Below are 57,671 nucleotides of genomic sequence, written 5' to 3' on the forward strand. Positions count from 1 at the left end.
AACGATTCCCCCGTTTTGGTGAATAAATTCCAGCTCTGCCGGTCGAATATCCTGCCCTTTAGCCATTGCTTTTAAGCGGCAGTGGAGTTTTTGCTTGCTTTTATCGGTTAGCAGATTGAATACATTCAGCTGCTGTATGGGATAATCCGGGGATAACCCAAGCTTTTTGTATCCCATCTTATTCAAATGAACAAGCTTTCCTTCAGTCGTATATTGCATGTAGATCTCCGGAAAATCTTCCAGCAAATCATGAATCGACAACTCAGAACCGGCATTGGCCGATTTTGAAGTAAATGGTTCAAGGCTCAGAAGATTGATGTCGTTATACCTGATGGCCTGAATGAGCAGCATTTTGTTGTCGACGGAACGGATGAGTTGTTTGGCTTTGCCATCATCTTCCAACTGATTGGAAAAATGTTCGTAATCGGCCGGAGTGGCAAAAAAAAGATCAACCTTTTCGGGAATTTCTCCGAAAAGCTGGCGGACCTGCGGTGTATACTCAACAATTTCTCCCTGCCGGGTTTCAATCAGCAAGCCGATCTGTGTATGCGGGGTGCCATTTACTCTTTGTCCGGGGGAGACTTTCTTCTGTTGATTTTTCATCGCTATTTAGTTCGGTATAATAATTTACAAAATGTTTCTGACCTGTAAATGCGGCAGTTACAGAATTATTCGGACAAGTGTGTTGATAACCTTTATTCCCGTAAAGTTGAAATTCGAAGACGTGGTTGGCAATCTGTTGATATTCAGAAGTAAGAAGGAGAGGGAAATATCTGGAAACGCAATGAAAACAGAATTCGACCTGTTTAAAAAAAAAAGCAGATCAAAAGAGACTTGTTATTCTCTTGATCTGCTTGGAAAGGCTTTTATTGTTCACTATCCGGGTACATGACATCCTGGATTTGACGCCATGTAACCAGCTTGATATTGTTTTCTTCGAGAAGAGCATTCATCTCGTCACTGGTCATCAGGTCATAATCGTTTTGTCTCCACTTCGCACCAAAGTCATCATGATGGATCATGACTGCCCGGCTCTCATCGTTGTCGTATGCCAGATGGACGATGATTTGATTAAGGCCCGGCTGCATATTTTCAATAAACTCCCGGTAGGGCTGTATCCAGTTCCCTTCTGCAGGCGCTTGATTCAGCATGAATAAATGATCGACCATGATATTTTCTTTGGCAATCTGTTCCAGAAATTGCGGAGCTGCTGCGAGTAACATATCTTTGGGAATCAGCACAGGAATTCGGTATTCGTGTCCCAACTTAATTAGTATCTGATAAAAAGCAGGGTTTACCATAACTGAACCCATATGATTGTCGAGATGAGTAGGATGGATTCCGAAAGCTATCGCCCGGTCGATTTGGGCACGCATTTCTTTCTCCACTTCCTCTGGTTTGGCATTTGCTCCAAATGCTTCAACCGTCGGATAAAAATAGCCTTCTTTATTTTGTAAACTCGGTACCAAATCGTTCGATGTTACAGGGCCGAATTTGAAATTTTCCCATTCGGACGTTAGCGTGAGATGGATGCCGATATCTGCTTTGGGATTTTTTTTTGCGAAAGCGGCTATTTCCTGGAACCACGAGCATGGGACCATGATGCTTCCCGAGGTAATTCCTTTCTTTTCAAACGCATTGATGACTGCGGCGTTGGTACTGTGCGACAAGCCCAGATCATCGGCATGAATGATTAGCAATTTGGCATTTTTGTCGTAGCCCAGTTTTTCGGCCAGATTTGGAGTTGATTGTGCAAAGGTTCCGGAGGCGCTCATGAAAAGCATGAGTAAACCACCCAGCAGTGTTGTTAGTTTCATGATGTTGTTCGTTAGTTTTCGGTTCTGAAATTACAAAAAGGGAAAGGAATTTTGATAGTATTTATGGAGAAACCAGCATGTTTGTTTTCCGGAGGTACGGTGATTTTAAATCAGATCACCGCTCTCGTACGGAAGATTGAAAAAGAATAAGGCGCCATCCTCGTTATTCCTTTCCAGCCAAATCTTTCCTCCAAGCATTTCAACATAGGCTTTCGATATGGCCAATCCGAGACCAGCTCCTTCGTGGTTTTTGGTGCGGGTTTGTTCAGCCTGGATGAAGCGTTCAAAAATTTCGTCCTGCATTTCTTTTGGAATACCAATGCCGGTGTCCTTCACGTAGAAAATTATCCGGTTGTCTTTAATGTTGTAACCAAAGTTAATTTCGCCCTCATGGGTAAATTTAAGGGCGTTTTTAATCAGGTTGGTTAAAATCTGGTATAACTTCAGTTTATCGGTGTTAATTTGAACGGAAGAATCATTTTTCCGGTCGCTGGTATACTTGATTTTCAAACCCTTCTTTTCTGCTTCCAGCACAAAGAAATCGAGCAGCTCTTTCATCAACTCTTCTACGTCGACCTGCTGTTTGTATAGGGTCACCTCTCCGGCTTCGATTTTGGAGATATCGATCAGGTCACTGATGATGGTCATCAGGCGGGTTCCACTTTCGTGGATAATCCGAATGTATTCGAGGCGTTCGCTGTTGGTTTCCGATTCCTGCAACAGCTCCGAAAATCCGAGAATCCCGTTCATGGGAGTCCGAATTTCATGAGACATATTCGCCAGGAAGGCGCTTTTCAACCGGTCGCTTTCTTCGGCTTTGTCCTTTGCCAGCTTGAGATCGCGGTTGTATTGTTCAATTTGTTTGTGGCTGCGGGCCAGTTCCAGTTCGGCTTGTTTGCGCTGCGTTATGTCGATAATTGTTCCGATGTAACCCACCAGTTTCTGGTGCATGTTGTATTCCGGAATGGTCATTCCCATTACCCAAACGATCGTGCCATCAGGTCTGACGAAGCGGTATTCTGCCTGTGAGGGTTGTTGGTTTTCGACACTGATATTCCAGTTGTATTTTACCGTTTGAATATCCTCTGGCATAACCGCCTTCAACCAGCCGTATCCTAATGCCGATTGCTTGTCGATACCGGAAAGCTTGCACCACTGTGGATTGACATAGATGGTTTTTCCCTCCGCATCGGTGCGAAAAATACCTACCGGCGAATGATTGACCAGCGTATGAAACAGTCGTTCGCTTTCCAGCAGTTTTACCTCCATTTCCAGATGTTCGGTAATATCGTTGGCGAGAATCAGTTCTGAAGGACGATGCGAAAACTCGATTCTTCGTGTGAAGGTTTCCATAAAAGCCACTTGGCCGCTTTTCAGCAGAAAAGGACGTATGTGCACATGGTGAAATTTCGAATACTTTTTGGAGGTTTCTTCCATAATGCCTGCCGAATTGTCTTTCGGTTCCAGGTCCGCTATCGTAAGTTGAGAAAATTCCTTTTTGGAATAGCCGAATGTTTTGATGGCAGCATCGTTGGCAGCTGTAATTTTTTGAGTCTCGAGGTCGTACAGAAATACCGGTTGCGGGTTTTCTTCAAACAGTAGCTGGTAATTATTTCCGATTTCTGCGAGTTGTTCCTCGGCTTCTTTAAGCTGGGTGACATTCGTGGCGGTTACCAAAATGGCTGATTTTTCATCCCAGGTAAAATCACTTAGCGACAATTCCAGCCAGACTTGCTTTCCTGATTTGCTGATGCTCTTGACAATCGTCCGCGTTTCGATGTCATTCTTGTTGAAGTTTTCTACAATATCCGACAAACACCGGTATTCAGATTGCTCCTTTCGGGCTACCTTAATGCACTCGGATTTCGACGTCAATTGTTTCCGGGAGAACCCCAGGATTTCTTCCAGGGCATGGTTGGCATAAACCACTCGTTCACCGGCGATGATGATAATTCCGGACGTCGTGGTTTCCAATAAGGCAACGAAGCGCTTTTCTGATTCCTGCAGTTTCCGGGTACGCTGGTTGACCCTTATTTTCAGGAATATGGAAGTGAGCAGAACAATGACGCCCAGGCCTGAAACCAATAACAGAATATTGAGATAGAAGTCGGCATTGTGTTGAACGATTTGGATATCGCTGTTACTTCGCACCCATATTTCATAGTTTTGGTCTTGAAGAGGGCTATCGTCCCGCTGGGCCACAATACCGGTAATATCGATAACGTCGCCTTTTCTGAAGTATTCGACCAGCGATTTGTTGAAGTCGCTGCTGAATGCCTTTATCTGTTGTTTTCCGTTGTCGTATTCCAGTATCAAAAAATCTCCCCGGTTGCCTCGTCCTTCGTTGACGATGCGCGCTTTCAGGTTGACCAGCCTCCCCTCCATTTGTTCGAGTGACTGAGTTACCAGTTTCATTGGCTGTACGATTCTTCGATGTAGCGAATCGAGCATGGTAACTTTGGCTGAATCTATCTCGGTTAGTCCCCAATAATGACCTATTTTTCCATACACAGCAATGCTGTCGCCTTCTTTTACCGGAAAATCAGGGAAGTTGCGGTTGTAGACAACTATTCCACCGGTGGAATCCTGGAGAGCAATGATCATTTGGCTTTTCATGAGTAACCCTGAAGGAATCGTAACGCGTCCCTTTACTTCAACCCACTGTCCGAGACGATCAGGAATGAAATTGCTGTCACGGTCGGCTCTGGCTTCACCGATGGACATAGCTTTTCGTTCAGTTTGTGAAACTGCCGGCTCAGGGTAGACGGTAAATGTCAAAAGCAGATAAACTAATATCAGTAGCCTGTTTTTCAAGTAATAATGGAATTTCGGTAGAGGGTTGCTATTGTTTTCCCGCTTCGTTAACGGGTAATGGCTTTTAAATGTTTAGTTCTTGTGATTTTTGTAATTAGGGTTGTACTTCGTTTTTCGGGTTATGTTTTATAAGTTATGTATAATAACGGAATGTCAAAGTAGTTTATTATCTGTTGCAACGACAATTTGTCTTAAAAATGAAGGGTTGCAGCACACATCGGCTACTGCAACCCTTCGTTCAATTTTGTAGACGTTTTTATTTATTTTCCGGCACGTGCTTCCAGTTGTTTTCTTTTCAAAGTGATGAGATGACCGATGGGGTGGCCATCCCGGTAGGTGACTACCCGCAAGGTTATCGGGCCATCCGGTAATTCAACAGGGCCGGTATATTTCGGACAGAAATTGTCAGGCATGGTATCGTCGATGGTGTAGTAAATTACCAGGTCCGGAATTTCGGTGCTCATTACCAGCATTAACTTGCCGTTTTCCTTTTTTGTTTTAACTACGGCGTCGTAAACCGCTTTAGAATAATTCACCTGTTCAACGTCGGCGCGTGAAAATTGGTTTTCCATCCGGCGGGCAAAGTCATCCCAGTTTTTGGCTGATTTGGGCGACCAAAAAACTTCCGATAGTGCCCAGGCACGAGGGTATGTCATGTAATCTACATACCGAAAGGTCGGGGTCTGTTCGGTCCACAAGTTTCCCTGACCACCGAGAATGTATTTTGGATCGACGCCTTTGGGAACAGGCTCGAAGCTATATGTTTTCGAAACACGCAGGTTGGCGTAAATGGGAGGATCAACGGTCGGGTCTCCCTGACAATAATCAAGATAGGCGTAAGTAGTAGGAGTCATTACCACCTCGTGTCCCATTTTTGCGGCCTCGATGCCGCCTTTCATGCCACGCCAGCTCATCACGGTTGCATCGGGTGTGATACCTCCTTCGAGGATTTCGTCCCAACCCAACAGACGTTTTCCTTTCGATTCGAGGATTTTCTCCACACGGTTCATGAAATAACCTTGCAGTTTCTCCACATCGGTAAGCTTTAGCTTTTTCATGAGTGCCTGACAGCCCGGATCTTTTTCCCAGAATCCTTTGTAACATTCGTCGCCACCGACATGAATGTATTGGTTGGGAAAGAGTGCGGCTACTTCGGTGAAAACCTTATCAAGGAATTTGTAAACATCTTCGTTTGCCGGATCCAATGTATTGTCGACAAACATTTTGAAGGTTCCGTCATCGTACCATTTGGCAAAACTTGAGCCCGGATTTACTTTAACGCTGGTGTCTTTTGTACAAGAAAGCTCCGGGTAGGAAGCGATGGCCGCCATACTGTGGCCAGGGACATCGATTTCAGGAATAATGGTTACGTAGCGGTCTTTGGCATATTGGATGATGTCACGGATGTCATCCTGGGTATAAAAACCGCCTTCGGTTGCTTTTTCTCCGGGTTTGGGAGCTTCACGATCGCCAAAGTGTCCGTAACGTTTTACCCGCCATGCACCCACTTCGGTGAGTTTGGGCAGCGATTTGATTTCGATTCGCCATCCGTTGTCATCGGTGAGGTGCCAGTGAAACGTGTTGTATTTGAACCGGGCCATCTGGTCGATGTATTCTTCGACTTCTTTCTTGGTAAAGAAATGACGGCTGACATCGAGCATTAAACCACGCCAGGCGAACCGAGGATAGTCGGTAATCGAAACAGCCGGAACATTCCAGTCGGCATTGGTTTTTGCATTGCTTTCGATTTCTTTCGGGAAGAGTTGCAGCAGGGTTTGCATTCCATAGAACAGTCCGGCCGGTTTATTGGCGGAAATGACTATATCTTTAGGAGTTACATTCAAAGTGTAACCTTCATCACCCAATGTTTTATCTGCTTTTTTGTTCAGATTTAATTGGATGGTCCCTTTATTGCCTTTTTCTTCTTTCAGGTTCAAACCGGTTGGAGTGTTTAGTTTTGATACCAACATGTTGGCTACATGTTTTGCATCATCGGCATTGTAGGAAACGGAAGAACCGGGTGTTAGGGCATAAAATCCGTCCGCAGGGACCACGTCAACCGGTTCCGGGATCAGGTTCAGGCTGTTAGTCTGTCCGTTGACCGTCGCAACAGTCCAGACAAGCACCAGGAAAAGCAAGTTTTTCATCGTTTTTATTTAATGGATTAATATTCAGTTGAAGATTAGGTTTGCGTTGCCGAAACGTGACAACGTTGCCGATAAATATAGAAAATGTTCGTAACGATCATAAAGGTTTTAGAAAGGTTCTTGTTATTCCGACAATTTTCAAAAAAAGCAATTGACGCAAATGGTTCTAATGGTTTGGCCTTAAATCTTTCCTAAATTTTGGGCCGGGTAACTTATCTTTTCGTCCAGTTTTGTATTTTAGGCGGCGCTTTGGGTGGTCTTCCATTCGGTAAGCTGTTTTTTCGGGTAACCGGAAATAGTTACAAATGAAAAATTTCGTTTTCCATGACAGATATTATTAAATCCATTATCCTCGGAATCATTGAAGGGATTACCGAATTTCTGCCAATCTCGTCTACCGGGCATCTCATTATTGCGAATCAGTTCGTAACATTTGAGGAGAGTTTCACCAACATGTTCGATGTGGTGATTCAGTTGGGAGCCATCCTTTCCGTTATCTACTATTTCAGGAAGGAGATTATTCCCAAAAGCCTGAATATAGCTGAAAACAAACGCATTTTTGATATTTGGTTCCGGGCTGTTGCCGGCGTGGTGCCAGCCCTGATTTTGGGTGCCGCATTTGGTTCCTACCTCGAAGAAAAGTTGTTCAACCCGGTAGTGGTTTCAACGATGTTGATCATCGGGGGTCTGGTCCTGATTTTCATTGACCGGAAAGACCGGCCTTCGCGTTTTCATGACGTTGCCAGCATGGATTACAAAACGGTTTTACTCATCGGTTTGATTCAGTGTATGGCCATGATTCCCGGAACATCCCGTTCGGCGGCCACCATCATTGGTGCCATGTTGCTGGGAGCCGACCGGAAAACGGCTGCAGAATTCTCCTTTTTCCTGGCCATCCCCACCATGATTGCTGCTTCCGGTTACTCGTTGCTGAAGCATCACGCTTCGTTGAATAGCCATGATTTGCTTGTGTTGGGAGTTGGTTTTGTTGTTTCTTTTATTGTGGCGTTGCTGGTCATCGCTTTCCTGATGAACTTTATTCGGAAACACACTTTCCAGAGTTTCGGTTACTACCGGATTGTGCTCGGAGTAGTCATCCTGACCTGGATTTTTCTCTGGTAAATCAATCTTCTTTTTCAACTAAAATATTCACCCCGTTTCCTTTTCATTTTTGATAGAGGATTCGGGGTATTTTATTTCGTTTTCGTTGTTTCAATTTTTATTGGAATTTGGTTCCAATTGGGCCGAAAATCCTCTGATTTTTGAAAAAATTTCAATTCCGGTAACCTGCTCGCAACGATACCGCTACAGCAATTTCCAGCCTTGCTAAACGGCGCCGTTTATGGCTAACTGCCGAATTATTAGTAAATTTGCATTGTTTTTATTCAATCGTCCGGTTGAAAATCGACCAAATTACCGGATTCAAAATAGCCTTTCATCAGTGCATGAGTATTGCATTCAGAAATAAGAAAATCTAAAATTTATGATCAAAAGGAAAAAGCCTCTGATTCTGTTTAAGTACGGCGGAAATGCTATGACCGATGATGAACTGAAGAAGCAGGTGCTGGAGCACATGTGTTCATTGACGAAAAAGGGATATCATGTGGTCATCGTTCACGGCGGAGGACCTTTTATTAAAGACATTCTGGGCAAAGTGGGCGTTGAGTCGGAGTTCATCGACGGTCACCGGAAAACCACTCCCGAAGCCCTGAAATATGTTGAAATGGCTTTAAAAGGTGAAGTAAACGGCAGCTTGGTCAGTTTGGTAAATCGTTTGGGATATAAAGCTGTTGGTCTCTCTGGTAAGGATGGAAAGATGGCCATTGCGACCAAACGGCTTCACCGGAAGATGGTTGATGGAAAATGGAAGAGTTTCGATTTGGGGCAAGTGGGGGATGTAGAACACATCAATCCGCAGTTGCCCGAACAGTTGCTGAATGAAGGGTACATTCCGGTTGTTACCTGTATTGCGTCGGATGAGGAAGGAAACGACTACAACATCAATGCCGATATGTTTGCCGGTCACCTGGCCGGTGCATTGCATGCTGAGCAGTATATTGTGTTGACAGACGTGGACGGTTTACGGATGGACAAAGACAAACCGGAGACGCTTATCGACAAACTACATGTGGCGGAAATTCCGTCATTGGTTGAGGCAGGTGTAATTCAGGGAGGGATGCTTCCGAAAATGGACGCCTGCCGCATTGCGTTGGCTGACGGAGCTGGTTCAGCCCGTATTATTAACGGAACCCAACCCGAACAGATATCAGACCTAATCGGGAAAAACCCGGTTGGCACAACTATAATCAAGTAATCATGACTTTAAAAAACAATCAGGCGTATCACGACGTCGATCAGAAGTATTATTTACAAACTTTCAGACGATATCCGATTGTTCTTGAGAAAGGAGACGGGGCAACCGTCTGGGACGTGGAAGGTAACCGCTATGTGGATGCTTTGGCTGGCATAGCGGTGAACAACGTGGGACACAATCATCCCAACGTGGTGAATGCCATTCGCGAACAGGCCGGGAAACTCATTCACATCTCCAATTTCTACCTGAGCCGGCCACAAGCGGAGCTTTCGCAGAGGCTGGTGGAAATGTCCGGCCTCGATCGCGTGTTTTTCAGTAACAGCGGTGCCGAGTCGGTAGAAGGAGCGATTAAAATTGCCCGAAAATATGCTCACAGCAAAGGACATGGCGGAACAGTCATTTCCATGAGCGGTTCATTTCATGGCCGGACACTGGCTACCATTGCTACGGGTAAAAAGGCGATGCAGGAAGGATTTGAGCCCATCCCGCAAGGCTTTACTCAGGCTACTTTCAATGATATTGAGTCGGTTAAAAAACTGGTGGATAACGAAACCGCTGCGATTATCGTCGAACCCATTCAGGGAGAAGGTGGAATCAACGTGGCCGAAAAGCAGTTTATTACGGATTTGCGCGCCTTGTGTGACGAAAAAGATCTGGTACTCATCTTCGATGAAATCCAGTGTGGAATGGGACGGACAGGCCGTTGGTTCGCAAAAGATTATTACGGCGTACAGCCCGATATTATGACGCTGGCCAAAGGACTTGGCGGCGGTGTCCCGGTAGGAGCCATCCTCTCGAATGAAAAAGTGAGTCAGGCACTGAACTATGGTGACCACGGAACCACGTTTGGTGGAAATCCGTTGGCTTGTGCTGCTGCCCTGGCAACCATTCAGACCATTGAAGAAGAGAACCTGTTGAAAGCAGCCGTGGAAAAGGGAAAATGGCTGAACGATAAACTGTCGGAATTGAATGAGGCTTCCATTAAACAAATCAAAGGAAAAGGGTTGATGGTTGGTGTTGAATTTGATTTCGAAACGAAGCCGTTGGTGGGAGAAATGCTGAAGAATGGTGTGCTGGCGAATGCCACCGCCGGAAATATTCTGCGTTTAGTACCGCCGTTAAACATTACTTATCCGGAGCTCGAAGAGGTGCTCAGGGTGTTGAAGATTTCGTTAAAAAACTTGAGAGAGCATGGGTAAGAAAAAAAGAATAGGCATCATAGGAGCCACCGGATATACCGGCTCCGAACTCGTCCGCATTCTCGTTAACCATCCGGAGGTTGAGATTGCGTTGATTACTTCCGAAAGCCGCGCCGGCGAAAAATTCTCAGATATTCATACTTCCTTTCGGGGAATTGTTGATATCGTACTGCAACCCGCTTCGCAAGTGGAAAAGACTGACCTTGATCTGGTTTTTCTGGCATTACCGCATGGTGTTTCCATGGATTTTGTAAAAAAATATCATCAGAAGCCTTTCAAAATCGTAGACCTGTCAGGTGACTTCCGGCTCGATTCCCCCGAGGTGTACCATGAATGGTATCAGAAGGAGCATGTTTATCATGAGGGCTTCGACAGTGCCGTATTCGGTTTACCGGAATTGAACCGCGAAAATATTAAGCAATCAGACCTGATCGCTAATCCGGGGTGTTTCCCCACGACGGCCATTTTGGGACTGGCTCCGCTACTGAGCGAAGGAATGATTGAAAGCCGCGGAATTATAGTGGACTCCAAGACCGGCGTTACCGGAGCGGGAGTGAAGCCGAAAGAGGTAACGCATTTCCCGAATGTAAACGATAATTTCAAGGCTTATGGCCTGAAGAAACACCGGCATACCATCGAGATTCAGGATACACTGAACAAGCTTTCTTCGGAAGAGGTTAGCCTGCAGTTCACACCGCATCTGCTACCGGTTGACCGGGGTATTCTGTCGACCATTTATGCGCGTCCTGTGAAAGATGTAACAACTGCTGAACTGAATGCTCTTTACCTGCGTTATTACGAAGGTCATCCTTTTGTGCGCATTACTCCGGAAGCTCCGACGATCAAGGATGTGCGGGCATCGAACTACTGTAATATTTTCATAACTTTCGATGAGCGAACCGGCAACATCATTGTTTTAAGTGCGATTGATAATCTGGTGAAAGGAGCTGCGGGCCAGGCAATCCAAAACATGAATCTCATGTTGGGACTGGACGAAACTACTGGACTGGAGCAAGTTCCTGTAAATCCGTAATGAATCTTTTAAATCAATTAATCTAAAATCTTTTCAGGCATCTGCTGAAAACAGGTGCCCAAAAGAAAAAACATAAGATGGAGTCAAAACAACGAAACACAATGATTAAGAATATTACGAATGTAAGGGGAATCAAGTGTTGGGGGGCGCACATCGGTGTGAAGTCGATGCGGCGCGACCTGGCCCTTATTTATTCGGAAGTGCCTGCCAGCGCAGCTGCGGTTTTTACGCAGAATCAGGTGGTTGCCGAGCCCATTAAGGTATCGCGCAAGCATGTTGCCGACGGCAAGGCGCAAGCCATTGTGGTAAATGCTGGAAATGCCAATGCCTGTACCGGTGAGCAAGGTCTTGCCGGTGCTGAAGCCATGGCTGAAACTTATGCTAATGAACTGGGAATTGACAAGGATATGGTACTTGTTGCATCCACCGGGATTATTGGCGAACCTTTCCCAACCGATGATATTGTGGAAGGGATTAAAGAAAATGTCGACAAGCTAACGAATAAGTCGAATGCCGGCTCTTTTGTAGCCAATGCTATTCTGACAACGGACACCTTTGCTAAAGAGGGTTTTATAGAGTTCGATGTGAATGGCTATGAAGTCAATCTGGGTGGTATCGCTAAAGGTTCGGGTATGATTCATCCGAACATGGGAACCATGCTGGCCTTTTTGGTAACCGATGTGGCTATTGAACCTAAGCTATTGAAGCGCCTGGTAAAAAAGGCAGTCGATCGTTCATTTAATATGATTACTGTTGACGGTGACACTTCGACCAATGACATGGTCGCCGTATTGGCCAATGGAATGGCCGGAAATGAGATGCTGACCAAAGAGAAAGATCCGGGATGCAAGGTATTTTACGAACATTTGGAAAACATGATGATTCACCTTGCCAAGCTGATTGTCTCAGATGGTGAAGGTTCATCGAAGTTTGTTCAGTACCAGGTTACGCATGCTCCCGATGAGTTGACAGCCCGGAAGCTGGTTCGGACGATTTCGGATTCATCCCTGGTGAAAGCTGCAATGTTTGGCCGTGACCCAAACTGGGGACGGATTATTTGCGCAGCCGGAAATGCAGGTGTTCCTTTCGATTATGAGAAAGTGGATCTTTACCTGGGAGACGAAGAAACGCAGATTAAGGTATTGGAGCAAGGCGCTCCACAGGATTATGATCGCCATTATATGAAGAAACTTCTGCGGGAATCACACATCTATGTGAAGCTTGACCTGAACAACGGACGTGCTAGCGCAACTGGTTGGGGAAGTGATTTGACCACAGATTACGTATTATTCAACTCAGTATATACAACCTGATTAAGAAAAGGTAATCCGTTACATAAAAGCAAAATTTTCCCTCTGGCATTTTCTGTCAGGGGGATTTTTTTTTTAGCTGGTTTGTACCTGGATGGTCAGCATCAGGATTCCTAACACGAGATAGACGATGCTCATCAGTCTCGACAAGGATTTTTCACTGATTTTACTTGCCTGACGGGCGCAGAAGATGCCAGTGAAGATAGCGGCCATCGCAATGGTCATTCCTGCCGAAATGTTAACGTTACCCATGCTGGCATGACCAATAACTCCTGAGGCAGCCGTTAGTGACATAATCAGAATGGACGTTCCCAGTGCTTTGTGAATTGGAAACCTGTTGACAAACAGAAGTATCAGTAAAATGTTTGTTCCGCCGCCTGCACCCATAAAGCCAGTCATGAAACCGCTACCGCCCGCTAAAACCACACCTGCTATGCTCCGCCAAAGCGGAATGTCGGGAATTTCGGAATCTTGTCCATCACTGTCGTCATGGTGACGATCGCGACGAATACCATTGATCCAAATAACGATAGCAAGAATAATCAACAGGGACGCAAAAGAGGAACCTAACCCATGGTCAGGTATTTTGTCGGAGAAACGCGCACCAACCAATGCCATGATAATGGAAGCCAGCGCTACAAAACCCCCCGACTTCATGTCGATATTACCATTCTTGTAAAAAGTATAAGCAATGGCCAATGGTGTCAGCACATCTACCACGAGACTGGTACCAATCGCTTCGTGGATGGTAAATTTCAAAAGAAGGTGGATGAGGGGAACCACAACCATAACGCCTGAGGCTCCGGTGAGGCCGGTAACAAGGCCGGTAAAAATGCCGATGATGATCAGAAAAACAATATCCATCAGATACTTATAGGTCAAAGAGACATTGGTGTGCTCTGTAAACATAAGCATTCTGTCAGGTAAATAAAAATCGGAATGATTGATTGTATTGTTAAAACCTTGAGCCTTACCCGATGAATGCTTAAATTTGACTAAAACGAATTATTATGAAGCTTCGGGAATTAATTATGAGGAATCGCAGCTACCGGCGATTTGTTGAGGAGTTCAGAATCGACCGGAAGGTATTGCTCGATCTGGTTGAGCTAACACGGTATGCCGCTTCCGGAAGGAATGCACAGCCATTGAAGTATAAGCTTTGCCATGAACCTGAAGTGAACGAAAAGGTTTTCGAACACCTGGCTTGGGCGAGTTACCTGACGGATTGGCCCGGTCCAAAGAAAGGAGAACGTCCTTCGGCTTATATTATCGTATTGCTCGATCGGGAAATTGCAGAGCACTGTTTTTGTGATGATGGCATTGCCATGCAGAATATCCTACTCGGCGCTGTCGATAAGGGATTGGGCGGATGCATCCTAAGGGCTGTTCACAAACCGGCTTTGCGCGAACTCTTTCGAATTCCCGAACGGTATGACATCATGGATGTTGTTGCGCTCGGAAAGCCGGCAGAGGTGATACAGATTGAAGAAGTAGGAGAAGACAACGACACACGTTACTACCGTGATGAAGACGGCGTACACCACGTTCCGAAACGTCCGCTGGCGGATCTGGTAATCGACTAGCCAGCAAAATTCTATTTCAGTTTATCCTTGAAAACTTTCCGGAATTTCTCCAGTTTGGGAGTAATAACGAGTTGGCAATAAGGTTGACTGGTGTTGTTTTCGTAATAATCCTGGTGATAATTCTCCGCCGGGTAAAATGCCTCGAATTGAGTGATTTCTGTTACAATCGGGTTGTTCCAAATGCCGGCACTGTTCAGCTTTTGTTTGTAAGCTTCAGCTAACTCTTTCTGTTTTTCGTTATGATAGAAAATGACCGATCGGTATTGCGTTCCGACATCGTGTCCCTGGCGATTCAACGTAGTTGGATCATGCGTTTGCCAGAAAACCTTGAGTAATTCCGGGTACGAAATGACCTTCGGATTGTAGATAACCTGAACACATTCTGCATGCCCGGTTTTCCCGGTACAAACTTCCCGGTAACTTGGGTTCTTAACCGTACCTCCGGAATAGCCTGAAATGGCTTTTTTTACACCTTTCAATTCGCTGAAAATTGCTTCGCTACACCAAAAACAACCTTCACCAAATGTCGCAGTATCGTATTCAGCTTTTTCATTCATATCCGATGCTTTCTTTTTGGGCTGTTTGCTATGATTTTCATTTTTCGGAAATGAAAATGAAGCAATGATTCCCGCTAAAACGATAACGGGAACAAACCGTATGTAACGTGAAGTTTTCATGTACCCGATTGTACGATGCTTCAGTTTGAAAGTTTCCGGTTACTGTTATGAAAATAGGCATCGAGAATGGCCAGGTAACGCTGTTTTTCTTCCGGAAGGAGGAACGCAGACTCAAAAGAATTTCGTGCCAAACGGTACAAATGGTCCTTGTTCAGTTCGAGTGCCTGAGTCACGGCCAGGTAGTTCTCGTTGACGTAACCGCCGAAATAAGCCGGGTCATCTGAGTTGACAGTCACTTTCAGCCCTTTGTCCAGCATGGTTTTCAGCGGATGATCGGCCATGTCTTTTACGACCTGCAACTTCAGGTTCGACAACGGACAAATGGTTAGCGGAACTTGTTCTTCAGAAAGCAGAGCAACCAAATCATTGTCCTCCAGACTACGGTTTCCGTGGTCGATGCGGGAAACGCTCAAGCCCTGAAGAGCACCCCAAACATATTCGGCAGGACCTTCTTCTCCTGCATGGGCAACCGTCAGAAATCCCATTTCCCGGGCTTTGTCAAATACCCGTTCGAATTTCTCCGGCGGGTTACCTTTTTCCGATGAATCGAGACCAACAGCGATAATTTTATCCCGGTAGGGGAGCGCTTCGTTTAGCGTTTCGAAAGCTGATTCCTCTGAAAGATGACGCAGAAAACTCATGATGAGATTGGACGAAACGCCAAGCTCTTTGCGGCCATCAGTCAGCGCATCCATAATTCCTTCAACTACCAGCTGAAAAGGAACTCCACGGGAAGTATGCGTTTGTGGATCGAAAAATATCTCGGTGTGAAGTATTTTATTGTCATATGCCTTTTGCAGGTATGCCCAGGTCAGGTCGTAAAAATCCTGGCGGGTTTGTAAAACATTGGCTCCTGCATAATAAATGTCAAGGAAATCCTGCAGTTGAGTAAACTGGTATGCATTTCGTAACTCTTCAACTGAGGCGTATGGTAGTTTCAACTGGTTACGCTCAGCGATTTTAAACATAAGTTCAGGCTCAAAACTACCCTCAATATGCAGGTGTAGCTCGGCTTTTGGGAGATTTTTAATAAACTGTTCCATCCGTAAAATTAACGATTCTTGACTAACTCGGTCTGGTTAATCATCCATCATAACGCATAACCGCGCAAGAGGTTTCAATGCAATAGGCAGAAAATTCTCAAATGGAAGCTATTTACTTCATCTTTTGCGCGTTTTCGTTGACTTTGTTGAATGCTTGCCGTAAATTTAAGAACTAACAGACTAAACCAAAATATTAATTAGCGTTCTTTCGTATAGACCAGATTAAATAAAAGGGTAACGAGATCCCGGTGACGTTCGTTTTTTATTCAACTGTATGATGCGATAAGTTTTGGGCAATTTATTACTTCCTGTAGTTAATTGAAACAGTTTACTCACTGTTTGCAGCTTAATTAAGTTATTGGCGATTACGTCCCCAGGTCTTTCGTTCCCTTTTATTTTATGTACATATAAATACTCGTTTTCAGTGAAACTGAATATTTTTTGATTGTACTCAAGGCAGACAATCTTTTTTGTTGATTCTTCATTCTATTCCGACATAAATCCTGTCAGATTTCTTTTTGAAAACGAATGGAGATGGAGTGTGTTGGACAGGTTCCGTTTCTTTTCCGGGGGGAGGAGAGTTTTTCCGGTAGTCTGTCTGTATTTTAATAGTATGTGAAAAATCTAATGATTACTTGTGATGACGCGATTGAAGTATCAATTTACGCTGGATGATATGCCCCTGGTAGCTGAGTATATTTATCAGACTTATCAGCGGGACCACGATGACTTCGAGCATTATTCGTCCGATTTCAATCAGGAGTTTGAGGAAGCACTTGAAGAAAGAATCAATGCCATTCGGGAGTTGCCGAATTTGGATTTGTTTGACGAAAAAGTGGCTGAAAAGCAGAAGAAGTTATTGATAATGACGGGACACCTTCGTCCGTTGCTTAATATTACAGAGATGTATTTGCGTTCATCAAATGATGTTAGCAAAGAGCATGATGACGAATATGGTAACATCAGTTTGTTACGTGACGGAATATCAGAGAAACGTTTTTGGGAAGTTCAATCAGGAATTTCCCGGTTGATTCGGTATATCAATCAGCATTTACCTGAATTAACAGAACGTGGATTCCCGGCCCGAATTGTTGACGACTTCCGGTTGTTGTCAGAAAATCTGCAACGGATGGAGGTCGATTTGGCTGAGACCATTCACGAAAAAGAGGTTAGTACAAACGAAAGCGTTCGTGCCGAAAATGATCTATGGGAGGCGCTGGAGGATATTTGGAATGCCTGCCCTGAGGTGTTTGCGAAAGTTCATCCCGAAAAGGCGAGAGATTATCTGCCGGAAGAGATCAAACGTCACATTCATCCCAAACCATCGCGGAAGGTTATACAATAAAGGCTATAGAAATAATAAGGAGCGAGGCTGTCCGGAAAGGCAGCCTCTTTTTTATACTTTCAGTTCTTCTCCTTCGGATTTGGCAATAATGACCGCACCGCACGAGTCACTCCAAACATTGGTTGCCGTCCGAAACATGTCCAGTATCCGGTCGACCGGAAGAACCAACGCAATTAGTTCAAAAGGCAATCCCAGGACATTCAGCAAGATAGTGATAATCACAAGGCTGCCCATTGGGATGGCAGCCGTGCCAATACTGGCCAGCAGAGCCGTGATTAGAATAACGAACTGTTCTTTTAAGCCCATAGCAGCTCCCTGTGCCTGCGCGATAAACATCACCACGGCGGCTATGTAGATCGCGGTCCCATCCATATTGACCGTAGCGCCAATCGGCAGCGTGAAATTGGTAATCTTTTCCGAAACACCTGAATTTTCATGGGTGTCGTTCATATTTAAGGGTAGCGCAGCAGCTGATGAAGCGGTGGAAAATGCCGTCAGCAGTGGTGTTGTCACATTTTTCATGTGCTTAAACGGCTTTGCCCGCCCCACAAATCTAACCAGTAGTGGCAGCGTGATAAAAGCGTGAATGAATAATGCTACGAGAACGGTTAGCATAAAGGCCCCGAGCCGGTATACCAAATCGCCAAAATCTTTTTGATCAGCAACCACTTTCACGATCAAACCAAACACTCCGTAAGGGGCCAGCTTAATGATGAACATGGTAATCTTCATGAACAGCTCGAAGCCGGAAGTAAACAGGTCGACCAACAGTTGCCGGTGCTGACTTCCCAGTTTGGCCAGGAATATCCCAATGATGATGGCAACAAAAATGATGGACAACAATTCGTTGTCGACCATTGCTTTGAAAATATTGTCAGGAACAATGTCAATGAGCGTTTCGCTGAAACTTTTGTGCTGAATCTGCAGCTTGTCAACACTCTCAATCGCTGTAATATCTACACCGATACCCGGTTTTACCAGATTGACCAGGATTAAACCGGTCGAAATAGCCAACATACTTGTTACTACATAATATGCAATGGTTTTTAAACCAAGTCGGCCAAAATTTCCATGCCCGCCAATGCTGGATATCCCCGAAATAATGGAGGTGAGAATCAGTGGGATGACAATCATTTTCAGTAACCTGAGAAAAATATCACCCATCCAGCTCACATAGGGAACTACGGGTTTGAAAAATATACCAACGATAACTGCAAGTACAAGAGCAATCAGAATTTGCCAGTGGAGGTCTATCTTTATTTTTTTCATAAACTACAGGTTATGCACAGCGATAGGCGCGGCACCGAATATAGCGAGAATTATAGAATCAGCAAAAATCAACGAATCCCGGAGATGAAAGCCATTTTAATATGCGTTCGACTCAATTGCTAAATCCACTTTTTCTTTTTGAAATACCAAAAGAGAATAACCACAATACTGATCATGATGCCCCATAGCACGAAATAGGCGTACTTCCAGTGAAGTTCCGGCATGTTTTCGAAATTCATTCCGTAAACACCTACCAGGAATGTGAGCGGAATGAAAATGGTAGCAATAATGGTGAGCACCTGCATCACTTTGTTCATCCTATAACTGATGCTTGACAGATACAAATCTTTTAGCCCGGAAACCACTTCCCGGTAGGACTCAATCGTTTCGATAATCTGAACGATGTGCTCGTAAATGTCGGTGAAATATTTGCGGGTTTTGTCTTCAATTAATTCAATATCATCGTTTTCCAGCTTTCGCATCGATTCGCGAATCGGGTAGGTTATTTTCCTGAGCTGTAGCAAGTCACCTTTGATGCGATGAATCTCCTGCAATGCATCTTCGCCCGGATGGTTGAAAATTCGATCTTCCAGTTTTTCCAACTGGTTCCCGATATTCTCAATAATGGTGAAATAGTTGTCGACGATTACATCGGTCAACGCATAAAACAGGTAATCAGCTCCGCGCGAACGGATGCTTCCTTTGGAAGACGAAAGGCGGTTGATGATCGGTTCAAAAATATTGTCGGGCTTTTCCCTAAAACTGATAACATAATTTTTGCCGAGAATGAGACTGACCTGGTCAGTTGATAGATTGTCAGTCTGTTCTTCGTACTGAAGCATTTTCAAACTCAGCATCACATAATCATCCTCGTCTTCTACTTTCGGACGCAAATCCGTATTCAGAATGTCTTCCATCAAAAGAGGATGTATCTCATAGTGACTACCCAATTTTTCCATCAGTTCCACATCGTGCAGCTGGTCGATGTTAATCCAACTAACCGGATTGGTCTCTTTCCGCATCAATGCATCTTGCAGGGTAGCTTTGGTATTCACTTCAAACTTCGAAGCGTCATAATCGATGATGGTTAGTTCGGGGGCTTCTTCGTGTTTATCTCCAATAAAAACCATACTGCCAGGTGGTAGACCTGTTTTTTGGGAGACTTTCTTTTTCCGGGTATTGCGCTTTTTGATGTGTGGATTTTTCATATGTGTTGGCTCTTAAATTCTGTCGATGTCAGAAACAGCGAATTATTTGAGTAGTTCAACTGCTTATGCCTGCAAATGAGCCCGATGCTTTTTGCTTGCATTTGCTGTTTCTGATTTAATATCCACCTAAATTAAGCAAAACATTTAGTATGACTATCATGATACTGAGGGCGGAGGACTGGCAATTTTATCTCAATGCAGCTATTTTATTTTGCTGTAATCAGTCTACATAAGCCTGAGCTCTTGTATTGTTATGCTAAATTTTTTAACTTTTGGTTCAATAGTTTCTAAACCTAACAACCCTCTTCCTTATTTGATTTGTTTAATTGAGTAGTTGAAACTTGACCAAACGAATGCTTATAATGAAAGAATTTTGCACGGAATTAAAGCAAATCAGGAAGCTGGTTTTTAGCAATGAACTATTTGTTTGCGCCACAGGAACTCCAAAATGTAAATTATTAATTTTTTATTGACTGTGCTTGTTTTCAATTGTTTGTCATGAAAAATGCAAATGTGAAAACATGTACGTGTTTTGTTTTGACTAAAACTGGACTTTAACCTTAAACAGTGATGAGGCCGGATAGATTCGGCTCTCGTAACCGGAGGCTGCTTGTGTGTTTGATTCCTTTTTCCGGACGCTAAACATAATAGCATTGGTTGAAAAGGATGAAAGCTTCTTCAAGGCAGTCGAATAATTGTTTGTGAAATTAGCCTAACAGATGTTCCTATGCTTGATAGAATTATTGAATTTTCCATCAGGAATAAGTTGGTCATCGGATTATTGACCCTTGCTCTGATTGGATTGGGGATTTACAACTTTACCAAATTACCCATAGACGCCGTTCCTGACATCACAAATAACCAGGTGCAGGTGACGACGGTTTCTCCCTCATTGGCACCTCAGGAGGTTGAGCAGTTTATCACGTTTCCCATCGAGGTGGTGATGGCCAATATTCAGGGCGTGAAAGAGATTCGTTCCATTTCGCGTTTTGGACTTTCGGTGGTTACCATCGTTTTCGAAGACCGGATTGATACGCACATTGCCCGCCAGATGGTGAGTGAGCAAATTAAAAGGGCCGAACAGGACATTCCGGCCGGCTACGGTACCCCGGAGATGATGCCCATTACCACCGGACTCGGTGAGATATTTCAGTATGTTTTGGTTCCTGAAAAAGGGTATGAGAAGGCATTCGATCCGATGAAAATCCGTACGGTTCAGGATTGGATCGTGAAACGGCAACTGGCCGGAATCCCTGGAATCGTTGAAATCAGCAGTTTTGGTGGTGAGGTGAAACAGTACGAGGTTGCCGTGAAACCCCGCGATTTGGTAGGAATGAATGTGACCATCACCGAGATTTACAACGCGCTGGTGCGGAATAACGAAAATACAGGTGGAAGTTATATCGAAAAAGGACCGCACCGGTATTACGTCCGTGCCGAAGGACTGGTTCGTGACGAGAAAGACATTGGCAATATTCTTATCAAGAATGTTAATGGTTATCCGCTGTTTATTAAGGATGTGGCTACCGTGAAACTTTCATCACCTCCGCGCTTTGGTGCAATGACCAAAGATGGTAAGGGAGAAACAGTTGGTGGTATCACTTTGATGCTCAAGGGAGCCAATACTTCCCAGGTAATCAAAGAGGTTCGGAAACGAATAAACCAGGTTCAGAAAAGCCTTCCCGAAGGATTGAAAATCGAGCCATACCTCGACCGTTCGCAATTCATTGCCAAAACGATTGATACCGTCAAGCAAAATCTGTTGGAAGGAGGTATTATTGTCATCTTCATCCTGATTTTATTACTTGGAAATTACCGTTCCGGACTTATCGTGGCGTCGGTTATCCCACTTTCCATGTTGTTTGCGTTCATTATGATGAACATTTTCGGGGTAACAGCTAACCTGATGAGCCTGGGAGCCATCGACTTTGGTCTTATTGTCGATGGTGCCGTTATCGTGGTGGAGGGAATTGTTTACTTACTACATCAGCGATTTAACGGCAAAATACTCAAGGCCGCCGAAATGGACGACACTGTTTCGACGGCCACGCACCGGGTGGGACGTTCAGCGGCTTTTGGCGTTTTCATTATTCTGATTGTTTACCTGCCGATTCTTGCTTTTACCGGCATTGAAGGAAAGAACTTTAAGCCGATGGCGCAAACGGTCAGTTTTGCGTTGCTGGGAGCATTGATATTGTCGTTGACTTATGTGCCGATGATTAGCGCTATTTTTCTTTCCCGGAAGGTTAAAGAAGAACATAGCCTGGCCGACCGGATCATTGATTTTCTGAACCGTTCACATCAGCCGGTATTGAAATGGGCGTTGAGACACAAAGTGATGGTTTTGTTGGTAACCATCGTTTTGTTTGTGGCAACCATGTTCTCATTTTCACAGTTAGGGGGTGAATTTATGCCTACACTGGAAGAGGGTGATTTGGCTTGCCAGATGACCATTGCGCCGGGGGCTTCGCTTGGACAAAGCATCAAAACTACTACGCAGGTTGAAAATATTCTTCTGAATCAATTCCCGGAGGTGAAAACGGTGGTATCGAAAATCGGAACGGCAGAAATCCCGACTGATCCGATGGCGGTGGAAGATGCCGATATCATGATCATTTTAAAGGACAAGAAGGAATGGGTGAGTGCTGACAATCGGGAGGGATTGGTGGCCAAAATGAAGAAAGCACTGGATGTAATTCCCGGTGCGTCATTCGATTTTTCTCAACCCATTCAGTTGCGATTTAATGAGTTGATGACCGGTGTAAAAGCCGATGTGGCGGTGAAAATCTACGGAGACGACATGAATCTGCTTTTCGAGAAAGCGAACGAAGCTGCGACAATCATTCAGAATGTACAAGGGGCCGGCGACGTGCGTGTCGAGCAAGTGACAGGCCTCCCGCAAATGATGGTTCGTTTTGATCGGGATAAACTGGCTCATTATAACCTCGATATTACCGATGTGAATAATGTCATACGGACTGCATTTGCAGGCGAAAAAGCCGGTTTGGTTTTTGAAGGCGAACGAAGGTTTGATCTGGTTATTCGCTTGGATGAGGCTTACCGGAATGACATCAGGGCATTGGAGCGCTTGCGGATTAATAAGCCGGGAGGCGAATTGATTCTGCTGAATCAGGTTGCAACGGTGACCATGGAAAATGGTCCGATGCAAATTAGTCGTGACAACACTCATCGGCGAATTGTCATTGGTATCAATGTCCGTAACCGAGATGTGGAATCGTTTGTGAATGAGATTAACGATAAACTGCAGGCCAGCGTAAAGTTGCCTCCGGGTTACTATTTCAGTTACGGAGGGCAGTTCGAAAACCTGCAATCGGCAAAGAAAAGCTCATCGATTGCTGTGCCGGTCGCACTGGTTCTGATTTTCATACTACTCTATTTTGCCTTTAGCTCGCTAAAACAGGCGACGATGATTTTTACGGCCATTCCGTTGGCGATTATGGGAGGCGTTTGGACGCTGTTCCTTCGTGGAATGCCGTTTAGTATTTCGGCCGGTGTTGGTTTCATTGCCCTGTTCGGAATCGTGGTGTTGAACGGTATTGTGTTGATATCCTATTACAATCAGCTGGAACAAGAGGGAGTGACGGATATATACGATCGGGTGTTGAAAGGAACGAGTATGCGTTTGCGTCCGGTATTGCTAACGGCTTCAACTGATGCGTTGGGTTTCTTGCCGATGGCGGTTTCTACAGCGGCGGGTGCCGAGGTTCAAAGGCCGCTGGCTACGGTTGTAATAGGAGGTTTGATCACTTCCACATTCCTGACATTGGTAATTCTTCCGGTCATCTATTACCTGTTTCATTCGGGTGAATGGAAGAACCTTTTTAAGCGGAAAAAGAAACCGGTGGTTACAGTTGTTCTGCTACTCTTACTTTTCCCGGTTGGAAAAAGCTGGGCGCAGGAACCGGCTAGGACTGTTACGCTAGACCAGGCAGTGGAGATGGCGCTGAATAATAACCTTTCGGTGAAAGCGCAGTCGATGATGGTGGAACGGGCGCAAGCGATGAAGAAATCATCTTTTTCGCTGGATCCGGTCAACTTGCAGTACGATAAAGGTAAGATTAACTCGACCTATAATGATTATTACTTCCAGGTGCGGCAACGTTTCGAGTTTCCGACGATGTACGGAGCTAATGCCCGACTGGCAAACGAAAATATCCGCCAAAGTGAACTGGCACTCGGAAGAGAAAAATCGATGCTGATAACGCAGGTGAAGATGCTATACTCCCGCAGCCAGATTGCGAGCGAGAAACTTCGGCTACTTCGCCGGCGTGACAGCTTGTTTGGAGCGCTTGAAAAAGCTGCCGACAGGCAATTGAAAAGTGGTGTCATTGGCCTGAGTGAGTATAACCTGTTAAAAGCCGAAGCGCTCCGATACCGGCAAGAGCTGTTGGCCGCCGAAACAAATTTCGAAACGCAGCTGGGACAGTTGCGGGTATTGTTGTATTCCGAAGAGCGGATTTTGCCTGTAACTGCTGAGTTGGAGCATTTTCAGCCTGTCCGTCTGTTACCCGATACGACTTCGACTTCATGGGATTATCGCATGATGTTGCAGAATGTGTCCTTGAAAAATGCGGAAGTCAAGGTTGCCGGAAACAACTGGGCTCCGGCTTTTACTGTTGGGTATTTCGATCAGAGTTTCGATGGAAACAAAGGCTACGACGGTTGGAGTGTCGGCCTCGAGATTCCCATCTGGTTTTGGTCGCAAACCTCGAAGACGAAAGCGCTGAAACTGGAACGTGAGTCACTGACGTATCAGGCAGCTCAGCAACAGCAACAAGACTGGGCGCTTCAGAGGCAACTGATTATGAAACTGCAGCAGTTGTCTAAAAGTGTGAATATGTATGAATCGGAGATTGTTCCCCGATCCCGGGAACTGCTGAAAGCTGCTATCAAGAGCCGTGAATTGGGGCAAACCGATTATATCGGATTTTCTAGAATGGCCGGCGAAGCTTTTTTGTCGCATTTCAATTATCTCGATATGCTTCAGCAATATAATGAGACGGTTTTACAATTGAATTTAGTAATGGGTTCCCCGGAAACAAAATAGCCATGAGAAATCAACTTTTTATCATCCTTGCCACAGTCGTGCTGATTTTTACCGCCTGTGGCCGAAATAAAAACGGTAACAACGAGGAAGCCGCAGCTTCCGGACAATTACAACTGAGTCGTGAACAGATTGACCATACCAATATTACGTTCGGCCAGCCGATGGAGAAAAATATGTCGGACGTGATTCCGGCCAGAGGAATGGTGGCTTTGCCTCCTGATGGACAGGCACGAATCAATTCCTTTTCATCGGGCATCGTGAAACGCATTCATGTAAAAATGGGACAGAAAGTTAAGCGTGGACAGGTGTTGGCGATGCTCACCGGCCCGGAGTTGATCACGATGCAGGAGAATTACCTGAAAAGTGTTTACGCTCTGGAGATGCTGGAAAAAGAATATCAGCGTCTGCAGCAACTGGAAGTCGATAATATTTCTTCGCGGAAGCAGTTGGAACAGGCGAAAGCTGCTTATCTGTCGGAAAAGGCAACCGCCCAATCGCTGTATGAGCGTTTACGTCTGCTACACATTGAACCAGAGAAATTGACGAGAGACGGCATCCAAAGTGAAATTCCTGTTATCAGTCCACTTGATGGAATGATCAACAAGATTAATTTTTCGGTCGGCCAGATTCTTTCTCCCGACCAGATGCTTTTCGAAGTGCTGGATTTAAGCAGGTTAGTGTTGAATATTTCGGTTTTGGAGAAGGATATTCCCCAAATCTCGGTGGGACAGAATGTCATGTTCATTCCCTCTAATTTGGGTGATAAGACTTATCCCGCAAAGGTGACGGCCATTGGCGGGATGGTGGAACAAACAGCCAAGGTTGTCAATGTGGTACTGAAACCCGTCGAACTGCCGGACAAACTTTTGCCGGGCATGTTTGTCGCTGCCATGATTCGGGTGGACGCTCATATGGCGAAATGTGTTCCGGAGGCTGCTTTGATTTATGACGAAAGCAACAATTCCATCCTGTTTTATACTGAAGATGATCCGGAAAAGTCTGGGAGTGTTACTTTCCGGCACATTCAGGTTGAACCGGGGTATCGTAACAATGGTTTTGTTGAGGTTGCAGGCCTTGATCAATTACCTGCTAATGCGCACGTTGTTTTCGACGGTGGGTATTATCTCTATTCAGAAGTCTTAAAAATGCAGGAATAAAAAGCTGAAAATCTTCTGTTTTTAATGTTATTGAGAATTTTTGTCAAAAAAAATAATTGTCAATAGCATTAAAAATGCCCGGGAGAGTTGATTTCTCGGGTATTATTTTGTTATTTTGGGATGATTTAGAGCGCATTGAGGCATTTAAGGCGTGAACATATTTGGCATGATAAATGTATTAATGTAGATATATAAAACAATATTGGAAGCGATTGAGACGTTTCTAAATCAGAAAGTAAGATATTAAGTTCGAAGTATTATGAAGAAAATTTTTGTGTTAGTTGCGTTGGTTGCCTTTATGGCTCAGGGAGTGATGGCAGCAGTACCCGGTAACGGGAAGGGAGACGCAGATGTTCAGCCAGTCAAGCTGACCAAAGCCATGTTCCTGGAGAAGGTGATGAATTATGAGAAAAATCCGAAAGAATGGAAATACGAAGGAAGCAAACCTTGTATCATCGATTTTTACGCCGATTGGTGTGGACCGTGTAAGCAAGCTTCTCCTATTCTGGATGAACTGGCAAAAAAATATGCCGGTAAAGTACAGTTTTACAAAGTCGATACCCAGGTAGAACAAGAGTTGGCCGCTGTTTTTGGCATCCGCGGTATTCCTGCATTTTTGTGGGTTCCGATGAATGGTAAACCGACCATGACCAGTGGAATTGCCCACAGCAAGGAGGAAACCAAAGCAATGTTCGAGAAATTGATCAACCAGATTTTATTGGGAAACAAACCAGCTGAGTAACAAAATAGCATATAGAGATAATAGAAAGAGGCTTTCCAAATGCGGAAAGCCTCTTCTTGTTTCATCTATGACCTTTTTCAGATTTCCATGACGAGAATAGTGTCGTAAGGTTTTCTTTTGTTTTGCGGAATATTGAGAGTTGTTCCGAATTTGTTCTGCTGAAAGTTTACCGGCGTGTTGTCGTCAAAGAAATAGGCTTTTTTCACCTTCTTACCAAAATCCGGGAGCAAGAGGTTGGTATCCTGCAAATCGAGAACGTGTACAAAAACCTTGTTGCCTTTCACGGTAGTTACGCCCCAGCTATGTGGCGAAACAGGGCCTCCCCGGGTTCCGTAAATCGTTTCACCATACTGGTCCATCCATTTCCCGATTTCACCAAGTGTTTTCACGAATTCCGGCTGTATTTTCCCGTTAGGCATCGGGCCGACATTTAACAGGAAGTTGGAATTGTACCCAGCAGCTTTTACCAGGTAATGAACGAGGTCTTTCGTTGATTTATAATCCTTGTCCTGTAGGTTGAATCCCCATGAATGATTCATCGTTTCGCAAGTTTCCAATGGCAATTGTCCAACTTCCGATTCTCCGCTAAAACCGGTTGTGTTGTGACCGGGCAAATCTTTTTCGAACATCTGAAAATCTTCTCCCGGTTTGGGCGCCTGGTGGTGATTGCTCCCGATGAGACATGAGGGTTGTAGTTTGTGAATGAGGCTGTAGGTTTTATCGAGCCGCCAGTCAGCATCCTTTTTATCCCACCAGCCATCGAACCAAATACCGGCAATGTCACCGTAATTGGACAGCAATTCGGTCAACTGACCATCCATGTAATCGAGGTAAGCGTACCAATCGCCTTTTTCCGGCCGACCGGAATAGTGACCGGTATTACCCCTTGGATAATAGTTGTTTTGGTACCAGTCGAGTTGGGAATAGTAGAAGAAGAGTTTTATGCCCTGTTTGTGACACTCATCCGCCAGTTGCTTCAGTACATCTTTCCCGTAAGGTGTCCGGTCAACGATGTTCCAATCGGTCAGCTTCGTGTCCCACATGCAGAATCCATCGTGGTGCTTGGACGTGATCGTGATGTACTTCATCCCGGCATCTTTGGCGGTTTTGACCCACTCGGCCGCGTCAAATGCAATGGGATTGAAAAAAGCCGGAAGCTTTTCGTACGTCTTCTTATCGATGTGCTGGTTGTTCATCACCCATTCGCCGTCGCCCAACACGGAATAAACGCCCCAGTGGATGAACATTCCGAATTTGGCATCCTGGAACCATTGACGGGCTTCCAGGTTGCCGGGCGTGGGGTGATAGTCTTTTTGTGCCATAACGAATGACGAAAACAATGAGAGCAGAACAACGCCTGCCATTTTTCTGAAATGCATGGTGTATTGGTTTAGTTATGATGAGACTAAGTTAGCGGAAACTTTCCGGAAATGCTGTGAGAATATCACAGCTCTCCGCGAAGTCCAAGCGCATCGGCTTCTTTTTGCATTCCGGCAATGGTTTCGGCTATCAGTTCTTCCAGCGGTATGCCCAGCATTTCGGTTCCTTGTGTGATGACTTCACGGTTGGCGCCGGCAGCAAACGATTTGGTTTTCCACTTTTTCTTCACCGATTTGACGGTCAAGTCGAGAATGCTGTGCGACGGGCGAACATAAACAGCGGCGGTGATCAGGCCGGTGAGTTCGTCGGTGGCGTATAACACCTTTTCCATCGGAAGTTCCGGTTTATCATCGGTGCACATTCCCCAGGCATGGCTCATGATGGCTCGAATGTAATCTTCCGGCCATTCATGTTCTTCCAGAATTTGGCGGGTCATGGTGCAATGTTGCTCCGGATATTTTTCGTAGTCCAAATCGTGGACTAAGCCAATGATGCCCCATTTTTCCTGGTCTTCACCCATCTTTTCAGCAAAATGTTTCATCACGGCTTCTACGGCCATTCCGTGCCGGACCAGGCTGTCCGAATCGTTATACTGCTTCAGCAACTCCATTGCTTCTTCGCGTGTAGGTATTTTCGACATCTGCTTTTGTTTTTGATCAGCTCTAAATTTAACAAGAGATTATCGTTCACCCAAGATTCGATACAGTTTTTACGATTAGTGATTTTTCATTAGAAAAAGGGTGGGAGAATGTCAGCTTTTTACCTGTAAAGAGGCTGTTTAGAAACAGACGAAAATCCTTTACGGGAATGGTGAATCAGCTAATTTAGCATATTATGACGCACATCGATTTACAGGCTATATTGAACGAAATTGCCCAAGAAGTAGAACCGTTTTATGGCAAGGGCAACGTAGCCGATTATATTCCGGCATTGGCTAAAGTTCCAGCCCGGCAGTTTGGCATGTCGGTTTCGTTGTTGAACGGCCAGGAATATGTAGTCGGTGATGCAGATGTGCCGTTTTCTATCCAGAGTATCTCCAAGGTTTTCACGCTGGTGATGGCTTTTCGCGAAAAAGGCGATGAGGTATGGAAACGAGTTGGACGTGAGCCTTCCGGGACACCGTTTAACTCACTTACCCAGCTGGAAACTACCGGCGGTTATCCCCGCAATCCGTTTATCAATGCCGGGGCGCACGTGGTCTCGGATATGTTGATGGATTTTCTGCCCAATCCACGCCAGTCGCTGCTCGAGTTTGTGCGCATGTTAACGCTGAATGACGCGATTGATTATGATGCTGAAGTAGCGGAGTCGGAGCGGATTCACGGTGACCGGAATCGGGCGTTGGCCTACTACATGAAAAGTTTCGGGAATATTCACCACGAAGTGGATCAGCTACTGGATGTTTATTTTCACCAGTGTGCGCTGTCGATGAGTTGCCGCGACCTTTCGCGCAGCCTGCTGTTTTTGGCCAATCATGGTATAGTTCCTCACTCGGGCGAGCAAATCCTGAATGAGAGCCGCTCTAAACGTTTGGCTTCTTTGATGCTCACCTGCGGTTTGTACGACGAGGCCGGTGAGTTCGCTTTTCGTGTTGGACTTCCTGGTAAGAGTGGCGTAGGCGGCGGAATTGTCGGCATCATTCCCGGCTTGCTGAGTGTTGCCGTTTGGAGTCCCGAACTGGATGTGTCGGGCAATTCGGTGCTGGCCATGGAGGCGCTGGAACGTTTTACAACCAAGTTGGGAATCTCAGTTTTCTGATTCCTGTTTCTCATTTTAGTTTTTATTCAAGAAGACGAGTCTGGTTGGTGGTCCGCTGTAGCTAAAATTCGTTATTTTCGTTATAAAATATCATCTCTATGGGCATCCAACGTAAAGACTTTCTGTTGCGCCAGTTCGAAGAGCTGGGCCGGGTAATTGCTGCTTTGCTGGGATTTCGCGAAAAAGGCGAATCAGAAAGAGCACTGCATTACGCGACCGATTCGTTGAAAGGCATGCTGGATAACGATCCTGATTATTATCTCTCTTTTTCAGACGATGAATTCCGAAAGAATCTTCAGGAGCTTTGGAAGCCCGGTATTGCCGGAATGGAAATCCTGTCGGAGATGTTATATCAGCTTGGCTGGATTTATGATGATTTGGGAAAACCGGAAGTTGCCTCCAATTGTTTCCGAAAAGTGAAGATTACCTGGGAGGTGCTGGAAGAAGATCAGGGAACGTTCAATATGGAGCGTAATATGAAGTTGGAAGTGTTGGACAAATATATCTCGAATCACGCTTAGAAATTCATTAGCCCTTTAGCTGACCAGGTTTTTGTTTAATAAAAAAGATTACTATGCCGTTAAATATAAGAAAGAGTTACCGCGAGCGAAAAATCAGGGAAGCCTGGCAGTTGTATCACGACGGCAAGCGTGAAGAGGCTTACAAAAAAATTCGTCTGTTGCTGAAATCGACCAACAAGGAGGTTCGGCTGGAAGCTATACAGGTTGCCGGAATGGCGATGTATAAACTGAAGCGGTTTGATCAGGCTATCAATTATTTTCAAAAAGCCTGTAAGCTGGCCAATGCCCGTCACGACTGGTTCAACCTGGCCATGGCCTATGCCAAGTCGGAGCATGTTCTGGAAGCCGAGGCGGCCTTTAATATGATTAACGGAGCATCAACGAAACATTCCTACCAGTATGCCATATCGCAGCCGCAGATGTTGTATCAGTATTTCCGCGTATTGCGTGATTCTGGTTTCATGCGCGAAGCTTTCGGTCGAATCAACGAATTGAAGGCGATGTATTGTGCATTGTATAAGTCAGAAGAGGATTACCTGGCTTCGAAGGGAATGCCCGGACTTTCGTTGATGATGCGGGAAGCTCTTCCTGTATTGCAATCACTGGCGGTTGAGAGGGACATGGTTTCCTGGCTCGAAGATTTCGGAAAGAGAATAAAAGAACCCGGTAGTCAGGTTTTAAAGGATTATGTGACGTTGTTGGACGTTTAATCTTTTCGTATTGCCCGGGATCAAAAAATAACTCAGTGAAAACTATTATCGGAATTATGGGACCCGGCGAATCGGCCGAAAAAGAAGTCTGTGCTTTCGCAGAAGCAACCGGTGCGGCTCTGGCTAAAGCTGGTTACGTCGTATTGTCAGGTGGCCGGGCGGAGGGAGTCATGCAAGCCGCAATGAAAGGCGCTGCCAAAGCTGGCGGTCTAACCGTTGGTATCCTTCCGGGAAGTGATAAAAAGGGGATGTCGGAATATGTCGAAATTCCTGTTTTTACCGGCATCGGTCACGCTAGAAATGCTGTTAACGTGCTTTCGTCGGAGGTGGTTGTTGCTATCGGGCTAGGCCCCGGAACAGCGTCGGAAGTGAGCATGGCTATCAAAATGAAAAAGCCTGTTGTTCTCGCATGCATGGATGAACAGGACGTGCAGTTTTTTAGTCGTTTAGGAGATGTGGTTGCAGCTAGCACGCCGGAAGATGTGGTAACTTTTATCAGGCATAAGTGCGACCAAAATGCTCATATTTAATATTGTTCCAAGTAAAAATTATTCTATCTTCGGAGCCGGATAAATAAATATGGGCGACCTAATCTCATGTTCCCATTTGGGTAAAAGATTAGGTGAAAAAATCCATTCCGGACCTAACCAAGTATATGGGGCTGTGCACACCTGCAGCCCCACTACTTACACATCATTCTTTTCATTTTTGATCCTGTTCCCTTTCTTCAATAAATAATAGCCGGTTGCCAGAGACAGAATAATAAAACCAATTCCCAGCATGGTCAGGCCTTCAGTATCTGAATAATCCAGCAACACGACTTTCCGGGCAACCGCAATGATAGCTACGAGCAGGATAATCTCGGCGTGGAAAATATTGTCTTTCAGGTAAACTTTCACTGTTTCAAATAATTCGAGTCCAATCAGGATGCTGAAGAATAAGCCAAAAACTGAATCGAGATGATTGATGTCGAAAGCAATAGCATTCTCATGTGGTTCGATAAAAATTACTTTGAAAATCAGGACAGCGAACTCGAATACCGAAACGATGACGACGATTCCGAGAAGAAGCAGCATCGCCCAGATGACGAATCGTTCAAATTTTTCAATCAGTTGATTCATATTCAGTTTGTTTTCAGATGGATTATTATCTTGCAGAAACGAAATGTTTTCCTACTTAGGGACACTTTCGTTAAAGATAGCGTTTAAAATCGAGTTCTTTTTCCTAACCGAACCAAACAACCGAACTATGCGTAAAAAATGGCTGCTCATCATCTCAGTTGTTCTTCTGATAATTGTGACCGGTGGAATTATGCTTTACTACAGAATGTTTCCAAAACCAGCAATCAAAGATACGGTCCGGGCTTCTCTCAGGATAATGCCGTTACCGGCGGAAGTAAAAATAAAAGGCCACTCGGTGCCGGCCGATATGGGGTTTGCGGTTGTATTCACCGATTACTCCGACCCGGTTTTGGAACGAGCGGTTTCCCGTTTCAGACAACGTCTGGCGCGGGTGACAAAGGCAAAGGTTGAGGAGAATCACGCCATTCGGCTCGAAATTAAATGTGGAGGAGAAGCGCTTTCGCCTGATCCGCTGAAGAATCGTGAGGAATATTCTCTGCGGTTCAAGTCAAACCGCATTATTCTTAAAGCAAGCGGAATTGCCGGAGTTTTGTATGGATTGGAGACTTTGTCACAACTGCCGGTAAAAGAGGGTGGACATTACATCTGGCTTGGCTGTAAGATTGATGATAAACCGCGTTATGCCTGGCGGGGACTGATGATTGATGTTTGCCGGCATTGGATTCCCAAAGAGGTCATTCTTCGCAATCTGGATGCTATGGCTGCAGTGAAATTAAATGTACTCCATTTGCACCTGAGCGAATACCAGGGATTTCGCATTGAAAGCAAGCTGTTTCCAAAGTTACATGAAATGGGCTCCGGCGGCAATTTTTATACACAGGACGATATGCGGGAAATTATTCAGTATGCAACCGATCGGGGAATTACCATTGTTCCTGAATTTGATATACCCGGACATTCTACCAGTTGGTTTGTCGGTTATCCCGAACTGGCCAGTGCTCCCGGTCCTTATGTTTGCGATACCATTTTTGGTGTGCTTCATCCGGTAATGGATCCCACAAAAGACAGTGTGTACCAGTTTCTCGATCAGTTTTTGGGAGAGATGGCCGGACTGTTCCCCGGGAAATATCTTCACATCGGCGGAGATGAGGTTGAACCAACGCAATGGAATAACAATCCCGCTATTCAATCTTTCATGAATGAGAATGATATTGTGGATGCCCACGGTTTGCAGGCTTACTTCAATCATCGGGTTAACAGGATTGTAAAGAAGCATGGTAAAGTGATGGTGGGGTGGGACGAAATCCTTCATCCCGATTTGACTTCCGATGTGATTGTACAGTCTTGGCGCAGCCAGAAGTCGCTTTTCGAAGCCGTACAGAAAGGCGGAAGGGCGATTCTGTCGGCCGGCTGGTATCTCGACCATAAACTTCCGGCCGGGAAGCATTACCAGGTCGATCCGGAGATTCTGCCCGGTGCTGTTGATATTGAGCCGGACAGTGTGCACTGGCAAACCTGGCAACTTCAATTGAAGATGAAATCCGGAGCCAGCGATTTGCCGGCTACTTTGGCGTTGTTTGGCGAACCGGAAAATATGCGTGGGTTCATGAGGTTGATGGGAGCCACCATTGGATTTCAGACGGCTGAATTTGATGGAAAAGAGTTGAAGTTTTCAATGGACACCGACTACGGGAAGGCCGATTTTATCGGAACATTGCTGAATGATTCCCTTACGGGAAGAATGTCTGTAGCCATTATGGGACTCGATGTGGCAGGTACCAAAATCGGAGGACCGGAGATTGCCGGAACAAAGCCGGTAGCATTTGAGCGCATCCGTCCGTTGAATGACGATGAGAAGCAGCGTATCATTGGAGGTGAAGCTTGCATGTGGAGTGAGTTGGTGAATGCCCGGACGATTGATTCGCGGATCTGGCCTCGTATGGCTGCTGTCGCTGAAAAGCTTTGGTCTCCGGCTGAGTTGACTTCTGATGTGAATGATATGTACAGACGGCTTCCGTTTGTTTCGGAAGAGTTAACAGAAAGAGGTTTGACTCATGATACGGATTATCCGGTTTTCATTGCAGAAATCGGTGGACCGGAATATGCCGACCCATTGAAAGTTTTAGCTGATCAATTGGAGGAGGTCAAATATTATGAGCGACTCGCGATGTACGAAAATCTCACCGTGAATACTCCTCTTAACCGCGTTGTTGATGCAGTTTGGCCTGAAAGTTTGCCTGCGCGCCATTTTAATCAAATTGCCCGGGAGTGGGTAAATGAACCTGCAAATAACCAGCATCTTCAGGAAATCAATGTACTGCTTGAGAGATGGGAGGCGAATCACGCAAAACTACAACCAGCTTTCGCGACGCATTCGCGAATCGCGGAAGTCGCACCACTATCCAAAAGTTTATCTCTTCTGGCGGAAGCCGGAACGGAAGCCGTTCATTTGAGAATGAAAAACCAAAAGCCAACTTCAGAGCAAACTGAACGGTGGAATCAAGTTATTGATAAAGCTTCAGAACATGCGGGTGGCTGTCAGTTGGCTGTAATAGAAGGATTCCGAAGTTTGTTCCAGTTTGATTAGGCAGAGATTATATTCCTTGTTGGGTGAAGAACATACCTAGTCCACAGGTGAAGAGCCATACGCCGTAAAGAGAATGTTCAATAACGCTGGCCACCAGCGATTTGGTTTCAATGTATCGTTTGGTGAAGAGAATGCCGCCGATAAACGTAAGAATAACCGCCAGCCAGTTGTGGAAGATGATGTGCCCAAAGGCAAACATGGTCGCACTGGCCAGAATAATGGTACTGTTGCTCTGAAACAGTTTCCGGTAACGGTGAACAAAGAAAGCACGGAACGCTATGTTTTGCGGAATGACAGAGAAAAGCGGGTAGGAAACAAGCAATCCCAACCAGAGCCACGGGTGGTTTCTCGGTAGGTAAAATAGATGATCCGGTTCCCAGAAATAGACGACCAACGTCATGAGTAAAGCCACCGGAACAAAGTAGAGAAAGATGCGTCCGATAGATTTTCTGGCTTTTCCCCAGTTCCATAGTCGCTTAAGACGAAAAGAGGGATCGCGGATGAGTTGAATCAGAAAAATAATTGCTCCGAGAAGAAGTATGGGGAAGAAGGAGACGTCGATGACCTTTGTAAACAACAAAATCGGAACAATTAAAAAAATTACCAGGAACTCTGTTATCCTGAGAATGCGCTTGCGGTAAAATGAAATGAATCCTCTCATAAGTGAATATTGTAACGTGGATTTTTGAAGGGGGTATTATTATATATACGTTACAATGAGAGATATAGTTCAAAATAAACTGAAATTTCCGGATTTGGACGTTTGTTTTTTACCTGTCAAAATTGTTCAAGACCAGAAAAGTCCTTTAAAGAACAGGAAAAACATCGTGCCTGAAATCAGAATTTTGATGAAAGTGGCCACCAGGAATCCGATGAACGAACCAAATCCTGCCCGAAACATTTCTTTGGAGCGCTTTCCTGCGTACATTTCGCCGATGATGGCTCCGGCAAATGGACCGAGAATGAATCCGATTGGTGGGAAAAATAGTCCAACCAACAGTCCGATGATGCTGCCCCAGACCCCGTATTTACTGCCGCCGAATCGTTTGGTTCCCCAGATAGGAATCACATAGTCGAGAATGGTAACCACCAGGGCAACAATTCCCCAGATGATGAAAAACCGGGTGGAAAAGGTTACCCTGTCGGAGAAACTGAGGACAACCAAGCCCAGATAGGAAAGAGTGGGACCGGGTAATGCAGGCAGAATGCAACCTATCAGGCCAACCAACATCAGGATGGCACTGATAGTGATAAGAACATAGTCCATTAATCGGGCGTATTAGTTCAAGGAATTGTAATAATTAACCAGCTTTATCAAATCCTCTTTATCTTTGGCCGACAGTTTGTTGGATTTGTAATACTCTGCCACTTCTTTCTTGTGTTTCGGGAAAGCTCCCAGCAAATTCTTTTTCTTGGTGACATGTTGAGCGGGAAAAGCGCCTACCTGGATATAAAAATCCTCCATCGGCCAGTCAAAACGGGCTGGTTTTGGATCAACGTAGGGTTTCTCCTTTTCTTTGTCGAAGAACTTGATGGTGTGCTGTGCCAGGAGTCTGACATTACCGTCGGCCAAAATCTCGAAGTATCCCTCTTTTGTTTTATTACCAGTGAACTGGTAACTGGTATATGTGAATGTTCGGTCACCAAATTCGGCTCTTTTTACGATACTCTTTGGAGAAAATGTCATTGGCTTTCCGTTCTTCTCAAACTGGAGTTCATCCTGGTATTGGTCATATCGTATTGGTACGTCAACGTATTTGTCTCCTTTGGTTGTGACGACGGTCCCCTTTACAAACTGGTCGTTCAGAAAGGGAGAGCCCTGAATGTCTTTCAATGAAAGATTCTGAAGACCGAAACGTTCTCCTTGTATCATTTTTGAAAAACGTACATCGTCGATAGTTTTCAATACTACGTTTTGTGATTTGCCAATCAGTGGTAATATAACAAGGAGTGCAATAATCAGTCGTTTTAATTGTTTCATGGATTTCAGGTTTGAGTTTGTTTTAATTGTCTGAAAATAGAAAAAATCGAAGGATTATGCATGGTTCTTTTGAAGTTTTCCCAAGCTCGGTTTTTCACTTTCGTTGAAGTTTTCGCCATGGAAAAATTTTTAGGTCTCAGTTGCAAATTTCATGCTAATCTATAAACTTTTTCACCCCCGTTACGTTACAGAGAATGAGTACAGTAGTTTTTTCTATGGTTTGTTTAGTTAAGTTAGGTTAGTTGGTTTAATTCTTGATTGATTTCCTTTGCGTTGGTGTTTTAAGGGTTACAACCCCGGTTCGATGGAACCGGGGTTTTTTTAAATTTGCATTCGTATGAGTTCACATCATCATAGCCATCACCACCACGAGCACGCTTCGGTTGATAATATGACCGGAAAGAAGCTTTTTTTGACGATTATCTTAAATTTTCTTATAACAGCTGCTCAGATTGTGGGAGGAATTCTTTCGAACAGTTTGGCGCTGATTTCGGACGCATTGCACAACCTGAGCGATGGTGTGGCTGTATTACTTGCCTGGATTGCTTACCGACTTGGGAAAAAACCGGGTACTCCCCGTCAGACGTTTGGCTTTCGCCGAAGCGAAATATTAGCAGCGTTCATTAATTCTGTCGCCTTGATTGCTATTTCGGTTTACCTGATAGTGGAAGCAGCTCAGCGCTTTGCTGACACGACTCCTGTAGATGGTGGCATCATGTTGTGGCTGGGAATTATTGGATTGGTAGCGAATACCATTTCGGTGCTTCTTCTGCAAAAAGACAAAGGAAGTAACATCAATGTTCGGGCTGCTTATTTGCATTTGTTAGGCGATGCGCTTACCTCGCTGGCTGTTATTATTGGTGCCATTGTGATTGAGGTTTGGCAGATTTACTGGATTGACCCGTTGGTGACAGTAATCATCAGCCTGTACATTCTGTATCATACCATTGGTCTACTGAAAGAGTCGACATCGGTGCTGATGCAGTTTACGCCATCGGAAGTTAATTTGGTGGAAGCGAAGCAGAAACTGGAAACGTTGCCGGAAATCAATAATGTGCATCACCTTCATTCGTGGGCGCTATCGGAAGGCAGCCTCTATTTTGAAGCACATGTTAATCTGCAAAATGATCTTCCGACCAGCCAAACCATTGAAGTACGGCATACAATCGAAGAACTGCTGCATCACGAATATGGCATCGAGCATGTCACATTGCAGTTTGAATACAACAGCCATCATCATCCGGGCGTATTGGCAGATGGTAATGGCTGCTGCTGATTGATTCAAACTGGTTGTCGCACTATTTTACCTCCACAACAAATTTCTTCGGTTCGGTTAAAACACCGAATGATTCCAGCTGCATTCCATATCGTGCGGTCAATTCGTGGAATTTATCCCGGTGGGCCGGATCAACCGCTACCAAAAGTCCTCCGCTGGTTTGAGGATCGCACAGCACTACTTTTTGTTCTTCCGTCAGGGGCGAAATTTTGTGTCCGTAGCTATCGAAATTCCGGAATGTTCCTCCCGGGAAGGTTTTATGTTCGATATAGAAATCGAGATTATTCAGCATTGGTACTTTAGCCAGTTCGACAGTGGCACTGAGGTTACTTCCTTCACAAATTTCTGACAGGTGTCCCAGCAATCCAAATCCGGTTACGTCGGTAATGGCCGTGACTCCCTCCAATTCCCCCAGTTCCTGACCAATCTTGTTCAGCGTAATCATCGAGTTGCGGGCGACGTCCAAATCTTCTTCTTTCAGAAGACCTTGTTTTTGTGCAGTCGTTAAAATGCCAACGCCCAATGGTTTGGTAAGGTACAGTTCACATCCGGCTTTCGCTGAACTGTTCTTTTTAACGTGGTCACGCGAAGCGATTCCGGTTACGGCCAATCCAAAGACAGGCTCCGGGCCGTCGATGCTGTGACCGCCGGCAATGGCAATACCAGCTTGTGCACAGGCTCGTTTGGCTCCTTCGAGAACTTTGCCCGCTGTTTCGGCAGGAAGCTTGTCTACCGGCCAAACCAAAATGGCAATGGCCATCAAAGGTTTGCCACCCATGGCGTAAATGTCGCTGATCGCATTCACCGATGCAATGCCGCCAAAATCGTAGGGATCGTCAACGATAGGCGTAAAGAAATCGGTGGTAGATATGAGCACTTTTTCATCATCGATGGCATACACCGCCGCATCGTCAAGTGTTCCGTTGCCAACCAACAGATTGGGATCGTCAACTTCGGTTTTCGTCTCGGCTAAAATGTTCCGAAGAACCTTTGGAGAAATCTTGCAACCACATCCCGCTCCATGCGAATATTGAGTGAGCCTAAGGGGTTCGACAGGTATTTTGTTATCTGAACCTTTTTCCATTTTCCTTCTATAATTTTAATTCATTTGCTTTATTCACCAGTTTCGCGGCATCTTCACGAATATCTTTTCCGCTCAAATCGATGCTTGCGTAGCTCTTTTTATATTTATCCCGGCTGTATCGGTAGGCTTTATCGTAGTAGTTGAGCAACATCGCAGCTACCTGTTCCAACTGATTCGTTTGGTACGACTCGAGAATGAGATTGGTTCGTTCTTCTCCCAGGCGTTTATGCAACGACATAATGGCGTCTGTCATTCTGGACCTTTCCAGTTGTCCGTAGTCTTTGACAACTCGTTTAATACGCTGTTCCGCCGGAACCTCTATTTCGATGATTCGGGCCTGATTCATTGCTTTCCAGAAGGGATCAGGCAGAAATACATGCCCGATGCTTTTGCTTTCGCCCTCGACCCAAATGCGTTTTTCCCGATCGAGTTTTCGCAAGGCTGCCAGTAAATCGTTTTGGAATTGTTGAGTAGAAGGTTGCTCTCCTTGTCCAACACCGCCAAAAACCGAACCCCGATGGTTGGCCAACCCTTCCAGATCAAGAATCTGCTCTCCCTGACGGGCCAGTTCCTGTATAACCTCCGTTTTTCCACTACCGGTAAATCCTTCCAATACAATTAAGTTTGGAATTGAAGCGAATTCTTCCAGCAGTAAATTGCGGTAGGCCTTGTAGCCTCCTTTCAGCGTGAAGCACCGGATGCCGACACGCTCAAACAGCCAGGCCATACTTTCTGAACGCATACCTCCGCGCCAGCAATGAACCAACAATTCGCCATTACCCGCCAACGATTGAGCCTCTTTCACAAACCCGGACATCTTTGGGCCAATAATATCCAGTCCACGTTCAATAGCCTCAAGTCTTCCCTGTTGCTTGTATATCGTCCCGATTTCTGCCCGCTCTTCATTTGAAAAGAGGGCGATGTTCATCGCTCCAGGAATATGACCTTCTTTGTATTCAGCCGGAGAGCGAACATCAATCACAGGTATACTTTCTGCTTTGTCAAGAAATTCGTTGGGAGACAGTATTTGCATTTGGTGAAATTTGGCACAAAATTATGCTTTTCGGAGTGGAAAACAATGATGCGATTAGGGATTACATCTCAACTTTTAAGAAATTAAGTTCTTTGCTGGTCATGGTAGGAACAAACTCGATGATTTCGTAGTCAGCGACATCATTGATATGGAATGGATCCTGCGACAGTATCTTTTCAAGTTCTTCTTTTGAGTCCATATTGGAGAGAATAACTCCACCGGTACGTGGTACCTTTCTTCCGGAAGCAATGAAATTTCCTGCCTCGTATTGTTCTTTCAGAAATTCAACATGTTCGTTGAGGTGTTTTTCCACCCCCTCAATTGCCACTTTGTATGTTAAGACTGCAACAAACATAACATTCTATTTTAATTACCGGCTCAAAGATAGGCAATGTCCGGCATTGATTTATTTCCGGGGAATGACAAGACCGGCAAGAACCACCTAATCTCACCGGTCTCCTCTCAAATTTATTATGTTGAGCGGTTTAGATTTCAATCTTCGCGCCCATTACTTTCAAAAACTCGCGGATGAATGCCGGGTGACCGGGCCATGCCGGCGATGTGACCAGATTACCATCGACGTAAGCATCGGTTACCGGGATGTCCTGGTATTCTCCCCCTGCCAGATTTACTTCGGGGCCAACGGCCGGATAGCAAGTCAGCTTTCTTCCTTTTACAACATTGGCAGCTGTTAAAATCTGAGCTCCGTGGCAGATGGCAGCTACGGGTTTGTCAGTGGTAAAGAAATGCTTCACAACTTCCAGCAGATCTTTATTCAAGCGCAGGTATTCCGGGGCTCTTCCTCCGGCAATTACCAATCCATCGTACTGTTCAGCCTTAACATCTTTGAAACTGTAATTCAGGGCGAAATTGTGTCCGGGTTTCTCTGAATAGGTTTGGTCGCCTTCGAAATCGTGGATGGCTGTTTTAACCGTTTCGCCCTTTTTCTTGCCGGGGCAAACAGCGTGAACTTCATATCCTACCATGACTAGCATTTGGAAAGGGACCATGGTTTCGTAATCCTCTGCGAAATCACCGGTTAAAAAAAGAATTTTCTTCATCTCGTTGAATTTTAATTAGTACTGAATGTTAATTTTCGGTCAGCGTGGGGGTAGGCAGGTCTCCTGATGAAAAAACAACTCCTTTATAAATAAAGTTTTTCAGCTTCTTGAATTTTAAGATGGGTAGTGTAAAAAAATCGTTTAGCTGTTCATTTCTTTTCCGATAAAATCAGCTAAAGCTAGTTTATGTTTCTCTGTTTGTGACATAACAAATTGGTTGACTGGCTGAAAGAAATCGGTTGCGATGTCGATGCTGTTTCTCTTAATCGTCCTTTTCCATAAACCTTCCACTTGTCCGTTTACTACAATCACAGGCCAGAATAAGCCGTTTCGGGAAATGGCCTTTTTATAATGTTCTGAAGGGATGACGGCACTTCGGTCGCGATAGCTGATAATGAATTCATCGAATGCAGGAAGGAGAAAAACAGATTCGTTGTCGGGTTGGGAAAACGTCTGATTTTGGGAAAACCAGTAATCCTTCGAATGGATTGTTGCTGAATGTAATTGGCCTTTACTCAATTCAAGTGCGAGACTTGCCTGGTTCTTTTTCAATCCTGACCACCAAACGAAATCATCCAACGTTGCCGGGCCGTGGCTGGTAAAATATCTAATGGCAAGTTCTGATAAAGCTTCTTCGTACGAAAGTCTCTTTTTATTGGGAACCCTTTCTTCCAGCAAAGAATAGGTTTGCTTGTTACCTTTCAGGGGACCGCTGCAGATAATTGCATCCAGCTCAGCATGGATCAGGAGGTGTGCTGCACGGTTATCTTCGTTCGGAATGCCTGCATTCTCCAGCAGAGACACCAGTTCGGTGCGGGACGACGGGCCGTTTTTCTCCAGATGTTTGATGAAGATGTTCTTCGCTTTCTTCAGCACTCCATCGGTTATGCCTAAAGATTTGTGGCGTCCATTGAGTGCTGTTTTTATTTGAGGACCGGTCAACTCAAGCATCCAGTATATGTCGTCAGCTGAAACGCAATGCCAGGTTGGACGCATCAGGTGAGTGCGGATTATTTCTCCTTTGTTGAATGCTTCTCGTACCGAATCATGAGTTGAATCAAATGTTCTTAGCCCGATAGCCCATAATGCCATGGGCAGATCCTGTGCCTGGATGGCTCCAAGCCATTTCACTATCTCAGAGGGAGATGTCTCAGTTGGTGAAGTGATTTGTTGATTTTTTAGTCGGGCCGCAGCAATCTCTTGTTTTTCCATTGAACAACGTTTCCAATCGTGAAAAATATTACGAGGAAATTTACGGAAAGTTCGCTTTCGACTGAAATAAGTGGGCTTTGTAATTTGGCAAACCGGGAACAGTCAGGTTTAGCGAAAAAAAATGCCGTCACCTGGTACGAATTGTCTTTCGGGTGACGGCTTATTTTTTGAAGTTGTTTTGTTGTCTCCTGTTGTCAGAAACGAAGTTATTTGCCGGGAAACAGTCAGTGAACCAGCCATAGTGCTTTGTTCCAACTAACGCGTGCTACGGTAAATTACTGATCGAGCAATTTTACCCTGACGGCAACCGGACCTTTAGGGCCAGGTTCTACTTCGAAGGTAACTTTGCTGCCTTCATTGATCTCGTCCAGTGCATTGTTTACATGGACAAATACACTCTCCTGTGTTTCGGTATCCCTGATAAAACCATAACCTTTGGAATCGTTGTAATAGGTCACTTTTCCTTTCCTGATCGGATCGAGCTGTTCCATTTCCTCTTTCTTAGGAATGCTGATCTCAATGTCTTCGGCTTTTGTCTTGGTTTTCTTGTCCGGATCCGGAGGGGTATCCGTAATCATACCGTTTTCATCAACGTAAGCAATCATATCGTCGAGGCTGCTTTTCTTGTCATTGTCTTTTCTGGCTTGCCTACGTGCTTCTTTCTCTTTTCTCTTCTTCTCTTTTTTGTTTCGTACTTCTTTTTTGTTGAAAGTTTCTTGTGATCTACCCATAAATAAATTTAATTGATAATATACCTGACTGTTTGTATTTTCCTTTCGTAATGCCGAATAATTCGGTTAGTTGTATTCCGATTGTAAAAGCTGACTTTGTTTCACAAGTCTTTTCCGTTACACGGAATCATCAGATGTATGTTGATTACTGAAATTCGGTTCGTTAAATTGATCGGTCTCCAGCAGGCTACTGCTGGATCGTGCAAAACGGTACCGAAACGGGATCTTAAAAAGAGCAGTGAATAACTAATGCGAAAGTGGAATTAGTATATGTGCGCTTAATCTCAAATCAGAATCAGTGCAAATATAACGTTTATTTTCAGTGTTTTTGAAATAAAGCACTTTTTCCTCGATCAAAAGCTTTGAGTATACCACGCCATTCGGATGCCTTTAGGTTGTCTTGTTTTGGTTTAGGTCAACTCTTTATTTGATTATTTTTAGGTTTTCAACACTGCAAACGCCGGTTATGATTCCAGAGATTCGAAGTGATTTTCAATCTTGGCCAACAATTCAAAGCGGTTGACGGGCTTGACAATGAAATCATCGCAACCGGCTTCCAGGCACTTCTCCTTGTCCTCGGCCATGGCATAGGCTGTAACGGCAATCACCGGTATGTCGGGATTTAGTCTTTTAAGCTTTTGCGTTGCATCAAGACCGTTCATAATCGGAAGTTTGATGTCCATCAGAATCATGTCGATATCCGGATTCTGTTTGTAATATTCAATTGCTTCTTTGCCATCAGAAGCCCAGACAATTTGGATTCCGGTTTTACCAAGAACACTGTAAATGTATTGGTAATTCGACTCCACATCTTCCACAATTAATACTTTGTGCTGTTGCCAGTCGGGCACAAAGTGATACTTATTGTCGGCAGTATTATGTATCATCTTTTTTGTTGTTTCCTGATTGGAAGGTTGAAACGGAAAAGTAACGGAAAAAATTGTTTGATTGCCCGGAACAGAATCGACATTCATGGTTCCGCCCAATAGCTCAGCTAATTTCTTAGCGATGGATAGTCCCAGTCCGGTCCCTCCAAATTGCCTGCTAAGGCCGTCGTCGGCTTGCCGAAATGGTTCAAAGATTACAGGAATCATGTCGGGAGGGACACCTATCCCGGTATCTTTAATGTAAAACTCTATTTCGTCGAAATTATGATTACTTGGATGTAGTTTGTATCCACATTCGATATGACCTTCACTGGTAAATTTGACCGCGTTATCCATTAAATTAGTGAGCAACTGCTTCATTCGTCTTTTGTCGGTCATGTACGAGAAAGGGCCTTTGAGTGCCGGACGGTTATATATTTTTACGCCCGGTTGCGCCAGGTTTTCATATTCCTGGCAAAGATTTTCCAGCATTTTATTGATATCGCACGGAGCTTTCTCAATTGCGGTAGATCCGGCTTCTATTCGTGAAATTTCCAGGATGTTGTCCAGCACTCGGAGCAATAAGTTGGCATTATTGGTGATGTGACCCGCAAATTCTTCGCGTTCCTCTTCGTTCAGATCGTTGTCTATAAGTAGATTGGTGAAGCCGAGGATCACATTCATCGGCGTGCGGATTTCATGCGAGATGTTGGCCAGAAATGCTGATTTGAGCCTTCCAGATGCTTCAGCTTTCTCTTTGGCTTCATTTAATTCGGCTTGTATCAGTTTGATGTTGGTGATGTCACGACCACTGGACTGAATCTCGGTGATTTCACCATTCTCATTCCGAATCGGGACGTTGATCCACTGCACCCAGGTTTCCGGTTTCCCATTCCTTGCCGGTACATTGATTTCGAATGTGTGGACCTTTTGGGTTTCTGTAATTATTCTGATTTGTTCATGGATGTAATCCTGTGAAGCATCTGGGATAAAGTTGATCCACCGTTTTCCTATCAGGTTTTCCCGGCGCTGACCGAGGTACCGGCAATAGGCATCGTTGACAAACAGTATCGTAGTATCGGGGAGAGAGTGACAAATGTAGTCAGTCATCTCCTGTATGAGCGTTTCGTAATAAAGTTTGCTTTTGTTCAGTTCAACGGTTCTGTGTTGTATTAATTCATTCAGGTTTTCCCGGTGTTGTTTGAGTTCATTGCTCGTGTTTTTTTGTTCGGTAAAGTCCTGGACAGAAGAAAGTACCAGCATTTCTCCATCGCTCATGAAGATTGAAGCACTATACAACCCAAATCTTTTTTGCTCTCCAACTTCGATGGTAATCTCTTCATTGATAACCTTTTTCTCTCGCAGTAGTTTTTCCCGAATATTTTCGCGGGTTTCCTTCGAAATGAATCCCAGTTTAAAAAAGTCGGTACCCACTATTTCCTCTTTCTTTTTCCTAATAAGGTCGAGAAAGCGTTGGTTGACATCGACGATAGTCCCGGTGGCCATTTGTGTTATGACCATATAGGATGGACTGAGTTGAAAAACCTGCTCAAAGCGTTCCTGTATAGTTTCCAACGGAATAACTTCGTTTAATACGCCCACAATCCGGGGGCGACCCGAGTGGTGACTGAACATGGTTTTCCCCTTGCAGGAAATTGCCTGGTATTCTCCGTTCGATTTTTGAAAGCGGAACTCGGTTTCGAAAACCTGGTTCCGGGTTTCGGAAGCAACGTCCAACTGACTGACGAATGCATCGCGGTCGTTGGGATGGACATAGCGGATAAACTCTTCTTTCGGCCAATGATTCTGTGTATAACCGCACTTTATCATCCAGTGCCTGTCGATGACAAACTTTGATTTAGACGGATTGAATTCCCAATACCACTGTCCGGAAGTGTCCAGCAGCCAATCCAGTTTCTCTTTATAATGAATAAGTCGCTTCCGCTTGTTGTCTATTAACCACGCTAGTGAAAGCACGCGACTGATTTCTTCCCAAAGTGATTCTTCGAAAGTGAGCGATTTATCCGGTATAATCCCCAGGTAGGCAGCCACGTTGTTTTGTGGTACAATAGGGAAAATGTAAAGTTCGTCAATCCCCTTGTCCTTTAACCTGGAAGCAATGTTTTCCGGCAATTCCTGGCGTTGGACATGGAGTTTGTCTTTTGCCGGCTCCAGGTGATATAGCAACTCGTTCCAGATATTGATGAACGCTCTGTTTTGCTCTGTCACAATCTGAAACTGCTCTTTTTCCGACGCGCAGGTATAAACCGGGGTGTCAGTATCCTTTCGATTAAAGTATATGAAGAGATTTTTGATATTCGGTTGAGGACACGTCAGGCGGAGAAATTCATTTAATTTTCTGTCGAGGGAAGTGTCGCCGTTGACCAGTTCGATAATTTTATCCAGCAGTTCTTGCTTTTCATCCGATTGGTTTTGCCGGGTTTTATCTTCCCGCAAGGTGACCCGCAGCAAATTCATATCAGCATCGGCTGATGAGATGAGCTGGGAAACAGCAAAATATTTCTCGGTGTCCCCTTTGGAGTTGGTGATTGTTATAGTTTTCGGAATGGGAACATAAGTAGTCTCAAAAGCGCTTTTAACTTTCGATAGCAAGATTTCACGCTCTGAACGATGGATAAGTTGCAGCCAGTTGTCGGCCGTTGCCGGTAAATCAAACGAACGTAGATTCGCAATTTGAAAGGCAGACGGAGAGCAATAGACCAACTCTCCGCGACTGGTTAACAGGAACTCAGGGTCACGGGAATGATCCAGGAAATTTTTCCATTCTTCTAACATTTTGCTCACACCTACATCCATAAATTACGTACTAACTTCAAAGGGTATGTTTCATTACAACGTAACTTTTTCGATTATATGATATTTCAACTGATTAAAATTCAGTGACTATTTAACAAATTGTAACTGTCTGGTAATAATCGTGACAGTTGCCTTTCTTTGTTTATTCAATTTTCTGTCGATGTTCCAATTATTACGGTTTCATTCTTGTTTTTAATTCCCTATCTTTTTGCCTTGAAAAAATGCGTACTTTGCGCTGTTTTAGAATTGTTGAACCTGAATAAACAGATATTTTTGATGGGTAAAGTGTTGATCATTGGTGCCGGAGGTGTAGGAACAGTGGTTGCTCACAAAATGGCCGGACTTCCAAAGGTATTTTCGGAAATTATGCTGGCAAGCCGCACCAAATCTAAATGTGATGCGATTGCTGAAAAAATTGGTGGAAACCGGATCCAAACGGCTCAGGTGGATGCTGACAGTGTACCGCAACTGGTGAAACTGATTCGTTCGTTTCAGCCCGATTTGGTGGTAAACGTCGCTCTTCCTTACCAGGATTTGACGATCATGGATGCCTGTCTCGAAACGGGTGTTTCCTATCTCGATACCGCCAATTATGAGCCAAAGGATGAAGCCAAATTCGAGTATAAATGGCAGTGGGCTTATCACGATCGTTTCAAGGAAGCGGGACTGACTGCTATTTTGGGATGCGGTTTCGATCCGGGTGTGACGAGTATCTTCACTGCGCATGCGGCTAAAAACGTGTTCGATGAAATCCAGTATCTCGACATTGTCGATTGTAACGCCGGCGATCACGGGAAAGCGTTTGCTACTAATTTCAATCCCGAAATCAATATTCGTGAGGTGACCCAGAAAGGAAAATACTGGGAGAATGACGATTGGCAGTTGACCGAACCACACGAAATTCATAAGCCGTTGAATTATCCGAATATTGGCCCGAAAGAATCCTATTTGATTTACCATGAAGAGCTGGAATCGTTGGTGAAAAATTTCCCGACCATCAAACGGGCTCGCTTCTGGATGACCTTTGGACAGGAATACCTGACTCACCTGAGGGTGATTCAGAATATCGGTATGGCTGGTATTGAGCCCATCATGTACGAAGGGAAGGAGATTGTCCCGATTCAGTTCCTGAAAGCTGTATTGCCCGATCCGGGTGATTTGGGTGAAAACTACCATGGAGAAACCTCCATCGGTTGTCGCATCCGCGGATTGAAAGACGGCAAGGAGCAGACTTATTACATTTACAATAATTGTAGCCACGAAGCAGCTTACAAGGAAACTGGGATGCAGGCTGTTAGTTATACCACGGGTGTTCCGGCGATGATTGGCGCGATGATGTTTATGCAGGAAAAATGGAAAAAGCCCGGCGTCTACAACGTTGAGCAATTCGATCCGGATCCGTTCCTGGAAGAACTGAACCAACATGGGTTACCATGGAATGAGTTGTATAACGTTGATTTGGAGTTGTAAAAATTCGACGATAATACGAACAAGGAGCTGTCTCATTTTGAGGCGGCTCTTTTTTTGTGCTGGTTTTGACTCCATCATTCATTTTTCCGCAAGTCTTCTCAAGCCCATTTCCTGATTGGCACTTTTTGAACTAAATTAGTGTTTCAACCGTTTAAAATGGGTGATTACAGCAGTGTTTCACTGTCTTCACTTCAGCGATTGGTTCACTCTTTCGAAATCGATCAAAATCACTTATATGCCGGGAGTCTTCAGGATTATTTTATTGGCGTTTATTCTTCTCTTGCCGTTTGAGTCATTCGCTCAAAAGAAACCGGTGATTAAGAAGGTGGTATTCGAAGGAAATGCCACGTTGAGCGACGAAGACCTCGCCGGACAGATGAATACGGAAAGCCCTACATTTCTCGATAAGTTACAATTCTGGAAGCCGGGTCCGACTTTCTCTAAATATACGTTGGACAACGATATCGATCGGTTGAAAAGCTACTATCAGCGGAATGGTTTTTTGCATCCGGCGATTCATTATTCCCTCGATTCAAACCGCGTGGGCAGACGAATTTCTGTTTTGATTCATATCAAAGAGGGAAGACCTTACCTCGTTAACCGGATAAATATACACGATGACACGTTACGCCTGGATTCAACGATTGTAAACGAGGCAAAGAAGAAGTTCCCGGTGAAGGTGGGAAAACGCTTTGTCGATCAAGATGTTTATCAGTCAGAAGACAAACTGACCAGTGCTTATACCAATAAAGGTTTTCCACTGGTGAATGTCAAACGTGATATTCAGGTCGATACTTCGGCACATTCAGTCGATTTGCAGTTTCAGGTAAAGCCGGGCCCAAAAGCGTGGTTCGGTAAAGTAACCTTTAATGGTGATTCTTTGGTTCCGGTGAAGTTTATCCGTAACAAACTCCGGTTTTCTCCGGGAGACCGCTTTTCGCAAAAGCAGCTACAGCTAACACAACAAAAGCTTTTCAATACCGAGTTGTTTAGCTATGTGGTTGTGCGCGCACAGACCGATAGCATTCAGGGCGATAATATTCCGATTACTGTTTATCTGAAGGAAAAGCCGCGTTGGTCGTTGCAGGCTGGTGTGGGATATGGTACAGAAGACCGCGTTCGGGTATCGGCTGAAGTTACCCGTTTACATTTTCTGGGTGGTGCCCGGCGATTGATTTTCAATGGGAAGCACTCTCATTTTCTCCCGTTCAGTTTTGACACTAAGTTCATTCAGCCTGATATTTTTCGCGATAATCTCGATTTTATCCTGAACCCGTTTTATATCCGGGAGAATGAAACCGGTTTCGAAGTCGACCGACTGGGAACCGGCGTCACATTTCAGCAAACATTTTCTTCCGGTACTGCCGGCTATTTGATGTATTCGCTCGAAAAAGACCGGCTGACCAATAAAGCTGCGGCAGCAATCGATTCAACGGTCAATCCGCAGGATTCGATTCACAATAAATCAGGAATCACCGTAGGTGTTAGCCGAAATACAACCAACGACGTTTTCGATCCGACCGACGGCTGGAAGCTTGACACGTACGTGACGTACATGGGCGTTGGTTTTCAGTCGAAATATCACTACATCAAAGTAGAATCAGACGTCCGGCACTATATTCCGTTCAACGTGAATTGGGTTTTTGCGGCCCGGTTGCGGGCCGGTGTCATTCGACCGATAAAGGGAGACAGGCAAAGTCCGTTGGAAGACCGTTTTTTGCTTGGAGGTGCGAACTCACTGAGAGGTTGGGGCCGGAATCAGGTTTCACCGGTAAACGAGAACGGGGTGCCCATCGGTGGTAACAGTGTGCTGGAAGGAAGCGCTGAAGTTCGTTTCCCGGTATACGAAATTTTTGGAGGAGCCGCTTTCATGGATTTTGGAAATGTCTGGCCCAAAGCATTTAACTACAACTTGGAACGTCTTAAATATGATGTTGGGTTGGGAGTTCGGGTGAAGACGCCTATCGGCCCGATTCGGTTGGATTTAGCGACACCGGTGTTTGAGAATAAGTTTCGAACGCAGTTTTTCATTTCTATCGGACAGGCATTTTAGTATGGTAAGGAGAATCATCAAAATAGTAAGCTGGCTGGTTGGCGGAATCATCATTCTGATTCTCGCTGTGCTGTTGATGCTCCGTACCGGGATGCTGAATCAATGGCTGGCATCCGTCGTATCGTCGAAAGGGAGTGAGATGATGCATGCTGAAGTGAAACTCGATTCCATCCGGGGAAACCTGTTGGGTGATTTTTACCTGAAGAATTTCTCGCTTTCGCGGAATGATACAACATTGTTGGCTTTTCAAAAGCTGGAAGTAAAATATTCTCTGGCATCTGTCCTTAGAAAAAACGTGAACGTTGACTATGTTGGGCTGGAACAACTTCGTGTTTTTGCTGTCCAGGAAAAAGACTCGACCTGGAACCTGGAGTACATTCTTCCGGCGGATACCACAAAAGTGCAGCCGGATTCGACATCCAAAAAACGAAGTAGTTGGAAGTTCAACATATCCGACTTTCGTCTGAAAGACTTTCTGGGAACGGTCGTCCCGATTGATACCGCCGCGATTATTCCGCGCAAATTGGCACTCAGCTTAGCATTATCTTTCCGGTTCGAACCGGAAGACCTGATGCTAAATCTAAAGCAGTTTCACCTGCAAACGCAACAACCAGATGCAGTTATCGACAGCCTGACGGGAAAGCTGGAGATGATGAAACGTCGGTTGAAGTGGAGCGATCTGCGCTTTCAAACTGCGCGTTCGCAGATGACCAGTAACGGAATACTGCCGCTCGATTCACTCAATTTAGCTGATTTGCAGCTGGCTTTTCAGCCCCTCGATTTGGCCGATTTGCAACCTTTCATTAAACAACCACTTTACGGCAAACCTAATATTCAGCTTTCGCTGAAAGGAGGTATGCAGCAAAACCAGATGAAACTCGAGGTTCACGAGGCACAACAGCGCCTTGCCCTTGAGGGATGGTTCAAAGATTTGCGCACGAATCCGCAATATAATTTTCACTTAAACATCGACAGTATCAATGCAGCAACCTGGACGGGAGATAGCGCTTTAACCTCATTGATTTCCGGACGATTTGCCGTTGATGGTGATGGCTTTGACCTGAAAACCAATCGTGTCAAGCTGGATGGACAATTGAATGATGCCCGCTATTCCGGTTATACCGTGAAAAATTTCTCAGTGAACCTGGACAAACGAGCCGGGAATGTAGACGCCCGTCTGAATGCGGATGCATGGCTTGGAAAGATGGAGAGTACAGCTCACCTTGAACAGTTGTTTACCCATCCTGCTTATCAAATCAACGCCCGGTTGAGGCATGTGGATCTGGCCGATTTCCTGCCGAAAAATTCATTGAAGTCAGATGTGAATCTGGATCTTCGGTTGAAGGGCTCGGGAATGAAACTGAATGATTTGAAAGCACAGGCAGAAATACGCTCAAACAATACGATTCTGCTGGGGCAACAGGTGACGGATTTCCATACCCGGATGCGTTACGATGCAGGCGATTACCGATTGGATAGTCTGCTCTTCGAGGTTCCGGCCTTTCATCTGTTTGCGAGAGGGAAGGGGAACATTCACTCGGGCAACGATTTTTCATTAACTGTTCAGGCTCGTGATATTAATAGTCTGGCCAAACCACTCGGATTGCCGCCATCGAAAATGACGGGTAAGATTTCGGGAAGAGTAACCGGCCCGGCTGATTCGCTCCGGCTTGCCGGAAACATCGATTTGCAACATCTCCGTTATGATTCTATTACAGTGGGCTCCGTTACCGGAAAAATTCAGGCATTACTTCAGGATAGTCTTTACCGAGGGGAAGCCAATTTGCAGGCAGGTTCAATGGATATCAACGGCATCGCTATGCAGTCGTTGGGGCTGAAGACCCAATTCAAAGATGGATGCCTGGACAATCAGGTTGATTTGGTGATGAATGATTCACTGAAGGCAAATCTGGCTGCAAACGTATTTTTTAAAGATGCTCTCCGGATTGATTTGAAACGACTCCATTTGAATTTGATCCACTCGGAATGGAACGGTGGAAGCGATTCGACTTCGGTTATTCCGTCGGGTGATTCCATTGTGGTGAGGAACCTGGAATTGGCGTCGGCGAAGCAAAAAGTCGCTCTGGATGGCCGTTTCGCTTTTCATGGTAATGAAGATTTAAACCTGTCTCTCGATAATGTCGATTTGTCGCAAATTCCTCCTTTCAAAGGAGTTCCTGAAAACTTAAAAGGAATTGTTTCGTCCGGAATCCGGTTGACTGGTAGTGGCACTAAACCGGAAATACAGGGGTTTCTGGATATACAGAAGCCTGCGCTCGACACCATCAGTCTGAAACAGATTGCAGCTGACGTGAATTTCCGGGATGAGAGGATGAAATTGCAGTTAGGTGTGTTGGGTGAAAAGGATTCTCTCCTGACTGCGGAGTTGGACCTTCCATTACATCTTTCATTTGCTGACAGCATTTACCTGCTTCGGAAAACCGAACCGGTACATGGTTATTTACGGATAGATAGTTTGGAATTAGCCCGTTTTAACCGGTTTATTGCTCAACAGGGCATGAAAGTGGGCGGACTGTTTTCGGCCAATGTGCAGCTCTCGAATACCATCGACGATGTCAAAATCGGTGGGCACGTATATCTGGACAACGGGCAATTTGACGACAAAGAGTATGGATTGAGCTATCGAAATATCACACTACGAAGCGGACTTCAGGGAAACCGGTTTTCTATCGATACCCTTGGGATGAGATCCGGGAAGGGATACCTGGGAATGCACGGTTATATGAAGCTGAAATCGCAGTTGAGTGCTGAGCCGGAATTCATTCATCTGAATATCAGTGGAAGAAATTTTACTGTGGCCAATTCCGACTTGCTGGATGCGGTTATCAATACAAATATGCTTTTGGAGGGAACTCCGCGGCAGCCCAAATTCTCGGGAAATCTGACTGTTGAAGAGGCACATTTGAATGCAGATGCCCTGCGAGCCAGGATGGCGGTAAAATCGAACGATCCAAATCCGCCGTTGTTAGTGCAGGCCATAAACGATGCGTCCGCAACTGATACAACAGGTAAGAAACAGGTGACTGTAAATGATACGATTTCAGCTTTCCAGTCAGTTGATTTTTATCGTCAACTGAGTGGAACTTTTACGGTTCGCATTCCCGGAAACTTCTGGATCAAAGGCAAGGACATGAACTTTGAGCTGAAAGGAGATTTACGTGCAGTGAAGGAAGGAAAACCGGTTGATCTTTTCGGTACATTGAATGTGCAGCGTGGGTTTTATAAGATGTATGGCAAACGATTCGATTTTGAATCAGGCAGCTTAACCTTTACGGGAAGCGATGAAATTAACCCGATGGTTGATTTTACCATTGCCTATTCCTTCCGCGATGTCGAGAAGCAGCTGAGGAAAATTACCCTGCACATAACCGGAAGAGCGCTTGAACCAAACTTTGAGTTTCGTCTCGATGGTCAGCAAATTACCGAACAGGATGCCCTGTCGTATATTCTGTTTGGACGTTCTTCCAATCAACTTACTTCAGCGCAGAATTCGAGCGTGAACAGTGCATCCGGTGTAGCAAAGAATTTGGCGCTCGGACAGGTGTCGTCGGTGTTGAAAGATGCGCTGCAGTCGACACTCAACCTCGATGTGCTGGAGATTTCCGGAGGCGAGGACTGGTCGTCGAGCAGCGTTACCGTTGGAAAATACATTACCAAGAACCTGTACCTGGGATATCAGCGGACTTTTGCTCTCGATAAGAAGACCAAAATCATAGCTCCGGAGAAGATTACCCTGGAATACCAAATTCTGCGCTGGTTGTACCTGCAGGCAACCAACCAGACGACCAACTCGGGTTTCGATTTAATTATTAAAAAGTCGTGGAAATAGCGGATTAACCGGTCTGACTGATTTTTTCCAGCATGTCGCGTTTCAGCAAGGTGATGTCGCCGTTGTTGTCTTCGAGAATTCCGTTCTCCTTAAAGTCCTTGATTCCCCGTACCACACTCATTACGGACATTCCTGTAAATTCAGCGATATCTTTCCGCGTAAGCGAGAGATGAAACGAATCACTTCTGTACAGCTGATCGGCGAAAAACAGAAATGCTTCAGCCAGACGACCGTTCATCTGTTTCTGTGTCAACGATACCAATTTTTCGGTACGGTGAGCAAAATGCTGGTTGATGCCATGAATGATGGAAGCTGCAAATTGCCCGTTTTGGCGCACGAACTTCTCAAAAATATGGATGTCCATGGCACAAATCACTGAATCTTCCACTGCTGCAATCGAGAACTGCAGAATACTGTTCATGTACAATGACGAAAGCCCCATCAGTTTGCCACTCGGATAGAAGTTCAGAATGAGGTTGTTGTCTTTGTCGATTTCGCGATAGATTTTAGTGAGTCCCTTTTTTAGGAACAATATATGGGTGACAAACGAGCCCTGTTTAGCGATAACTTCCCCTTTGCGGTAGTGCAATTCAACCCTTCTTTCATCTACCGAAAGCAACTCTTCTTCCGATAATTTTTCAAAACAGGCTGATTTATTCTGGCATAAAAGGCATGATGTTTTTGTGCTATTGTCAATCATTCAGCTCCTTACAATTACTCCGTTTCATGTGATAATTCGCGCGTAAACATACATCTATTTACAGATGTACACAAGGCTATTTCAACATATGTATGTTTGGTTTTTTGACTTTCTGAATGTCATATTCGATTTCCTATAAGCATCCATATATGTAGGTATTATTACATCAAGATATTTAGGTTATTAAATAAAACAACAAACCAATGAATGTTAAGAACATAGGAATTTCTTTCGTGATTCTGTTTGGATTTTGGTTGTTGCTGAACGGCACTTTTACGACGCCCATTATCGTCACCGGTTTAATCGTTTCGTTGATTATTCCGATGTTTTTCTGCGCGCGTTGTGACGTGTTTGCCGATATGCGGCTTACCCCCAAAGCGTTTCTTTACACCTTCATTTATCTCTTCGTTTTTGCGTTTGAGTTGGTGAAAGCGAACCTGGATGTTACCCGCCGGGTGATTTCTCCAAAGCTTCCCATCAACCCCGGGATTGTGAAGGTAAAGACCAAACTGAAATCAAAAATGGCCCGGATGATTCTGGCCAATTCCATCACACTTACGCCTGGTACCTTTACTCTGGCCATCGAGAAGAAGTACCTCTACATCCACTGGATCGATGTACAAGATAAGGATGTTGAGGCAGCTACGAAAGAGATCGTTCAGAAATTCGAAAAATACCTGGAGGTGATTTATGGTTAACACAATTCTTACTATCAGCGTGGTACTGATCCTGCTTTCGGTACTGCTTTCGCTCTACCGTTTCATCAAAGGTCCCAATACCGCCGATCGCGTGATTGCCTTTGATGTAATGACCATTGCGTCCATCGGGCTGATTGCCCTGATATCCTATTTCGCCAACCGGCTTATCTACCTTGATGTGGCTGTAGTTTACGGCTTACTGAGTTTTATCGGGGTGATTGTTGTGGCAAAATTCCTTGAAAAAAGTTTGTGATATGGAAATACTGAAAATAATTGGCGCCGTGATTACCCTGATGGGCTCGATTGCTCTATTCCTTGGAGCGCTCGGTCTGGTCAGGATGCCCGATTTATACAATCGCATCCAAACGGGAACCAAAGCGTCAACCTTCGGAACTGTCCTCACCCTGCTGGGATTAATTTTCATTTTCCCCGGATGGGTCGGAAAACTGGTCATCCTGATGCTGTTTGTAGGTATCTCCAACCCGGTTTCATCGCACGTGTTGGCGCGCAATGCTTACCGCTACGGAGTCCCGCTTTCGGATAAAACAACGGTTGACCGTTTGGCAGAGGACATCGAAAACAAAGAAGTTGAACCTGTAAACAACGCCCAATGATTTATCTGATTATAGCCATTGTACTGGGAATTATTATGCTGGTTGCCGCTGTTATCGCGGTGTATAATAAGGACCTGAAAACAGCCATCATTGCGGCAGGTGTTACCAGTCTGTTTGCATCGGTGCTGTACGTGTTGCTGGCTGCTCCTGATGTGGCGTTGACGGAAGCGTCGATTGGAAGTGGTTTGACGACCCTCATTTTCTTCTATGTGTATAATAAAATAAGACGAAATAATGCTCAGGAATAGTTTAATACTGCTGGTATTGCTCGGATTTGCCGCAGCGATTTTTCCACTTCTGCACTCGTACGAAGCGAAAGATGCGTTGACCGGTGTTGCTGAGCATTATGCCAACTACGGAAAAGAAGAGGTTGGAGCAGCAAACCTGGTTTCGGCTGTGGTAGTTACCTATCGTGGTTTCGATACGCTGGGTGAGGTTACCATCCTGTTTCTGGCCTCTGCGGTTATCGGCCTTTTTCTGAAGGCTTCGGAAACCTATACCAAAGATAGACGGTCGGTTTTCTTCAAATCGACAGAAATCCTGGTGACGGCTTCACGGTTGCTGGTTCCCATGATTCTGCTTTTAGGCGTGTACATCTTCATCAACGGACACTTGACTCCGGGTGGAGGTTTCCAGGGAGGTGCGGTCATCGCGTCGGCATTTGCGCTCCTGCTTTTGTCACGTCCGCAGAAGCATTTCAACCACAAAGTTATTTCGGTGGTTGAATCGATTTCGGGAATCTCCTTTGTTTTCATCGGCCTGTTAGGTGTTCTGCTGGCCGGCGGATTCCTTGATAACCATATTCTGGCGATGGGAAAATTCGGTACGCTGTTGAGTGCCGGCGCCATCCCGATTATCTACATTCTTATCGGACTGAAAGTTGGTTCCGAACTGACCGGTATTGTCCGTAATCTGAAAGAATCTCAAAAAGAAGGATAAATGCAACTCTTTAGTATAGAATATATCAGTCTGGTAGTTGGTTTCCTGATTCTGCTGATCGGAATCTGGGGCATTCTCACCCGGAAGAATATCCTGAAGATGGTGATTGGTTTCTCACTGTTCGACACGGGCACACACATTATAATTGTGGCGCTCGGTTATGTGAAAAACAAAACCGCTCCGATTCTGAACCAGCCAGGTCTGCAAACCGATACCGCACATAAGATTGTCGACCCGGTGCCTCAGGCGCTGGTATTGACAGCGATCGTGATTGGCCTGGGTGTAACCGCTTTGATGCTGGTTTACGCCATGAAGCTTCATAACGAAAAGAAAACGTTGAACATTCAAAATTATAAAGACTTGAAATGGTAGCACCTATCTACATCATCGCTACGTTGCTGGGAGTTGCGTTTGGCCTGGGTTTATTTGGTAAGAAAATGAACTCATCGGCTGGCTTCCTCTCACTGCTGGCGCTCGGTTTTGCATCCTTCATTTCCCTCGAATGGCTGGCCGGTTTCTGGT

General features: G+C 45.0%; 49 protein-coding genes (2 of these 49 running past the window's edge). 26 read left to right on the top strand and 23 right to left on the bottom strand.

All coding sequences use genetic code 11. The features are described from left to right. From AC060N_RS05945 to AC060N_RS05960, 4 genes are all read right to left on the bottom strand, one after another. Positions 1-603, bottom strand: partial view of an ATP-binding protein gene (locus AC060N_RS05945; protein ID WP_479526286.1) — the 5' portion only. The gene continues 1,836 nt to the left of window position 1, outside the view; only the first 603 of its 2,439 coding nucleotides appear in the window; its start codon is at positions 601-603; its stop codon lies off the left edge, out of view. Between the two features lie 263 nt (positions 604-866). After that, positions 867-1,817 carry a polysaccharide deacetylase family protein gene (locus AC060N_RS05950; RefSeq protein WP_479526287.1) on the bottom strand — a complete coding sequence of 317 codons (951 nt, stop codon included), beginning with the start codon at positions 1,815-1,817 and terminating at the stop codon, positions 867-869. 105 nt (positions 1,818-1,922) lie between these two features. After that, complete coding sequence (locus tag AC060N_RS05955; protein ID WP_479526288.1) at positions 1,923-4,631, bottom strand: PAS domain S-box protein; 2,709 nt, start codon at positions 4,629-4,631, stop codon at positions 1,923-1,925. 260 nt (positions 4,632-4,891) lie between these two features. After that, positions 4,892-6,778: a beta-N-acetylhexosaminidase gene (locus AC060N_RS05960; RefSeq protein ID WP_479526289.1), complete on the bottom strand. Its 1,887-nt coding sequence runs from the start codon at positions 6,776-6,778 to the stop codon at positions 4,892-4,894. Between the two features lie 324 nt (positions 6,779-7,102). Between AC060N_RS05960 and AC060N_RS05965 the strand changes: the two genes are divergently transcribed. The 5 genes from AC060N_RS05965 to argJ all read left to right on the top strand — a co-directional run bounded on the left by AC060N_RS05965 (position 7,103) and on the right by argJ (position 12,637). Beyond that, the gene (locus AC060N_RS05965; protein WP_479526290.1) at positions 7,103-7,900 is read left to right on the top strand and encodes an undecaprenyl-diphosphate phosphatase; all 798 of its coding nucleotides are present in this window, start codon (positions 7,103-7,105) and stop codon (positions 7,898-7,900) included. 361 nt (positions 7,901-8,261) lie between these two features. Further along, the gene (gene argB, locus AC060N_RS05970; RefSeq protein WP_479526291.1) at positions 8,262-9,092 is read left to right on the top strand and encodes an acetylglutamate kinase; all 831 of its coding nucleotides are present in this window, start codon (positions 8,262-8,264) and stop codon (positions 9,090-9,092) included. Positions 9,093-9,094: 2 nt separating this feature from the next. After that, the gene (locus AC060N_RS05975; protein WP_479526292.1) at positions 9,095-10,291 is read left to right on the top strand and encodes an acetylornithine/succinylornithine family transaminase; all 1,197 of its coding nucleotides are present in this window, start codon (positions 9,095-9,097) and stop codon (positions 10,289-10,291) included. Next, positions 10,284-11,324, top strand: coding sequence for an N-acetyl-gamma-glutamyl-phosphate reductase (gene argC / locus AC060N_RS05980; protein ID WP_479526293.1), 1,041 nt, complete (start codon positions 10,284-10,286; stop codon positions 11,322-11,324). The genes AC060N_RS05975 and argC overlap by 8 nt, the downstream gene beginning before the upstream one ends. Positions 11,325-11,425: 101 nt before the next feature. Then, positions 11,426-12,637 (top strand): bifunctional glutamate N-acetyltransferase/amino-acid acetyltransferase ArgJ, encoded by a 1,212-nt coding sequence (gene argJ, locus AC060N_RS05985; RefSeq protein ID WP_479526294.1) that lies wholly within the window; start codon positions 11,426-11,428, stop codon positions 12,635-12,637. A 72-nt stretch (positions 12,638-12,709) separates the two neighbouring features. On the opposite strand, the gene AC060N_RS05990 is transcribed toward argJ, so the two are convergent. Then, positions 12,710-13,543 (bottom strand): sulfite exporter TauE/SafE family protein, encoded by an 834-nt coding sequence (locus AC060N_RS05990; protein WP_479526295.1) that lies wholly within the window; start codon positions 13,541-13,543, stop codon positions 12,710-12,712. 101 nt (positions 13,544-13,644) lie between these two features. On the opposite strand from AC060N_RS05990, the gene AC060N_RS05995 reads away from it, so the two are divergent. Beyond that, positions 13,645-14,217, top strand: a complete 573-nt coding sequence (locus AC060N_RS05995; RefSeq protein ID WP_479526296.1) for a nitroreductase family protein — start codon at positions 13,645-13,647, stop codon at positions 14,215-14,217. 11 nt (positions 14,218-14,228) lie between these two features. On the opposite strand, the gene msrA is transcribed toward AC060N_RS05995, so the two are convergent. Both msrA and AC060N_RS06005 read right to left on the bottom strand, forming a co-directional pair. Continuing rightward, on the bottom strand, positions 14,229-14,894 hold the full coding sequence (gene msrA / locus AC060N_RS06000; RefSeq protein WP_479526297.1) for a peptide-methionine (S)-S-oxide reductase MsrA: 666 nt from the start codon (positions 14,892-14,894) through the stop codon (positions 14,229-14,231). 20 nt (positions 14,895-14,914) lie between these two features. Beyond that, a complete protein-coding gene (locus tag AC060N_RS06005) occupies positions 14,915-15,937 on the bottom strand; it encodes an adenosine deaminase (RefSeq protein WP_479526298.1) in 1,023 nt (340 codons plus the stop codon). A 640-nt stretch (positions 15,938-16,577) separates the two neighbouring features. Here AC060N_RS06005 and AC060N_RS06010 point away from each other — a divergent pair. Further along, entirely contained in the window at positions 16,578-17,282 is a 705-nt protein-coding gene (locus tag AC060N_RS06010; RefSeq protein WP_463228645.1) for a hypothetical protein, read from the top strand. Positions 17,283-17,333: 51 nt separating this feature from the next. Here the strand turns inward: AC060N_RS06010 and AC060N_RS06015 are convergent, their stop codons facing one another. Both AC060N_RS06015 and corA read right to left on the bottom strand, forming a co-directional pair. After that, positions 17,334-18,551: a dicarboxylate/amino acid:cation symporter gene (locus tag AC060N_RS06015; RefSeq protein WP_479526299.1), complete on the bottom strand. Its 1,218-nt coding sequence runs from the start codon at positions 18,549-18,551 to the stop codon at positions 17,334-17,336. A 119-nt stretch (positions 18,552-18,670) separates the two neighbouring features. Beyond that, positions 18,671-19,759, bottom strand: coding sequence for a magnesium/cobalt transporter CorA (gene corA, locus AC060N_RS06020; RefSeq protein WP_479526300.1), 1,089 nt, complete (start codon positions 19,757-19,759; stop codon positions 18,671-18,673). Positions 19,760-20,486: 727 nt separating this feature from the next. On the opposite strand from corA, the gene AC060N_RS06025 reads away from it, so the two are divergent. The 3 genes from AC060N_RS06025 (at position 20,487) to AC060N_RS06035 (ending at position 26,726) form a co-directional block, all read left to right on the top strand. After that, entirely contained in the window at positions 20,487-24,827 is a 4,341-nt protein-coding gene (locus AC060N_RS06025; protein WP_479526301.1) for a CusA/CzcA family heavy metal efflux RND transporter, read from the top strand. Positions 24,828-24,829: 2 nt separating this feature from the next. Continuing rightward, positions 24,830-25,984 carry an efflux RND transporter periplasmic adaptor subunit gene (locus AC060N_RS06030; RefSeq protein WP_463228638.1) on the top strand — a complete coding sequence of 385 codons (1,155 nt, stop codon included), beginning with the start codon at positions 24,830-24,832 and terminating at the stop codon, positions 25,982-25,984. 259 nt (positions 25,985-26,243) lie between these two features. Continuing rightward, entirely contained in the window at positions 26,244-26,726 is a 483-nt protein-coding gene (locus AC060N_RS06035; RefSeq protein ID WP_463228637.1) for a thioredoxin family protein, read from the top strand. A 77-nt stretch (positions 26,727-26,803) separates the two neighbouring features. Here AC060N_RS06035 and AC060N_RS06040 read toward each other — a convergent pair whose 3' ends face one another. Together AC060N_RS06040 and AC060N_RS06045 are read right to left on the bottom strand one after the other, a co-directional pair. Continuing rightward, positions 26,804-28,105 carry an alpha-L-fucosidase gene (locus tag AC060N_RS06040; RefSeq protein ID WP_479526302.1) on the bottom strand — a complete coding sequence of 434 codons (1,302 nt, stop codon included), beginning with the start codon at positions 28,103-28,105 and terminating at the stop codon, positions 26,804-26,806. 65 nt (positions 28,106-28,170) lie between these two features. Next, complete coding sequence (locus tag AC060N_RS06045; RefSeq protein WP_463228635.1) at positions 28,171-28,746, bottom strand: HDIG domain-containing metalloprotein; 576 nt, start codon at positions 28,744-28,746, stop codon at positions 28,171-28,173. Between the two features lie 194 nt (positions 28,747-28,940). Here AC060N_RS06045 and AC060N_RS06050 point away from each other — a divergent pair, with 194 nt between their 5' ends. The 4 genes from AC060N_RS06050 to AC060N_RS06065 all read left to right on the top strand — a co-directional run bounded on the left by AC060N_RS06050 (position 28,941) and on the right by AC060N_RS06065 (position 31,625). Beyond that, entirely contained in the window at positions 28,941-29,864 is a 924-nt protein-coding gene (locus AC060N_RS06050; protein WP_479526303.1) for a glutaminase, read from the top strand. 98 nt (positions 29,865-29,962) lie between these two features. After that, the gene (locus AC060N_RS06055) at positions 29,963-30,385 is read left to right on the top strand and encodes a hypothetical protein (protein ID WP_479526304.1); all 423 of its coding nucleotides are present in this window, start codon (positions 29,963-29,965) and stop codon (positions 30,383-30,385) included. Between the two features lie 53 nt (positions 30,386-30,438). Continuing rightward, a complete protein-coding gene (locus tag AC060N_RS06060; protein WP_479526305.1) occupies positions 30,439-31,095 on the top strand; it encodes a tetratricopeptide repeat protein in 657 nt (218 codons plus the stop codon). Then, entirely contained in the window at positions 31,095-31,625 is a 531-nt protein-coding gene (locus AC060N_RS06065; RefSeq protein WP_479526988.1) for a TIGR00725 family protein, read from the top strand. Before AC060N_RS06060 ends, AC060N_RS06065 begins: the two co-directional genes overlap by 1 nt. 156 nt (positions 31,626-31,781) lie before the next feature. Here the strand turns inward: AC060N_RS06065 and AC060N_RS06070 are convergent, their stop codons facing one another. Beyond that, on the bottom strand, positions 31,782-32,216 hold the full coding sequence (locus AC060N_RS06070; protein WP_463231362.1) for a phosphate-starvation-inducible PsiE family protein: 435 nt from the start codon (positions 32,214-32,216) through the stop codon (positions 31,782-31,784). A 127-nt stretch (positions 32,217-32,343) separates the two neighbouring features. Between AC060N_RS06070 and AC060N_RS06075 the strand changes: the two genes are divergently transcribed. Then, the gene (locus AC060N_RS06075; RefSeq protein WP_479526306.1) at positions 32,344-34,764 is read left to right on the top strand and encodes a beta-N-acetylhexosaminidase; all 2,421 of its coding nucleotides are present in this window, start codon (positions 32,344-32,346) and stop codon (positions 34,762-34,764) included. 7 nt (positions 34,765-34,771) lie between these two features. On the opposite strand, the gene AC060N_RS06080 is transcribed toward AC060N_RS06075, so the two are convergent. The 3 genes from AC060N_RS06080 to AC060N_RS06090 form a co-directional block, all read right to left on the bottom strand. After that, positions 34,772-35,425, bottom strand: a complete 654-nt coding sequence (locus AC060N_RS06080) for a CPBP family glutamic-type intramembrane protease (RefSeq protein ID WP_479526307.1) — start codon at positions 35,423-35,425, stop codon at positions 34,772-34,774. 126 nt (positions 35,426-35,551) lie between these two features. After that, entirely contained in the window at positions 35,552-36,031 is a 480-nt protein-coding gene (locus tag AC060N_RS06085; protein ID WP_479526308.1) for a DUF456 domain-containing protein, read from the bottom strand. Positions 36,032-36,043: 12 nt separating this feature from the next. Continuing rightward, on the bottom strand, positions 36,044-36,745 hold the full coding sequence (locus tag AC060N_RS06090; protein ID WP_479526309.1) for a hypothetical protein: 702 nt from the start codon (positions 36,743-36,745) through the stop codon (positions 36,044-36,046). 337 nt (positions 36,746-37,082) lie between these two features. Between AC060N_RS06090 and AC060N_RS06095 the strand changes: the two genes are divergently transcribed. After that, positions 37,083-38,021, top strand: coding sequence for a cation diffusion facilitator family transporter (locus AC060N_RS06095; RefSeq protein WP_479526310.1), 939 nt, complete (start codon positions 37,083-37,085; stop codon positions 38,019-38,021). Between the two features lie 22 nt (positions 38,022-38,043). Here the strand turns inward: AC060N_RS06095 and selD are convergent, their stop codons facing one another. The 7 genes from selD to AC060N_RS06130 all read right to left on the bottom strand — a co-directional run bounded on the left by selD (position 38,044) and on the right by AC060N_RS06130 (position 46,804). Further along, positions 38,044-39,105 carry a selenide, water dikinase SelD gene (gene selD / locus AC060N_RS06100; RefSeq protein WP_479526311.1) on the bottom strand — a complete coding sequence of 354 codons (1,062 nt, stop codon included), beginning with the start codon at positions 39,103-39,105 and terminating at the stop codon, positions 38,044-38,046. Between the two features lie 7 nt (positions 39,106-39,112). After that, on the bottom strand, positions 39,113-40,138 hold the full coding sequence (gene mnmH, locus AC060N_RS06105; RefSeq protein ID WP_479526312.1) for a tRNA 2-selenouridine(34) synthase MnmH: 1,026 nt from the start codon (positions 40,136-40,138) through the stop codon (positions 39,113-39,115). Positions 40,139-40,199: 61 nt separating this feature from the next. Next, the gene (locus AC060N_RS06110; RefSeq protein WP_479526313.1) at positions 40,200-40,493 is read right to left on the bottom strand and encodes a YciI family protein; all 294 of its coding nucleotides are present in this window, start codon (positions 40,491-40,493) and stop codon (positions 40,200-40,202) included. A 130-nt stretch (positions 40,494-40,623) separates the two neighbouring features. Then, positions 40,624-41,199, bottom strand: coding sequence for a DJ-1/PfpI family protein (locus tag AC060N_RS06115; protein ID WP_106542117.1), 576 nt, complete (start codon positions 41,197-41,199; stop codon positions 40,624-40,626). Positions 41,200-41,340: 141 nt separating this feature from the next. Continuing rightward, complete coding sequence (locus AC060N_RS06120; RefSeq protein WP_479526314.1) at positions 41,341-42,411, bottom strand: winged helix DNA-binding domain-containing protein; 1,071 nt, start codon at positions 42,409-42,411, stop codon at positions 41,341-41,343. A 275-nt stretch (positions 42,412-42,686) separates the two neighbouring features. Further along, entirely contained in the window at positions 42,687-43,142 is a 456-nt protein-coding gene (locus tag AC060N_RS06125) for a cold-shock protein (protein ID WP_153638387.1), read from the bottom strand. Positions 43,143-43,606: 464 nt separating this feature from the next. Continuing rightward, entirely contained in the window at positions 43,607-46,804 is a 3,198-nt protein-coding gene (locus AC060N_RS06130; RefSeq protein ID WP_479526989.1) for a PAS domain S-box protein, read from the bottom strand. Between the two features lie 297 nt (positions 46,805-47,101). Between AC060N_RS06130 and AC060N_RS06135 the strand changes: the two genes are divergently transcribed. The 3 genes from AC060N_RS06135 to AC060N_RS06145 all read left to right on the top strand — a co-directional run bounded on the left by AC060N_RS06135 (position 47,102) and on the right by AC060N_RS06145 (position 54,198). Continuing rightward, on the top strand, positions 47,102-48,295 hold the full coding sequence (locus AC060N_RS06135; RefSeq protein WP_479526315.1) for a saccharopine dehydrogenase family protein: 1,194 nt from the start codon (positions 47,102-47,104) through the stop codon (positions 48,293-48,295). Positions 48,296-48,530: 235 nt separating this feature from the next. Next, entirely contained in the window at positions 48,531-50,348 is a 1,818-nt protein-coding gene (bamA, locus tag AC060N_RS06140) for an outer membrane protein assembly factor BamA (RefSeq protein ID WP_479526316.1), read from the top strand. A 1-nt stretch (position 50,349) separates the two neighbouring features. Next, positions 50,350-54,198 (top strand): translocation/assembly module TamB domain-containing protein, encoded by a 3,849-nt coding sequence (locus AC060N_RS06145; protein ID WP_479526317.1) that lies wholly within the window; start codon positions 50,350-50,352, stop codon positions 54,196-54,198. 4 nt (positions 54,199-54,202) lie between these two features. Here the strand turns inward: AC060N_RS06145 and AC060N_RS06150 are convergent, their stop codons facing one another. Next, positions 54,203-54,898, bottom strand: coding sequence for a Crp/Fnr family transcriptional regulator (locus AC060N_RS06150; protein WP_479526318.1), 696 nt, complete (start codon positions 54,896-54,898; stop codon positions 54,203-54,205). Positions 54,899-55,101: 203 nt separating this feature from the next. On the opposite strand from AC060N_RS06150, the gene AC060N_RS06155 reads away from it, so the two are divergent. The 7 genes in view from AC060N_RS06155 to AC060N_RS06185 are tightly spaced (at most 1 nt apart) and all read left to right on the top strand, a layout consistent with a single transcriptional unit that may run on beyond the window. After that, positions 55,102-55,596, top strand: coding sequence for a Na+/H+ antiporter subunit E (locus tag AC060N_RS06155; RefSeq protein WP_106542109.1), 495 nt, complete (start codon positions 55,102-55,104; stop codon positions 55,594-55,596). Further along, positions 55,589-55,849 (top strand): MrpF/PhaF family protein, encoded by a 261-nt coding sequence (locus AC060N_RS06160; protein WP_153638393.1) that lies wholly within the window; start codon positions 55,589-55,591, stop codon positions 55,847-55,849. The genes AC060N_RS06155 and AC060N_RS06160 overlap by 8 nt, the downstream gene beginning before the upstream one ends. A gap of 1 nt (position 55,850) precedes the next feature. Beyond that, positions 55,851-56,210, top strand: a complete 360-nt coding sequence (gene mnhG / locus AC060N_RS06165; protein ID WP_479526319.1) for a monovalent cation/H(+) antiporter subunit G — start codon at positions 55,851-55,853, stop codon at positions 56,208-56,210. Further along, entirely contained in the window at positions 56,207-56,458 is a 252-nt protein-coding gene (locus AC060N_RS06170; protein WP_106542106.1) for a Na(+)/H(+) antiporter subunit B, read from the top strand. Before mnhG ends, AC060N_RS06170 begins: the two co-directional genes overlap by 4 nt. Continuing rightward, a complete protein-coding gene (gene mbhE, locus AC060N_RS06175) occupies positions 56,445-57,149 on the top strand; it encodes a hydrogen gas-evolving membrane-bound hydrogenase subunit E (protein WP_463231148.1) in 705 nt (234 codons plus the stop codon). Before AC060N_RS06170 ends, mbhE begins: the two co-directional genes overlap by 14 nt. Continuing rightward, complete coding sequence (locus AC060N_RS06180) at positions 57,150-57,521, top strand: sodium:proton antiporter (RefSeq protein ID WP_463237213.1); 372 nt, start codon at positions 57,150-57,152, stop codon at positions 57,519-57,521. Continuing rightward, positions 57,515-57,671: the beginning of a proton-conducting transporter transmembrane domain-containing protein gene (locus AC060N_RS06185; protein WP_479526320.1), read on the top strand. The gene runs 2,975 nt beyond the window's last position; only the first 157 of its 3,132 coding nucleotides appear in the window; its start codon is at positions 57,515-57,517; the stop codon falls past the right edge of the window. The genes AC060N_RS06180 and AC060N_RS06185 overlap by 7 nt, the downstream gene beginning before the upstream one ends.

Source organism: Prolixibacter sp. DSM 2831 (genome assembly GCF_056493735.1).

Coding starts and splice junctions, on each gene's coding strand:
- AC060N_RS06015 (WP_479526299.1), bottom strand. CDS start 18,551: ATGAAAAAAATAAAGATAGACCTCCACTGGCAAATTCTGATTGCTCTT.
- mnhG (WP_479526319.1), top strand. CDS start 55,851: ATGGAAATACTGAAAATAATTGGCGCCGTGATTACCCTGATGGGCTCG.
- AC060N_RS06095 (WP_479526310.1), top strand. CDS start 37,083: ATGAGTTCACATCATCATAGCCATCACCACCACGAGCACGCTTCGGTT.
- argC (WP_479526293.1), top strand. CDS start 10,284: ATGGGTAAGAAAAAAAGAATAGGCATCATAGGAGCCACCGGATATACC.
- AC060N_RS06180 (WP_463237213.1), top strand. CDS start 57,150: ATGCAACTCTTTAGTATAGAATATATCAGTCTGGTAGTTGGTTTCCTG.
- mnmH (WP_479526312.1), bottom strand. CDS start 40,138: ATGCAAATACTGTCTCCCAACGAATTTCTTGACAAAGCAGAAAGTATA.
- AC060N_RS06125 (WP_153638387.1), bottom strand. CDS start 43,142: ATGGGTAGATCACAAGAAACTTTCAACAAAAAAGAAGTACGAAACAAA.
- AC060N_RS05960 (WP_479526289.1), bottom strand. CDS start 6,778: ATGAAAAACTTGCTTTTCCTGGTGCTTGTCTGGACTGTTGCGACGGTC.
- AC060N_RS05990 (WP_479526295.1), bottom strand. CDS start 13,543: ATGTTTACAGAGCACACCAATGTCTCTTTGACCTATAAGTATCTGATG.
- AC060N_RS06160 (WP_153638393.1), top strand. CDS start 55,589: ATGGTTAACACAATTCTTACTATCAGCGTGGTACTGATCCTGCTTTCG.
- AC060N_RS06150 (WP_479526318.1), bottom strand. CDS start 54,898: ATGATTGACAATAGCACAAAAACATCATGCCTTTTATGCCAGAATAAA.
- argB (WP_479526291.1), top strand. CDS start 8,262: ATGATCAAAAGGAAAAAGCCTCTGATTCTGTTTAAGTACGGCGGAAAT.
- AC060N_RS05950 (WP_479526287.1), bottom strand. CDS start 1,817: ATGAAACTAACAACACTGCTGGGTGGTTTACTCATGCTTTTCATGAGC.
- AC060N_RS06110 (WP_479526313.1), bottom strand. CDS start 40,493: ATGTTTGTTGCAGTCTTAACATACAAAGTGGCAATTGAGGGGGTGGAA.
- AC060N_RS06040 (WP_479526302.1), bottom strand. CDS start 28,105: ATGCATTTCAGAAAAATGGCAGGCGTTGTTCTGCTCTCATTGTTTTCG.
- mbhE (WP_463231148.1), top strand. CDS start 56,445: ATGCTCAGGAATAGTTTAATACTGCTGGTATTGCTCGGATTTGCCGCA.
- AC060N_RS06115 (WP_106542117.1), bottom strand. CDS start 41,199: ATGAAGAAAATTCTTTTTTTAACCGGTGATTTCGCAGAGGATTACGAA.
- AC060N_RS06030 (WP_463228638.1), top strand. CDS start 24,830: ATGAGAAATCAACTTTTTATCATCCTTGCCACAGTCGTGCTGATTTTT.
- AC060N_RS06035 (WP_463228637.1), top strand. CDS start 26,244: ATGAAGAAAATTTTTGTGTTAGTTGCGTTGGTTGCCTTTATGGCTCAG.
- AC060N_RS06075 (WP_479526306.1), top strand. CDS start 32,344: ATGCGTAAAAAATGGCTGCTCATCATCTCAGTTGTTCTTCTGATAATT.
- AC060N_RS06170 (WP_106542106.1), top strand. CDS start 56,207: ATGATTTATCTGATTATAGCCATTGTACTGGGAATTATTATGCTGGTT.
- AC060N_RS06010 (WP_463228645.1), top strand. CDS start 16,578: ATGACGCGATTGAAGTATCAATTTACGCTGGATGATATGCCCCTGGTA.
- argJ (WP_479526294.1), top strand. CDS start 11,426: ATGATTAAGAATATTACGAATGTAAGGGGAATCAAGTGTTGGGGGGCG.
- AC060N_RS06060 (WP_479526305.1), top strand. CDS start 30,439: ATGCCGTTAAATATAAGAAAGAGTTACCGCGAGCGAAAAATCAGGGAA.
- AC060N_RS06135 (WP_479526315.1), top strand. CDS start 47,102: ATGGGTAAAGTGTTGATCATTGGTGCCGGAGGTGTAGGAACAGTGGTT.
- AC060N_RS06070 (WP_463231362.1), bottom strand. CDS start 32,216: ATGAATCAACTGATTGAAAAATTTGAACGATTCGTCATCTGGGCGATG.
- AC060N_RS06080 (WP_479526307.1), bottom strand. CDS start 35,425: ATGAGAGGATTCATTTCATTTTACCGCAAGCGCATTCTCAGGATAACA.
- corA (WP_479526300.1), bottom strand. CDS start 19,759: ATGAAAAATCCACACATCAAAAAGCGCAATACCCGGAAAAAGAAAGTC.
- AC060N_RS06025 (WP_479526301.1), top strand. CDS start 20,487: ATGCTTGATAGAATTATTGAATTTTCCATCAGGAATAAGTTGGTCATC.
- AC060N_RS06120 (WP_479526314.1), bottom strand. CDS start 42,411: ATGGAAAAACAAGAGATTGCTGCGGCCCGACTAAAAAATCAACAAATC.
- AC060N_RS06045 (WP_463228635.1), bottom strand. CDS start 28,746: ATGTCGAAAATACCTACACGCGAAGAAGCAATGGAGTTGCTGAAGCAG.
- AC060N_RS05965 (WP_479526290.1), top strand. CDS start 7,103: ATGACAGATATTATTAAATCCATTATCCTCGGAATCATTGAAGGGATT.
- AC060N_RS06050 (WP_479526303.1), top strand. CDS start 28,941: ATGACGCACATCGATTTACAGGCTATATTGAACGAAATTGCCCAAGAA.
- AC060N_RS06130 (WP_479526989.1), bottom strand. CDS start 46,804: ATGTTAGAAGAATGGAAAAATTTCCTGGATCATTCCCGTGACCCTGAG.
- bamA (WP_479526316.1), top strand. CDS start 48,531: ATGCCGGGAGTCTTCAGGATTATTTTATTGGCGTTTATTCTTCTCTTG.
- AC060N_RS05975 (WP_479526292.1), top strand. CDS start 9,095: ATGACTTTAAAAAACAATCAGGCGTATCACGACGTCGATCAGAAGTAT.
- selD (WP_479526311.1), bottom strand. CDS start 39,105: ATGGAAAAAGGTTCAGATAACAAAATACCTGTCGAACCCCTTAGGCTC.
- msrA (WP_479526297.1), bottom strand. CDS start 14,894: ATGAAAACTTCACGTTACATACGGTTTGTTCCCGTTATCGTTTTAGCG.
- AC060N_RS06005 (WP_479526298.1), bottom strand. CDS start 15,937: ATGGAACAGTTTATTAAAAATCTCCCAAAAGCCGAGCTACACCTGCAT.
- AC060N_RS06155 (WP_106542109.1), top strand. CDS start 55,102: ATGAATGTTAAGAACATAGGAATTTCTTTCGTGATTCTGTTTGGATTT.
- AC060N_RS06090 (WP_479526309.1), bottom strand. CDS start 36,745: ATGAAACAATTAAAACGACTGATTATTGCACTCCTTGTTATATTACCA.
- AC060N_RS06055 (WP_479526304.1), top strand. CDS start 29,963: ATGGGCATCCAACGTAAAGACTTTCTGTTGCGCCAGTTCGAAGAGCTG.
- AC060N_RS05995 (WP_479526296.1), top strand. CDS start 13,645: ATGAAGCTTCGGGAATTAATTATGAGGAATCGCAGCTACCGGCGATTT.
- AC060N_RS06085 (WP_479526308.1), bottom strand. CDS start 36,031: ATGGACTATGTTCTTATCACTATCAGTGCCATCCTGATGTTGGTTGGC.
- AC060N_RS06145 (WP_479526317.1), top strand. CDS start 50,350: ATGGTAAGGAGAATCATCAAAATAGTAAGCTGGCTGGTTGGCGGAATC.